Origin of the sequence: Phenylobacterium sp. (assembly GCF_013822795.1) — a bacterium.
Classification (GTDB): domain Bacteria; phylum Pseudomonadota; class Alphaproteobacteria; order Caulobacterales; family Caulobacteraceae; genus Phenylobacterium.
This window is the reverse complement of the sequence record NZ_PNLB01000020.1, coordinates 54,282-102,367: the sequence shown is the minus strand read 5'-3', so window position 1 is coordinate 102,367 and position 48,086 is coordinate 54,282. Positions and strand designations below refer to the sequence as shown.

At 67.7% G+C, this 48,086-nt stretch carries 39 protein-coding genes, 1 tRNA gene and 3 pseudogenes (1 of these 43 only partly in view); 16 read left to right on the top strand and 27 right to left on the bottom strand.

Annotated elements, in window-relative coordinates:
* Nucleotides 1-278: 278 nt before the first annotated feature.
* From ribB to C0481_RS17515, 6 genes are all read right to left on the bottom strand, one after another.
* Complete coding sequence (gene ribB, locus C0481_RS17540) at nucleotides 279-1,406, bottom strand: 3,4-dihydroxy-2-butanone-4-phosphate synthase (protein WP_293406174.1); 1,128 nt, start codon at nucleotides 1,404-1,406, stop codon at nucleotides 279-281.
* Nucleotides 1,403-1,978 carry an NADPH-dependent FMN reductase gene (locus tag C0481_RS17535; protein WP_293406172.1) on the bottom strand — a complete coding sequence of 192 codons (576 nt, stop codon included), beginning with the start codon at nucleotides 1,976-1,978 and terminating at the stop codon, nucleotides 1,403-1,405. The genes ribB and C0481_RS17535 overlap by 4 nt, the downstream gene beginning before the upstream one ends.
* Nucleotides 1,975-3,693 (bottom strand): class I adenylate-forming enzyme family protein, encoded by a 1,719-nt coding sequence (locus C0481_RS17530; protein WP_293406186.1) that lies wholly within the window; start codon nucleotides 3,691-3,693, stop codon nucleotides 1,975-1,977. The genes C0481_RS17535 and C0481_RS17530 overlap by 4 nt, the downstream gene beginning before the upstream one ends.
* A 151-nt stretch (nucleotides 3,694-3,844) precedes the next feature.
* Nucleotides 3,845-5,176: an acyl-CoA dehydrogenase family protein gene (locus tag C0481_RS17525; protein ID WP_293406170.1), complete on the bottom strand. Its 1,332-nt coding sequence runs from the start codon at nucleotides 5,174-5,176 to the stop codon at nucleotides 3,845-3,847.
* Between the two features lie 188 nt (nucleotides 5,177-5,364).
* Nucleotides 5,365-6,912 (bottom strand): MATE family efflux transporter, encoded by a 1,548-nt coding sequence (locus C0481_RS17520; RefSeq protein ID WP_293406168.1) that lies wholly within the window; start codon nucleotides 6,910-6,912, stop codon nucleotides 5,365-5,367.
* A gap of 226 nt (nucleotides 6,913-7,138) precedes the next feature.
* Nucleotides 7,139-8,545 (bottom strand): amino acid permease, encoded by a 1,407-nt coding sequence (locus C0481_RS17515; RefSeq protein ID WP_293406166.1) that lies wholly within the window; start codon nucleotides 8,543-8,545, stop codon nucleotides 7,139-7,141.
* A 169-nt stretch (nucleotides 8,546-8,714) separates the two neighbouring features.
* On the opposite strand from C0481_RS17515, the pseudogene C0481_RS21910 reads away from it, so the two are divergent.
* Nucleotides 8,715-10,459, top strand: a pseudogene (locus tag C0481_RS21910) (DUF885 family protein).
* A 125-nt stretch (nucleotides 10,460-10,584) separates the two neighbouring features.
* Here the strand turns inward: C0481_RS21910 and C0481_RS17500 are convergent.
* Entirely contained in the window at nucleotides 10,585-11,220 is a 636-nt protein-coding gene (locus C0481_RS17500) for a TetR/AcrR family transcriptional regulator (protein ID WP_281372746.1), read from the bottom strand.
* A 153-nt stretch (nucleotides 11,221-11,373) separates the two neighbouring features.
* Here C0481_RS17500 and C0481_RS17495 point away from each other — a divergent pair, with 153 nt between their 5' ends.
* The 4 genes and pseudogenes from C0481_RS17495 (at nucleotide 11,374) to C0481_RS17480 (ending at nucleotide 14,895) form a co-directional block, all read left to right on the top strand.
* A complete protein-coding gene (locus C0481_RS17495; protein ID WP_293406157.1) occupies nucleotides 11,374-12,198 on the top strand; it encodes a UDP-2,3-diacylglucosamine diphosphatase in 825 nt (274 codons plus the stop codon).
* A 55-nt stretch (nucleotides 12,199-12,253) separates the two neighbouring features.
* Nucleotides 12,254-12,445, top strand: a pseudogene (locus C0481_RS21905) (helix-turn-helix domain-containing protein); the annotation flags it as partial.
* Between the two features lie 111 nt (nucleotides 12,446-12,556).
* The gene (locus C0481_RS17485; RefSeq protein WP_293406184.1) at nucleotides 12,557-13,654 is read left to right on the top strand and encodes a glycosyltransferase family 1 protein; all 1,098 of its coding nucleotides are present in this window, start codon (nucleotides 12,557-12,559) and stop codon (nucleotides 13,652-13,654) included.
* 11 nt (nucleotides 13,655-13,665) lie between these two features.
* A complete protein-coding gene (locus C0481_RS17480) occupies nucleotides 13,666-14,895 on the top strand; it encodes an alpha/beta fold hydrolase (protein ID WP_293406155.1) in 1,230 nt (409 codons plus the stop codon).
* Here C0481_RS17480 and arsB read toward each other — a convergent pair.
* From arsB to C0481_RS17465, 3 genes are read right to left on the bottom strand one after another with little or no spacing between them, the layout of a single operon-like run.
* Nucleotides 14,892-15,929 (bottom strand): ACR3 family arsenite efflux transporter, encoded by a 1,038-nt coding sequence (gene arsB / locus C0481_RS17475; protein ID WP_293406153.1) that lies wholly within the window; start codon nucleotides 15,927-15,929, stop codon nucleotides 14,892-14,894. The two genes, C0481_RS17480 and arsB, sit on opposite strands and share 4 nt — an antisense overlap.
* A gap of 1 nt (nucleotide 15,930) precedes the next feature.
* Nucleotides 15,931-16,440 (bottom strand): arsenate reductase ArsC, encoded by a 510-nt coding sequence (locus C0481_RS17470; RefSeq protein ID WP_293406151.1) that lies wholly within the window; start codon nucleotides 16,438-16,440, stop codon nucleotides 15,931-15,933.
* Nucleotides 16,441-16,459: 19 nt separating this feature from the next.
* The gene (locus C0481_RS17465) at nucleotides 16,460-16,798 is read right to left on the bottom strand and encodes a metalloregulator ArsR/SmtB family transcription factor (RefSeq protein WP_293406149.1); all 339 of its coding nucleotides are present in this window, start codon (nucleotides 16,796-16,798) and stop codon (nucleotides 16,460-16,462) included.
* 64 nt (nucleotides 16,799-16,862) lie between these two features.
* Here C0481_RS17465 and arsH point away from each other — a divergent pair, with 64 nt between their 5' ends.
* Entirely contained in the window at nucleotides 16,863-17,579 is a 717-nt protein-coding gene (gene arsH / locus C0481_RS17460) for an arsenical resistance protein ArsH (protein ID WP_293406147.1), read from the top strand.
* Nucleotides 17,580-17,639: 60 nt separating this feature from the next.
* On the opposite strand, the gene C0481_RS17455 is transcribed toward arsH, so the two are convergent.
* From C0481_RS17455 to C0481_RS17430, 6 genes are all read right to left on the bottom strand, one after another.
* Nucleotides 17,640-18,680, bottom strand: a complete 1,041-nt coding sequence (locus tag C0481_RS17455; protein ID WP_293406145.1) for a substrate-binding domain-containing protein — start codon at nucleotides 18,678-18,680, stop codon at nucleotides 17,640-17,642.
* Between the two features lie 28 nt (nucleotides 18,681-18,708).
* Entirely contained in the window at nucleotides 18,709-19,980 is a 1,272-nt protein-coding gene (locus C0481_RS17450) for a porin (RefSeq protein ID WP_293406142.1), read from the bottom strand.
* A 269-nt stretch (nucleotides 19,981-20,249) separates the two neighbouring features.
* Nucleotides 20,250-21,047 carry a phosphonate ABC transporter, permease protein PhnE gene (phnE, locus tag C0481_RS17445; protein ID WP_293406182.1) on the bottom strand — a complete coding sequence of 266 codons (798 nt, stop codon included), beginning with the start codon at nucleotides 21,045-21,047 and terminating at the stop codon, nucleotides 20,250-20,252.
* A gap of 21 nt (nucleotides 21,048-21,068) precedes the next feature.
* On the bottom strand, nucleotides 21,069-22,091 hold the full coding sequence (gene phnD / locus C0481_RS17440) for a phosphate/phosphite/phosphonate ABC transporter substrate-binding protein (RefSeq protein WP_293406140.1): 1,023 nt from the start codon (nucleotides 22,089-22,091) through the stop codon (nucleotides 21,069-21,071).
* Complete coding sequence (gene phnC / locus C0481_RS17435; RefSeq protein ID WP_293406138.1) at nucleotides 22,088-22,882, bottom strand: phosphonate ABC transporter ATP-binding protein; 795 nt, start codon at nucleotides 22,880-22,882, stop codon at nucleotides 22,088-22,090. The genes phnD and phnC overlap by 4 nt, the downstream gene beginning before the upstream one ends.
* 154 nt (nucleotides 22,883-23,036) lie before the next feature.
* A complete protein-coding gene (locus C0481_RS17430; protein ID WP_293406136.1) occupies nucleotides 23,037-23,564 on the bottom strand; it encodes a GNAT family N-acetyltransferase in 528 nt (175 codons plus the stop codon).
* 220 nt (nucleotides 23,565-23,784) lie between these two features.
* Here C0481_RS17430 and C0481_RS17425 point away from each other — a divergent pair, with 220 nt between their 5' ends.
* A complete protein-coding gene (locus tag C0481_RS17425) occupies nucleotides 23,785-25,038 on the top strand; it encodes a type III PLP-dependent enzyme (protein ID WP_293406134.1) in 1,254 nt (417 codons plus the stop codon).
* Between the two features lie 98 nt (nucleotides 25,039-25,136).
* Nucleotides 25,137-26,198, top strand: coding sequence for a deoxyhypusine synthase (locus C0481_RS17420; RefSeq protein ID WP_293406132.1), 1,062 nt, complete (start codon nucleotides 25,137-25,139; stop codon nucleotides 26,196-26,198).
* Between the two features lie 44 nt (nucleotides 26,199-26,242).
* Here the strand turns inward: C0481_RS17420 and C0481_RS17415 are convergent, their stop codons facing one another.
* Complete coding sequence (locus C0481_RS17415) at nucleotides 26,243-27,070, bottom strand: SDR family NAD(P)-dependent oxidoreductase (protein ID WP_293406130.1); 828 nt, start codon at nucleotides 27,068-27,070, stop codon at nucleotides 26,243-26,245.
* 108 nt (nucleotides 27,071-27,178) lie between these two features.
* On the opposite strand from C0481_RS17415, the gene C0481_RS17410 reads away from it, so the two are divergent.
* The gene (locus C0481_RS17410; protein ID WP_293406128.1) at nucleotides 27,179-27,973 is read left to right on the top strand and encodes a phosphatase PAP2 family protein; all 795 of its coding nucleotides are present in this window, start codon (nucleotides 27,179-27,181) and stop codon (nucleotides 27,971-27,973) included.
* Nucleotides 27,974-27,976: 3 nt separating this feature from the next.
* Here the strand turns inward: C0481_RS17410 and C0481_RS17405 are convergent, their stop codons facing one another.
* The 3 genes from C0481_RS17405 to C0481_RS17395 all read right to left on the bottom strand — a co-directional run bounded on the left by C0481_RS17405 (nucleotide 27,977) and on the right by C0481_RS17395 (nucleotide 30,083).
* Nucleotides 27,977-28,435, bottom strand: coding sequence for a hypothetical protein (locus C0481_RS17405; RefSeq protein ID WP_293406126.1), 459 nt, complete (start codon nucleotides 28,433-28,435; stop codon nucleotides 27,977-27,979).
* Nucleotides 28,436-28,512: 77 nt separating this feature from the next.
* Entirely contained in the window at nucleotides 28,513-29,283 is a 771-nt protein-coding gene (locus C0481_RS17400; protein ID WP_293406124.1) for a molybdopterin-dependent oxidoreductase, read from the bottom strand.
* On the bottom strand, nucleotides 29,280-30,083 hold the full coding sequence (locus tag C0481_RS17395; protein ID WP_293406122.1) for a cytochrome b/b6 domain-containing protein: 804 nt from the start codon (nucleotides 30,081-30,083) through the stop codon (nucleotides 29,280-29,282). Before C0481_RS17395 ends, C0481_RS17400 begins: the two co-directional genes overlap by 4 nt.
* A gap of 122 nt (nucleotides 30,084-30,205) precedes the next feature.
* Here C0481_RS17395 and C0481_RS17390 point away from each other — a divergent pair, with 122 nt between their 5' ends.
* Nucleotides 30,206-30,379, top strand: coding sequence for a hypothetical protein (locus tag C0481_RS17390; protein ID WP_293406120.1), 174 nt, complete (start codon nucleotides 30,206-30,208; stop codon nucleotides 30,377-30,379).
* Here the strand turns inward: C0481_RS17390 and C0481_RS17385 are convergent.
* Nucleotides 30,376-30,585, bottom strand: a pseudogene (locus tag C0481_RS17385) (alkylphosphonate utilization protein); the annotation flags it as partial. The gene C0481_RS17390 and the pseudogene C0481_RS17385 sit on opposite strands and share 4 nt — an antisense overlap.
* Nucleotides 30,586-30,804: 219 nt before the next feature.
* Here C0481_RS17385 and C0481_RS17380 point away from each other — a divergent pair.
* Nucleotides 30,805-31,731 carry a thioesterase family protein gene (locus C0481_RS17380; protein ID WP_293406118.1) on the top strand — a complete coding sequence of 309 codons (927 nt, stop codon included), beginning with the start codon at nucleotides 30,805-30,807 and terminating at the stop codon, nucleotides 31,729-31,731.
* A gap of 19 nt (nucleotides 31,732-31,750) precedes the next feature.
* On the opposite strand, the gene C0481_RS17375 is transcribed toward C0481_RS17380, so the two are convergent.
* Complete coding sequence (locus tag C0481_RS17375) at nucleotides 31,751-32,629, bottom strand: alpha/beta hydrolase (protein ID WP_293406116.1); 879 nt, start codon at nucleotides 32,627-32,629, stop codon at nucleotides 31,751-31,753.
* Nucleotides 32,630-32,888: 259 nt separating this feature from the next.
* Between C0481_RS17375 and C0481_RS17370 the strand changes: the two genes are divergently transcribed.
* The 3 genes from C0481_RS17370 (at nucleotide 32,889) to C0481_RS17360 (ending at nucleotide 35,491) form a co-directional block, all read left to right on the top strand.
* Nucleotides 32,889-33,197, top strand: coding sequence for a hypothetical protein (locus C0481_RS17370; protein WP_293406113.1), 309 nt, complete (start codon nucleotides 32,889-32,891; stop codon nucleotides 33,195-33,197).
* An 81-nt stretch (nucleotides 33,198-33,278) separates the two neighbouring features.
* Complete coding sequence (gene mnmD / locus C0481_RS17365; protein WP_293406111.1) at nucleotides 33,279-35,093, top strand: tRNA (5-methylaminomethyl-2-thiouridine)(34)-methyltransferase MnmD; 1,815 nt, start codon at nucleotides 33,279-33,281, stop codon at nucleotides 35,091-35,093.
* Nucleotides 35,094-35,095: 2 nt separating this feature from the next.
* The gene (locus C0481_RS17360) at nucleotides 35,096-35,491 is read left to right on the top strand and encodes a DUF6491 family protein (protein WP_293406109.1); all 396 of its coding nucleotides are present in this window, start codon (nucleotides 35,096-35,098) and stop codon (nucleotides 35,489-35,491) included.
* An 82-nt stretch (nucleotides 35,492-35,573) separates the two neighbouring features.
* Here C0481_RS17360 and C0481_RS17355 read toward each other — a convergent pair whose 3' ends face one another.
* The 3 genes from C0481_RS17355 to C0481_RS17345 all read right to left on the bottom strand — a co-directional run bounded on the left by C0481_RS17355 (nucleotide 35,574) and on the right by C0481_RS17345 (nucleotide 45,790).
* Complete coding sequence (locus C0481_RS17355; RefSeq protein ID WP_293406107.1) at nucleotides 35,574-38,738, bottom strand: TonB-dependent receptor; 3,165 nt, start codon at nucleotides 38,736-38,738, stop codon at nucleotides 35,574-35,576.
* Between the two features lie 461 nt (nucleotides 38,739-39,199).
* A complete protein-coding gene (locus C0481_RS17350) occupies nucleotides 39,200-42,349 on the bottom strand; it encodes a TonB-dependent receptor (RefSeq protein WP_293406105.1) in 3,150 nt (1,049 codons plus the stop codon).
* Between the two features lie 468 nt (nucleotides 42,350-42,817).
* Entirely contained in the window at nucleotides 42,818-45,790 is a 2,973-nt protein-coding gene (locus tag C0481_RS17345; protein ID WP_293406103.1) for a TonB-dependent receptor, read from the bottom strand.
* A 305-nt stretch (nucleotides 45,791-46,095) separates the two neighbouring features.
* On the opposite strand from C0481_RS17345, the gene C0481_RS17340 reads away from it, so the two are divergent.
* Nucleotides 46,096-46,674, top strand: a complete 579-nt coding sequence (locus C0481_RS17340; RefSeq protein ID WP_293406101.1) for an acyloxyacyl hydrolase — start codon at nucleotides 46,096-46,098, stop codon at nucleotides 46,672-46,674.
* Nucleotides 46,675-46,740: 66 nt separating this feature from the next.
* Here C0481_RS17340 and C0481_RS17335 read toward each other — a convergent pair.
* A tRNA-Val gene (locus C0481_RS17335) sits at nucleotides 46,741-46,815 on the bottom strand.
* Between the two features lie 91 nt (nucleotides 46,816-46,906).
* Nucleotides 46,907-47,266: a cell cycle two-component system response regulator CpdR gene (gene cpdR / locus C0481_RS17330; protein WP_056023153.1), complete on the bottom strand. Its 360-nt coding sequence runs from the start codon at nucleotides 47,264-47,266 to the stop codon at nucleotides 46,907-46,909.
* 168 nt (nucleotides 47,267-47,434) lie between these two features.
* Here cpdR and C0481_RS17325 point away from each other — a divergent pair, with 168 nt between their 5' ends.
* On the top strand, nucleotides 47,435-48,086 hold the 5' portion of the coding sequence (locus C0481_RS17325; RefSeq protein WP_293406179.1) for an N-formylglutamate amidohydrolase. It continues 251 nt past the right edge of the window; the window shows 652 of its 903 coding nt (coding positions 1-652); it begins with the start codon at nucleotides 47,435-47,437; the stop codon falls past the right edge of the window.

Genomic DNA, 48,086 nt, shown 5'->3' with positions numbered 1-48,086 from the left:
CCTAGTTCGTCCCGGCGGCGTCCCCGTCCAGGGAGGCGGCTGTCTAGAGGGCCACCCCGTCCTCGTCAACCAGACTTTTCAGTCTTTTTGCGGAAGCTTCGGAAACCCGAAAATTCAGCGCAAAAATCACCGCGGGGGATCCGGATGGTATTCCCCAGAGCGCCGCGGCGATCGATCGAAGGAGCGGAACTTAGTCACGAGCTGCTCACAAGGCAAGCGATTTTCACAACCTGCGGCAAGATTGGTCGCAAACCACGGCCACGCTTGGCCTCAAGCGGCTAGGCCAGCGCCCGCCGGCCGACGATCCGCAGTCCGTAGCCCCCAGATCCCGGCAGCACGGTGGCCGAATTGGACAAGAGCTCCATGTCGCGCACGCCCAGATCCAGCAGAATCTGCGCGCCGACGCCGTAGTCGCGCAGCACGTTGGCGCCGAGATCGGCCCCCGGCTCGGCCCCATAGCGTTCCGACAGCCAGGCCGGGTTCGAGTCGCGGATGAACACGGCCACCCCGGCGCCGTCATAGTCGGCGATCGCCTGGAGGGCTCGCTGGACATAGTCACGACGCGCTTCGTTGTGGCCGAGCATGTCGGCCGCCAGGTCGACGCGGTGCATGCGCACCAGGGTCGGCTTGTCGGCGTCGATCTTGCCCTTGGTCAGGACCACGTGCTCGGTCTTGTCGAGAATATTGCGGTAGATGACCATCCGGAAGCGACCGCCGAAGGCGCTGTCGAACGGCGTCTCCAGCACCCGCTCCACCTGGCGCTCGGTGCGCCGGCGATAGGCGATCAGGTCGGCGATGGTGCCGATCTTCAGCCCGTGCAACTGGGCGAACGAGATCAGGTCGGGCAGGCGGGCCATCGACCCGTCGTCCTTCATGATCTCGCAGATCACGCCCGCCGGATTGAGGCCGGCCATGCGGCTGATGTCGACCGCGGCCTCGGTGTGGCCGGCGCGGACCAGCACGCCGCCGTCCTTGGCCACCAGCGGGAACACATGCCCGGGGGAGACGATGTCGTCCGCCCCCTTGGTCGGATCAACCGCCACGGCGATGGTGTGGGCGCGATCATGCGCCGAGATGCCGGTCGTGACGCCCTCTCGCGCCTCGACTGAGACCGTGAAGGCGGTGCCGTGGCCCGACTGGTTGTCGATGGCCATCGGCGGCAGCCGCAGCGCCCGCGCCCGTTCGGCGCTGATCGACAGGCAGATCAGGCCGCGCGCGTGCTTGGCCATGAAGTTGATCTGGTCGGGCGTGGCGAACTGCGCCGGGATGATGACGTCGCCCTCGTTCTCGCGGTCCTCGGCGTCGACCAGGATGTACGGACGGCCATTGCGGGCGTCCTCGATGATGTCCTCGATGGGCGAGATCGCCGACTCGTGAGGCGCATCGTCTGAGTGGGAGGTGGTCATACTCGGGCTTTCATCTTGGCGAAGTCCAGGACCTGCTCGCCGACCGTGGCCAGCTGCCAGGCGTCCTTCGCCTCGATGCAGCCGCCCTCGGCGTCGAACAGACCCGTCGTGGCGTTCAGGGCCGCGCCGAACGGCGTCGGCCAGCCCCGCAGCGCATGTACGATCGAGCGCAGGGTGGTCAAGGTGGTTCCGGCCGCCTGCCAGCCGTCGGCGGTGATGACGCAGCCCACGGCGCGGTCGGTCAGATAGGGCCGATCATCGCCGCGCAGCATCTCCAGGGTATCGAGCGCGTTCTTGATCACCCCGGAGATCGAGCCGTGATAGCCCGGCGAGGCGACGATCAGTCCGTCGGCCGCGCGCACCGCTTCGGCCAGCTCGACCTGCTCGGGCGTAGCCTCGGCGATCGCCGGATTGTAGATCGGCAGGCGGGCCAGGAACTCACCGCCCAGCAGGCGGGTCTCCCCGCCTCCGGCCTCGACCGCCCGCAAGGCGACGCTCAGCGCCCGCTCGGTGCTCGAACCAATCCGGGTGGTGCCGCCGATGCCGACGATCAGCGGCTTGCGCGAACTCATGAGGTCCCCTCGAACAGCTTCTTCAGTTCGGTCTTCACGATCTTGCCGTTGGCGTTGCGCGGCAGCGTTTCGGGCCAGAAGCGCACCTCCACCGGGACCTTGAAGGCCGCTAGGCGTTCCCGCACGAAAGCGCGCAGCTCGTCTTCGGTCGCGGTTCCGCCGGGCTTGAGATGCACCACCGCGACGGGCTCCTCGCCGAGGGTCTTGTGCGGCCGGCCGACCAGCGCGGCGTCCATCACGTCGGGGTGGTCGTAAAGCACGTTCTCCACCTCCACGCAGTAGATGTTTTCGCCGCCGCGGATCAGCATGTCCTTGGCCCGGTCGATGATGAACAGGAAGCCCTCCTCGTCGATCCGCGCCAGGTCGCCGGTGCGCAGCCAGCCGTCGACGAAGGTCTCGGCCGTGGCCTCGGGCTTGTTCCAGTAGCCCTTCACCACCTGCGGGCCCTTGACCCACAGCTCGCCGACCGCATTGGGGGCCAGCACGGTCACGCCGTCCGCGGGGTCGCGGATCTGCATCTCGCCGACCGGCGCGGCCGGGCCGGCGCTGGCCGGGCGGTTCTCATAGTCCTTGCCCAGGTGCGAGGTGAAGGTCGCCGTAGTCTCGGTCATGCCCCAGCCATTGCCGGGCTGCGAGGCCGGGAACACCTCGACGATCTTGCGCACCAGTTCCGGCGCCGACGGCGCGCCGCCATAGGCCACCGACTGCAGGGACGAGAGGTCGTACTTCTCGCGCGCCGGATGCTCGATCAGCTGCCAGGCGATGGTCGGCACCCCGCCGGTCGAGTTGACCTTCTCGCGCTCGATCAGCGCCATCGCCGGCTCGGTGTCCCAGCGGCGCATCAGCACGATCTTGCCGCCCGCGTTCAGCGCCGGCGACAGGTTCGCCGACAGGCCGGTGGCGTGGAACATCGGCACGACCAGCAGATTGACCCGCTGCGGCAGCTTGTGCGGATCGCTTTCCGGCAGCGGCTGGCCGGCGCGCAGGAAGTTGCGGGTCGCCGAGATGCCGCTGGCCATGATGTTGGCGGTCATGTTGCGGTGGGTGCCCAGCGCGCCCTTCGGTTTGCCGGTCGTTCCCGACGTATAAAGAATGGTGGCGTCGTCCTCCGGCGCCAGCGCCACGTCCGGCAGCGGCCGGTCTGCCAGCTGGCCCCAGTCGTTGACCTGGCCGATGACGTCTTCCAGTCGGCGGACCTTGTCGTCGCTCGGATCCCCGGCCAGGCGTGGCACATAGACCTTCTGCAGATCCGGCAGGTTCGGGAACGAGGCGGTGATGCGCTCGAGCCGTTCGTCGTCGACGATGGCGACCTTGGTTCCGGAATCGGCCAGGCCGTATTCGAGCTCGGGCCCGGTCCACCAGGCGTTCAGCGGGGTGACGATCGCCCCCGCCAGGATCCCGGCCCAGAAGGCCACCGGCCATTCGGGAATGTTGCGCATGATGACGGCGACGCGGTCGCCCTTCTTCACGCCGTCAGCCTGTAGCTGGTGGGCGAGCGTGATGGTCGCGCGGGCGAAACTCTCGAAGGTGGCGCGGTCGTTCTCGTAGACCAGGAACTCCCGGTCCTTGAAGGTGCGGCCGTTGAGAAAGATGTCGCGGAGCGTCGGCGGGGCGTTTTTCCAGGTACGGGTTACGATCCCGCGGATCGGCTTTTCCTCGATCTCGAAGCGCTGGCCGGGGGCGGTGAGCCGGGCGTGGGCCTCGGCGAGCGTCATGACGGGCCAGGCGGGAGCGGCCGGCGGCGCGGAATCGGTCTGAACGTCGGTCACGAAAATCCTCGAAATCGAATAGCTCAAATAGATAGGGCGGCCCCTAATCAGAGGCCGCCCCACACACTAGTCTCATGCTCTTGCGGCGGTACAGCCGTTAGGCGCTCGCTGCGCTCCTGGCCCGCTCGGCCTTATAGGCCTCCTTCAGCTCGGCCAGCTCCTTGGCGTACTTCTCCTCGGCCGCCTCCTTGAGGCGCGGGAGGTGGTAGTTCGGGAACAGGTCGTTGTCGGGCCGATAGTCCTTCAGCACCTGCTTGGCCAAGGTGACCTTGTGGACCTCGGTCGGCCCGTCGGCGATGCCCATGACCAGCGAGCTGGTGACCATGTGCATGAACGGCATCTCGTTGGAGACGCCCAGCGCGCCGTGCAGGTGGGCGGCCTTGGTGGCCACGTCGTTATAGACCTTGGGCATCGCGACCTTGATGGCGGCGATGTCCTTGCGGACCATGTTGTAGTCCTTGTGCTTGTCGATCAGCCAGGCGGTGCGCAGCACCAGCAGGCGGAACTGCTCGACCGCGATCCAGCTGTCGGCGATCTGCTCCTGGACCATCTGCAGGTCAGCCAGCTTGCCGTCACGGGTGGTGCGCGAGACCGCGCGGCGGCACATCAGGTCCAGAGCGTGCTTGCAGGCGCCGACCGTACGCATGGCGTGGTGGACCCGGCCGCCGCCCAGGCGGACCTGGGCGATCACGAAGGCCGCGCCCCGCTCGCCCAGCAGCGCATCGTAGGGCACGCGGACATTGTTGTAGCGGACATAGCCCTCGTTGCCGCCGCCGATCTCACCGCCGCCGCCAACGCCGACATTGCGGATGATCTCAACGCCGGGCGTGTCGGTCGGCACCAGGAAGATCGAGGTCCGGCGATAGGGGTCCTTGGCGTCCGGATCGGTCACCGCGTAGAGCACCAGCACCTTCGAATAGCGGGCGTTGGTGGAGAACCACTTCTCGCCGTTGATCACCCACTCGTCGCCGTCCAGCACCGCGCGGGTCTTGAAGGTCAGCGGGTCGGAGCCGCCGGTCGGCTCGCTCATCGAGAAGGCCGAGCGGATGTCGCCGTTGAGCAGCGGCCAGAGGTACTGCTCCTTCTGCTTGTCGGTGCCGTAGTGGGCGATGATCTCGGCGTTGCCGGTGTCGGGGGCCTGGCAGCCGAAGATGGTCGGGGCCAGGCTGTTGCGGCCGAGCTTCTCGTTCATGAGGCCGAGCTTGAGCTGGCCATAGCCCTGCCCGCCCAGTTCCGGACCGAGGTGACAAGCCCACAGGCCCTGGTCCTTCACCTTCTGCTGCAGCGGCTTGATGAACTTCTCGCGCCCGAGCGAACCGCGGACCGCCAGCCCAAGCTGCGAGAGCGGTTCGACCTCCTCCCGCATGAAGTCCTCGATCCAGTCGAGCTTCTTCTGGAACTCGGGGTCGGTTTCGAAATCCCACGCCATCTGGCGTCTCCCATCTTTGCTTACGAATCGCGATTTTTCAAAAAAGCGGTATGGTATGGCGCGCAGCCACACAAAATTGTTGCGCGCGGACAGCCGGTTAGCCGCCCGCGCTTGTCGACATTATCAAACGCTTGTTTGCGTGACGCAACGTCGCCGATGCGGCTTGGCTGCGTTTTCTAGGCTCGGCCCTATTCGGCCGGCGCCTTTGCCGGAGCTTTGACCATGCCGCCCACGGAGGCGTGACGCGCGGCGCCGTCGAGCACCTCGGTCTCCTCGGCCACTGTGGGCGGGCCCATGCCGGTGTCGGGGGCCGATCCCACGGGAATGCCCTCCATGAGCCGAGCCTTGCGCCAGCCGCCCCAGCGGTAGTAGCCGGCGGCCAGGACCAGCGACATGATCGAACCGAGCGGGAAGCTCCACCACACGGCGTCCTGGCCCAGGGTCGGCTCGAGATAGTGCGCGAACGGGATCCGTACGAACCACATCGCGATCAGCAGCCCCAGCAGCGGCGGCCACACCGCGCCGGTGGCGCGAATGATGCCGTTGAGCACGAAGGCCATGCCGAACGGGATGAAGCCCCATAGCGCGAAGGCGTTGATGTGCATGGCGATCGCCATCGACGGACTGTCGGACGGCAGGAAAGCCATCAGCACATAGGGCTCAACCAGATAGATCAGCGCCACCGGGATCCCGGTCATGAAGGCGGCGATCAGCACGCCTTTGCGCGCCACCTGGCTGACCCGGTCCATCTTGCCGGCGCCGACGTTCTGGGCGGCCATCGACGAGACCGCAGCGCCCAGCGCCATGGCCGGCATCTGGATGTAGGTCCACAGCTGGATCGCCGCGCCATAGCCAGCCGCCGTCGCCGAGCCGTAGGCGTTGACGAAGCGGATCATCATCACCGCCGCCCCGGAGATCACCAGCATCTGCAGGGCCATCGGGAAGCCCTTGACCACCAAGGTCTTGATGATCGCCAGCTCAGGCCGAAACAGCTTCCAGTCGCCGCGCTTGAGGATCAGCACGCTATCGGTGCGGTAGAGGTAGACGATCATCACCGTCAGGGTCAGCGTCTGGCTGATCAGGGTGGCGGTCGCGGACCCGGCGATGCCGAGACGCGGGAACGGCCCGAAGCCGGTGATCAGCATCGGATTGAGGATCACGTCCAACCCGACCGCGGCGACCGAGAACCAGAACGGGGTCTTGGAATCGCCGGCCCCGCGCTGCGCCATCATCACGAACGAGAAGAAGTACATGAACGGCATCGCCGCGAAGATCACCCGCAGGTAGGTGATCGCGTCGCGCGTGGCGTCCGGCGGGGTCTGCATGATCTTCAGGATCGACGGCGTCAGCAGGTAACCGGCCACCCCCACCGTCAGCGACAGCGCCAGGAAGAAGGTCGAGGCCGAGCCCACCACCCGCTTGACGGTGGCCACGTCCTTGGCGCCGACCGACTGCGAGATCAGCAGGTTCGCGGCCATGGTCATGCCGAACACCGCGCCCAGCATCAGGAAGAAGATGTTGTTGGCGTTGACCGTCGCGGTCAGGGCCGCCTCGCCCAGCACGTGGCTGACCCAGATGGCGTTGGCCGAGCCGTTCAGCGACTGCAGGATGTTGGAGCCCAGCACCGGCAGGGCGAACACGATCAAGGTCTTGCCGATCGGGCCGGTAGTCAGGTCCTGCATGCCGCCGGGATGGCCGGCAGGCGCGGACGCGTCCTTCTTAACCGCTGAATTCACTTCGCTCCCCAGGGCGCTGAAGAATATGCGCCGTCCGGCCGCCCGACCTCGCCCATGAAATGAGGGCGCTGATTTGCTTACGCCCCGGGCGGCAGGCGAAGCGACTGTAGGCGCGCGCCTGCGCCGCCTCAAGCATCCGGAGTGAGCTTAGCGGGAAGAAATCCCCAGGTTGCGGCGGACGCGTCAGCCCGGGCGCCGCATGAGCGCCCGGGCCTGCAAAGGCGACCTAAGCGCTCGCCAGCCGGCTCTTGACCCGGCCATAGGCGAGGTAGGCGACAACGCCGACGGCGTTCCAGATCAGGAAGTTGACCAGGGTCGACACCGGCAGGGTGGAGAACAGATAGAGACAGCCGAGCACCGCCGCCGGGCCGACGATCCACCACAGCGGCGTGCGGAACGGCCGCGGCAGGTCCGGCGCACGGCGGCGCATCAGCATCATCGCGATGGCGGTGGCGATGAAGGCCAGCAGGGTGCCGGCATTGGCCAGGGCGGCGATCTCGTCGAGCGGCAGGACGCCGGCGATGCTGGCGGCCACCACGCCGGTCAGAATGATCACCGGCGCCGGCACGCCGCGGGCGCCCACTCTTGAAAGTCCGCGGGGCAGCAGCCCGTCGCGGGCCATGGCGAAGAAGATCCGGCTCTGGCCGAACATGAACACCATGATCACGGTCGGCAGGGCGACGACCGCCGCCCCGGCGACCACGGCGGCGACCTGCGGATGATCCAGACTGCGCAGAATGTAGGCCAGCGGTTCGGGGCTCTTGGAGAACACGTCGAAGGGCGAGGCGCCCAGCGCCGCGGCGGCGACGATCATGTAGATGGCGGTGCAGGCGAACATCGAGCCGATGATCCCGATGGTCAGGTCACGGCCCGGGTTCTTAGTCTCCTCGGCCGCGGTCGAGATCGCATCGAAGCCGTAGAAGGCGAAGAAGATGATGCCGGCCGCCGCCGCCACGCCGCGCTTGACGCCGTCGGCGTCCATGGTCGCGCCATAGCCGAACGGAGCGAAGGGCTCGAAATGCGCGGCGTCGAACGCCGGGATCGTCAGGGCCACGAAGGCGGCAAGGGCGACGATTTTCACGATCACCAGGATGAAGTTGACCGTGGCGCTTTCGCGCGTGCCGACCAGCAGTAGAGCGCTGACCACCAGGGTGATGAAGACGGCCGGCAGATTGATGATCCCGCCCGCATGCGGCCCGGCCAGCAGCGCTTGCGGCACCGACCAGCCCGCCTGCTGCATCAGCCCGCCGGCATAACCCGACCAGCCGACCGCCACCGTCGAGCAGACGACGGTGTATTCGAGGATCAAGCTCCAGCCGACGACCCAGGCGGCCAACTCGCCCATGCCGACATAGGAATAGGTGTAGGCGCTGCCCGCCTGGGGCATCATCGTCGACATTTCGGCGTAGCAGAGCGCCGCGAAAGCGCAGACCCCGCCAGCCAACGCGAAGGATAGAATCACCGCCGGGCCGGCCAGCCCCGCGGCGACGCCGGTCAGGGTGTAGATGCCGGTGCCGATGATCGCACCGACGCCGAGGGCGACCAGATGCGGCCAGCCAAGCGTCGGGATCAGACCATGCCCGTCATGGGCCGCCGGCGGCTCCATCGACTTGCGTCGCGTCACGAAACTCATGGACTTCCCCCGAAGGCTTATTCTTGTCGCACGACCATGACCCGGCGCACGTGAGACTTGAAGTGGGATGATTCTTCGCCGTCCGGCGAGCATTGTTGGCCGAAAATACCTTGGCGATGGATTGCGCAGGCGCCAGCTTTCCTGAACTCGCTGTGAAGGTGGACTGATTATGCGTCTCGTGCCCCTGGCCCTTGTTCTCGCCCTGGGCGCCACGCCCGCGCTCGCCGACGACGCGGCGCTGGACCGGCTGATCGCCGACTACGAGCTCTACAGCCTCTCGCAGAATCCGATCGAGGCCGGCCAGCAGGGCGATCGCGACGCGCTGTCCCGCCTGCCGGACAATTCGCCGGCCGCCGACGCCGCGCGCACCGCCGCTCTCAAGGCCTTCGCCGCGCGGACCGAAGCCATCGCGCCGGGCGAGCTCTCCGACGAGGGGCGCATCAATCGCGAGTTCCTGGGTTGGACGCTTGAGCGCCAGCTGCAGAGCCTGGCCTTCGACGAGGCGCGGATGCCGTTCTCCTCGGACAGCGGCTTCCACTGGACGCTCGGCTATCTCGCCGCCTCTACGCCGATGCGCAGCCCCGCAGACGCCCGCGCCTGGATCGCCCGCCTGGAGGCCGCGCCGACCTACTACGCCACCGAGATCGCCAACGCCCGGCGCGGGGTGAAGTCCGGCTTCACTCAGCCGCGTTCCACGGTCGAACAGGTGCTGGCCCGCGCCCGCGAGCAGGCCGCAGCGCCGGTTGAAAGCGATCCGTTGCTGGCCCCGCTCGAGCGGTTGCCGGCCGAGATCCCCGCCGTCGAACGAGCAGCGCTACGCGATCAGGCCGTCGCCGCCATCCGCGACAAGCTGCGCCCCGCCCAAGCCCAGTTCGTGACTTTTCTCCACACCGAATACCTGCCCAAGGCCCGCAAGAACCTGGCGGCCCGCAGCCTGCCGGACGGCGAGCGCTACTACGCCTGGCTGGTCGCCGACCATACGACCACCGCGCTCAACCCCGACCAGATCCACCAGAACGGCCTCGCCGAGTTGCGCGCATCCGCAGCGAGATGAATGCGGTCATCGCCGAGACCGACTTCAAGGGCGACTTCGCCGCCTTCCAGGCCCACCTGCGCAGCGACCCGCAGTTCTATGTGACCAGCCGCCAAGCGCTGCTGGAGAAGGCGTCGGAAATCGCCAAGCGGATCGACGACCAGTTGCCGGCCTGGTTCGGAACCCTGCCCCGCCTGACCTACGGCGTGCGGCCTGTGCCCGCCGACATCGAGAAGACCTACACCACCGGTCGCTACTTTTCGGGTAATCCCAAGCTGGGGATCGCCGGCGGCTACATGGTCAACACCTATGACCTGCGCCAGCGGCCGCTCTACGAACTGCCGGCGCTGACCCTGCACGAGGCGGTGCCCGGCCATCACCTGCAGATCGCGCTCGGCCAAGAGGCCGAAGGCGTCCCCTACTTCCGCCGCGAGGCGAACGTCACCGCATTCACCGAAGGCTGGGGGCTCTATGCCGAGAAGCTGGGCGGCGAGATGGGCATCTACCGCGACCCGTACGAGCGGTTCGGCCGACTGTCCTACGAGATGTGGCGCGCCTGCCGGCTGGTCGCCGACACCGGCCTGCACTGGAAGGGCTGGAGCCTCGACCAGGCGCGCGAGTGCTTCACGAAGAACTCGGCCCTCTCGCCGCTGAACATCGAGGTCGAGCTGGCCCGCTACGTCTCCTGGCCGGGTCAGGCCCTGGCCTACAAGACCGGCGAAATGAAGATCGTCGCCATCCGCGAAAAGGCCAAGGCGCAGCTGGGCGGGAAGTTCGACATCCGCCGCTTCCACGACGCCATGCTGCTGACCGGCCCCATGCCGCTCGACATGCTGGAGCGGCGCATGGACGGCTGGATCGCGGAGGAGAAGGCGCGCTGACCAATTCCTCCCCCTCTGGGGGAGGTGGATCGATGCGTAGCATCGAGACGGAGGGGGGTCTTCTGACTCAGTCCCCCTCAGTCAGCTGCGCTGACAGCTCCCCCAGAAGGGGAGCAATTGAGATGTTAGTCCGGCCAGAGTTCCTGGACGTCGCCCTTGCGGTTCAACACCCGCACGGCGCGCTTAACCACCATCAGCAGCCGCTCCTTGCGGGCCGGCTCGTCATAGGTCATCGCGCCGCGGGCCATGCCTTCCAGCAGGAAGCGGCCAAGGTCGCGGCTGGTCTGGAAGCGCGGATCGACGCCGGCCTGGGCAAGCGCCAGGAAACGATCGCCGACCTGGTTGCGGTCGAAGGCGCTCTGGGCGTCGGCCAGGCGCACGCGCAGCATCGCATCGGTGCGCGCGGCGGCTTCGAGTTCGGCGAAGGCGATGAACGGGATTTCGTGCAGCAACGCCCAATAGGCGTCGATCGCATGCTCGGCGGCGTCCACGCCCGGCGCCATCGGGCCGGATGCCGCCTGTTCAAATAGCCGGGCCCGTTCCACTTCGATGTAGGCGATGGCGGCCTCGACCAGCTCTTCGCGGCTGGCGAAATGGTAGAGCATCGCGCCACGGGTCAGGTTCGCCGCGTCGGCGATCATGGCGTTGGTGGCCGCGTGATAGCCGGTCTCAGCAAACAGCCTCATGGCCGCGTCGAGGATACGCGCGCGGGTGCGCCGAGACTTCGGCGTCTCCTTCGCAGGATAGGTTCGGGCGTCCATCGGACCTTATTTCGGAAGACCTGGGGAGGGTCGGCCTCGACCAAACCCTTAATTCAAAAGGCGCCGAGACAAAAGGGGCGCGGGCGGTTTCATGAGAATGACATGCAAGCAGCCTAACCGATGAGCAGTTCTGGCCGGCCAAGGGGGCACGGAATGGCAGATCTGGCGATCCGCAACTACCGAGCGGTTTTTATCTCTGACGTTCATCTGGGCACCAAAGGCTGCCAGGCCGAGCTGCTGCTCGACTTCATCCGCCATATCGAGTGCGAGAGCCTCTATCTGGTCGGCGACATCGTCGACGGCTGGAAGCTGCGCTCAGGCTGGCACTGGCCGCAGTCGCACAACGACGTGGTGCAAAAGATCCTGCGCCTGGCCCGCAAGGGCGTGAACGTCATCTATGTGCCGGGCAACCACGACGACCGCGTGCGTGAGTTCGTCGGGGTCCACTTCGGCGGCGTGGTGGTGGTGCGCGACGCGATCCACGAGACCGCCGACGGCAAGCGCTTCCTGGTGCTGCACGGCGACGAGTTCGACGGCGTCGTCCAGCACGCGCGCTGGCTGGCCTTCGTCGGCGACTACGCCTACCGGGCGCTGATCGCCGCCAACACGCTCTTCAACCGCGTCCGCCGACGCATGGGCTTCGGCTACTGGAGCCTCTCGGCCTTCCTGAAGACCAGGGTCAAGAACGCCCTGCAGTTCGTCGAGAACTTCGAGGCCGCGGTCGCCGACGAGGCCCGCCGGCGCGGCGTCGACGGCGTCATCTGTGGACACATTCACAAAGCCGAGATGCGCGACATCGACGGGATCGCCTATATCAACGACGGCGACTGGGTGGAGAGCTGCTCGGCGCTGGTCGAACACCACGACGGCACGCTCGAGATCCTCCACTGGGCCAAGCTTCGCTCGTGGTCGGCCATCGACCGGACCATCCGCCTGGTCGAACCGGTCGAGCCGCTGCCCACTCCGGCGGCGGCCTGAGCCGCGGATCACCCCTGATTGACAGCCCTGCTGATTTGGTGACAGTCCCGCTGTCATGTTGCCGCCGACCCGCTACGCTTCGAGCCTGCGCGACCGCCAGAAACAGGCGACCCGCGACCAGATCATGCACGCCGTGGCGCGCAAGCTGGAATCCGGCCCGCTCGAGGACCTGAGCTTCGCTGACATCGCCGTCGAGGCTGAGGTCGGCGAGCGCACGGTCTATCGCCACTTCCCCACCAAGGAAGCGCTGCTGGGCGCCTTCTGGGCGTGGCTGCAGGCCCAGGCCCTGACGCCGACCCGGCCGGCGACCCGCATCCGCGACGCCATCACCGCCCCCCGCGAGAACGGCCACAAACCCATGCGCATCCTGCTGGTGACCGACGCCTGGGAGCCGCAGGTCAACGGCGTGGTCCGCACCCTGTCGCGCGTGGTCGGCGAACTGAAGGCGCTGGGCCATTCGGTCGAGGTGATCAGCCCCGACCAGTTCAAGACCTTCCCGCTGCCGACCTATCCCGAGATCAAGGTCGCCCTGGCCGCCCATGAACCGGTGCAGGAGCGCTTCAAGGCGTTCGAGCCCGAGGCGATCCACATCGCCACCGAAGGCCCGCTGGGCCTGGCCGCGCGCCGCATCTGCGTGGAATGGAAGCTGCCGTTCACGACCAGCTACCACACCCGCTTCCCGGAATACGTCTCGGCCCGCCTGCCTTTGCCGCTGGCCGCCGGCTACGCCTACATGAAGTGGTTCCACAAGCCGTCCGGCCGGATGATGGTCACCACCCCGACAATGAAGGACGAGCTGGAACGCCACGGCTTCGGCAACATCTCGGTCTGGTCGCGCGGGGTCGACACCGTGATGTTCCACCCCAAGCGCGAGGACGAACCCGACGTCTTCGCCGGTCTGGCCCGGCCGATCTTCCTCTCCGTCGGCCGCGTGGCGGTGGAGAAGAACATCGAGGCCTTCCTCGGCCTCGACCTGCCCGGCACCAAGGTGGTGGTCGGCGACGGCCCGCAGCGCGAAGAGCTGATGGAGCGCTATCCCAACGCGGTGTTCACCGGCGCCAAGTTCGGCGACGAACTGGCCGCGCACTTCTCCTGCGCCGACGTCTTCGTGTTTCCCTCGCTGACCGACACCTTCGGCCTGGTGATCCTCGAGGCCATGGCCGCCGGCATTCCCGTGGCGGCCTATCCGGCTCCCGGTCCGATCGACATCCTTCCGGGATCGGGCGCCGGCGTGCTCGCGCACAGCGCCACCGAAGGCCTGCGCGAGGCCTGCCTGGAGGCCCTCAAGCTCGACCGCAAGACCGTCCGCGCCTTCGCCGAAGGCTTCTCATGGCGCGCCTGCGCCGAGGACTTCGTGAAGAACCTCCAGCCCTATCCCGAGCCGGAGAAGACTCGCTTCTGGCGCAAGCTGCGCCGCCTGGCCCGCGTGCGCCGGCGCCGGCCGGAGGCCGCATAGGGGATCGCCGAATGTCCGTCAGCGTCGAACGCGTCGAATTCCCCGGCCATTCGGGGGCGACGCTCGCCGCCCGCCTGGACCGTCCGAACGGGCCGATCCGCGCCTACGCCCTGTTCGCGCACTGCTTCACCTGCTCCAAGGACCTGCTCGGCGCGCGCCGCATCGCCACCGACCTGACCCGCATCGGCGTGGCGGTGCTGCGTTTCGATTTCACCGGCCTCGGCTCCAGCCAGGGCGAGTTCGCCTCGACCAACTTCACTTCCAATATCGAGGACCTGCGCGCCGCCGCCGACTATCTGCGCCAGCATCACCGCGCCCCCTCGCTGCTGATCGGCCACTCGCTGGGCGGCGCTGCGGCCCTGGCCGTGGCCAAGGACCTTCCCGAGGTGCGCGCGGTCGTCACCATCGCCGCGCCCGCCGATCCCGCCCACGCGCTGAAGAACCTCGGCTCCAGCCTCGAGCAGATCGAGGCCGAGGGCGAGGCGCAGGTCGAACTCGGCGGCCGCCGCTTCACCATCCGCCGCCAGTTCGTCGAGGACGTGCGCCGCCGCAACCTGCGTGACGCGATCTCGGCGATGAAGAAGCCGCTGCTGATCCTGCACTCGCCGATCGACCAGACGGTCGGCATCGAGAACGCCACCCGCATCTTCCTGGCCGCCAAGCACCCCAAGAGCTTCGTCTCGCTGGACAAGGCCGACCACCTGCTCACCGATCCGGACGACGCGGCCTTCGCGGCCCAGGTGATCGGCGGCTGGCTGCCCCGCTATCTGCCGGCCGACCAGCCGCAGGGCGAGGAAGCCATCGAGCACGTCCGGGTCATGGAGACTGGCGACAGCAAGTTCCAGAACACCGTCCAGGCCGGCCGCCATCGCCTGTTCGCCGACGAGCCGCAGAGCGTCGGCGGCGGCGACACCGGACCCTCGCCCTACGATCTCATCTCCGCGGCGCTGGGCGCCTGCACCTCGATGACCCTGCGGCTCTACGCCGACCGCAAGGGCCTCGACCTCGGCCGCATCCAGGTCGACGTCAGCCACGAGAAGATCCACGCCCAGGACGGGGTCGGCGGCGGCGATTCGCCGGTCCGCCCGAAGATCGACTGCTTCACCCGGGTGATCTCGATCGAAAGCGAGCTCGACGACGATCTCGCCGCCAAGCTCGTCGAGATCGCCGACAAGTGCCCGGTCCACCGCACGCTGGAGAACAGCTCGGCCGTACGCACCGAGGTGCGCCGCGCCGGCTAGCCGCGTACCCGCGCGCCGCGCTCGTACCAGCCCTTGCTGGCGTTCACGATCGCCACCACCGACAGCATCACCGGAACCTCGACCAGCACGCCGACCACCGTGGCCAGCGCCGCGCCAGACTTGAATCCGAACAGGCTGATCGCCGCAGCGACCGCCAGCTCGAAGAAGTTGCTCGCCCCGATCAGGGCCGAGGGACCGGCCACGCAATGGGCCTCGCCGCAGACGCGGTTGAGCAGATAGGCCAGGCCCGAATTGAAATAGACCTGGATCAGGATCGGGACCGCCAGCATGGCGATGACGGCCGGTTGGGCGATGATCTGCTCACCCTGAAAGCCGAACAGCAGCACCAACGTCGCCAGCAGCGCCCCGAGCGCGACGGGAGAGAGCCGTGACAACGCCGCGGCGACCAGGGCCTGTCCGCCACGCTTGATGAGCGCCGCGCGCAGGCTCTGCGCCATGACCACCGGCACGACGATGTAGAGCCCGACCGACAGCAGCAGGGTCTCCCAGGGCACGCTGATCGCCGACAATCCCAGCAGCAGCCCGACGATCGGCGCGAAGGCGACGACCATGATGGCGTCGTTCAACGCCACCTGGCTGAGCGTGAAGTTGGGCTCGCCACGGGTCAGGTTGCTCCAGACGAAGACCATCGCCGTGCAGGGAGCCGCCGCCAGGATGATCAGTCCGGCGATGTAGCTGTCGATCTCGCCGGCCGGCAGGTAGGGACGAAACAGCCAGCCGATGAAGACCGCGCCCAGCGCCGCCATCGAAAACGGCTTCACCGCCCAGTTGATGATCAGCGTCACGCCGATGCCGCGCCAATGACGTCCGACGCTGCGCAGGGCGGCGAAGTCGACCTTCATCAGCATCGGAATGATCATCAGCCAGATCAGCCCAGCCAGCGGCAGGTTGACCTGGGCCACCTCGGCCGACCCGATGGCCTGGAATGCGCCGGGGAACAGATGCCCGAGGCCGACGCCGACGATGATGCACAGCGCGACCCAGAGGGTCAGGTAGCGCTCGAAGACCGACATTTCACTCGGCCCGTTCGGGCGCGTCGGCCTGCTCGTGGATCTCGCGCAGGCGGGTCTGCAGCGACATCTGGTCGATGGTCTCGAGCGGCAGGCTGAGAAACAGGCGGATCCGCGTGTCCAACTGCCGCGCCGCCTCGGCGAAGGCGGCGGCGACCTCGGCCTGCGTCCCTTCGGCTGCGGCCGGATCGGGGATGCCCCAATGGGCGGTCATCGGCTGCCCCGGCCAGATCGGGCAGACTTCGCCCGCAGCGTTGTCACAGACGGTGATGATGAAATCGAGCCGCGGCGCCCCGGGCTGAGCGAACTCGTCCCAGGATTTCGAGCGGAAGTCGGAGGCCGCGAAGCCCAGCGCCTCGACCAGCGCCAAGGCGTGAGGGTTGACCTCGCCCTTCGGCATCGAGCCGGCGGAGTAAGCCTGGAAGCGGCCGGCGGCCTCCTTGTTGACCACCGCCTCGGCGATGATCGAGCGCGCCGAGTTGCCGGTGCAGAGAAACAGGATGTTGTAGGTCATGCGGAGACTCCGTTGGGTGTCAGGCGGCGCAGCATCCGCTGGCCACCTTGGCCAGCGGCGCGCAGATCTCGGGCGACCCAGCGCAGCAATCTTCGACCAGGTAGGCGAGCAGCTCGCCCATGGCGTCGTAGTGGGCCCGATAGATGATCGAGCGCCCCTCGCGCTGCGAGGTCACCAACCCCGCCTGCGCCAGGATGCCAAGATTGGTCGACAGCGTGTTCGGCAGCATGTCGAGCCGGCGCGCCAACTCCCCGGCGGCAAGCCCCGCCCCGCCGGCCTGAACCAGCTGTCGGAAGGCGGCGAGACGTCCCTCATGGGCGAGAGCGGCGAGGCTGGCGACGGCGCTTGTCATTTCCATATTTCTAGAATAGTCGAATTATATGACAGACGGAAGACACCTTCCGCATTTCGGGAGCCCCGCCTTGACCGACTTCCCAGCGCTTGAGCCGCAGTTCCTTCGCCAGCCCGACCATGACCAGCTCGAGCCGGTCGCCCGCGCGACGCATCCGCCGCGCATCCTGCTGCTCTACGGCTCGCTGCGCGAACGCTCCTTCAGCCGGCTGCTGACCGAGGAAGCCGCCCGCATCCTGCAGGCGCTGGGCGCCGAGACCCGCACCTTCGACCCGCGCGGCCTGCCGCTGCCGGACGGCGCCGACCCCAGCCACCCCAAGGTCCAGGAACTGCGCGAGCTGTCGCTGTGGTCCGAGGGCCAGGTCTGGTGCAGCCCCGAGCGCCACGGCACGATCACCGGGGTCATGAAGAGCCAGATCGATTGGATCCCGCTTGAGGTCGGCAGCGTCCGCCCAACCCAAGGGCGCACCCTGGCGGTCATGCAGGTCAGCGGCGGCTCGCAGTCGTTCAACGCCGTCAACGCCCTGCGCGTGCTCGGCCGCTGGATGCGGATGATCACCATCCCCAACCAGTCGTCGGTGGCGATGGCCTGGAAGGAATTCGACGAGGCCGGCCGCATGACGCCCTCGTCCTATTACGACCGCGTCGTCGACGTGATGGAGGAGCTGGTGAAGTTCACCCTGCTCACCCGCGACCGCGCCGACTACCTGGTCGACCGTTACAGCGAGCGGAAGGCTGCAGGCCCCGCCGACCCGATGGAAGCGCTGCGCGCCAAGGCAGTCGGCTGAAACGCAGAACGCCGCGGATCTTTCGATCCGCGGCGCTCGCCAGCTCTCCTGGTGCTCGGCTTAGGCGGCCGGGCGCGCCATCGGCGTCAGCTTCTGGGCGACGGCCTTCTGGCCGTCGTGCTGGCCGGCCGGCAGCGAGATCAAGCCGCGGCTCGCCAGGTACCCGCCCTTGCCCGTCGCCGCGTCGGAGACGAACTCGTTCAGGTATTCCTGCAGGCCCTGGGTCACCCCGATGTTGGCCTTCTTCACATAGATGTAGAGCGAGCGGGCCAGCGGGTACGAACCGTCCGCGATCGTCTGAGCGGTCGGCTTCACGCCGTTGACCGAGGCGCCCTTGATCTTGTCCATGTTCTCTTCGAGGTACGACCAGCCGAAGACGCCCAGCGAACCGGGGGTCTTGGTCAGGGTGCCGACGATGGCGTTGTCGTTCTCGCCGGCGTCGACCCAGCCGTCCTTGCGGAGCGGGTCGACCACTTCCTTGAACTTCTTCTCGTTGTTCGAGCGCAGTTCTTCGGCGGTCGGGAACTTGCGGGCCCCGGCCTCGATGGCCAGCTCGACGAAGGCGTCGCGGGTGCCCGAGGTGGGCGGCGGGCCGTAGACGTTGATGCGGTTGCCCGGCAGGCCGGTGCCGATCTCGTCCCAGGTCGCATAGGGGTTCTTCACGAACTTGCCCTGGCGCAGCACGTTGGCGGCCAGACCGAGGTACAGGTGCTCGGTCTTGAAGCTGTAGTCGGCGCCTTCCTTGTCGGTGGCCACGACGATGCCGTCGAAGCCGATCTTGATCTGGACGATGTCCTTCACGCCCTTGGCGGCGCAGGCGTCGAACTCAGACTTCTTCATCGGGCGCGAGGCGTTGGCGATGTCCGGGAAGGCGTCGCCGACGCCGCCGCAGAACAGCTTGATGCCGCCGCCGGTGCCCAGGCTCTCGACCTTGGGGGCCTTCTTGCCGGTCTTCTTGGCGTAGTTCTCGGCCACGCGGGTGGCGAACGGGAACACCGTCGAGGAGCCGGCGGCCCAGACGTAGTCGCGGGCGGCGAAGGCCGGGGCGCCGGCGCCCAGGGTGGTGGCCGCCACGGCGGCGCAAAGCAGAAGCTTCTTCATGACTTAAGTCTCCTTCTGGCGCTGCGACTTAGAAGTCGAGCTGCGCTCGGACCTGGAATTGCTGGACCTCGACGTCGCGGCCGGGGCCGGGATTGTCGATGTCGGCGTTGGTGTAGTTGGCCTGCAAGCGGACATAGGCGGTCGGGTAGTAGTTGGCGCCGAGGGTCACGCCCTTGTACTTGCCGGCGTCCTGCGACAGCGTCCGGCCGGCCGCGGTGGTCGCGGTGTCGTAGGCGTCGGTCAGGTCGGCGTAGTCGTAGCGGGCCAGCAGTTCGACCCCGCCCCAGCCGCCGGCGGTGATCGGGTTGAGGATCTTCGGACGACCGAACTCGCCCTTGGCCGCGTCGTAGGCGCGCTGCTCGCCGGTCGGCCAGAAGCTGACGAAGGCGTAGCCGGTCTGGATGGTCGGATCGCCGCCCGGCTGGACGGTCTTCAGACGGTCGATCTTCATGCTGGCGTACTCGCCCTGCACCGAGAACGGACCGTGCTGATAGGCGCCTTCGAAGGCGATGGTCTGGTCCGTGTCGCCGATGGCGCCGGTCGAGTAGTAGCGAGTGTTGCCGTAGTTGGTGTTGGTGCGGCCGCGATAGACGAAGGCCGCCTCGTCGCCGTGGTTGCGGCTCCGTGCCCACAGGCCCAGGTGGGCCTTGTCGATGTCGTTGTTGATCGGCGCGAAGGTCACGCGGCCGGTCACGCCGACGCGTTCCTTGCTGCCCGGATTGGCGCCGGCGGTGTTGTCGACGTCGGCGCTGTTCAGGCTGTCGCCGGCCAGCTGGCCGGTGACCGTCCAGTTCAGGCCGTTGGCCTTGGCGACGACCGACATCAGGTATGAGTCGGTGGCGATGTCGCCGTACGGACCGCGGTCCATGAAGCTGATGAAGCGGGTCGAGGTCATGTTCTCAAGACCAGCGGCCTTGATGTTGCCGACCATCAGCGAGGTCATGTCGGTCGGCTTGAACTCGATGACGACGTCATCCCAGGCCCAGGCCGCGCCGTTCCACGAACCGCCTTCGACCTTGTAGGCGAAGTAGTTGTTCAGCTTGCCTTCGACGCCGAGGAAGACCTGGCGGCCGCGGGTGTTGCTGGTCTTGTAATCGGCCAGCGCGCCGGCCCGGTCGACGTCCTGATAGACGTAATCCAGCAGCACCCGGCCGCGAACCTTGAATTGGACGTCGTCGTTGGTCCACTGCGGCGCGCCCTTCCAGGCGACGGTGGTGTCTTGAGCCTGGGCGCCGCCGGCGAGGGCCAGCGCCAACACGCCAAACGCCGCCCCGGCGCACAGCGAGGTTTTGATCGTCATTATCAGGATCCTTGTAGAGCTATCCCCGTGAGCCCTTTCAGAGCTTGCGAGGCGGCTTAACGAGGTCCCGTGACGCTTCAGCCAAGCTTCCGCGACAGCTGGTCGTCAGTTTGGTGACGGATTTGCGATGCCCCTTCCTGGGGCGCATTTCGACGCCTCCAAGAGACGTCAATTCCCTTACGCATCAAGGGTTCTGAAAATCATGCCGCGCCCGGCGGCTTCGCGGCGGGGCGCACGATCGGCCCCGCCTGCGACATTCTGGTCACGCTCTAAAGCAGGCGTGCACGGATGGTTTGTGACAGCAGGTCGATCAATGTGACAGCCGCCACGATGACGATCGCGATCGCCGCGACTCGCGAGTACGAGAACGAGTTCAGGCTGTCGAACAGGATCTGGCCGATGCCGCCGGCGCCGATCAGACCCAGCACCGTGGCGGCCCGGCTGTTCGATTCAAACCGGTAGAGCGCATACGAGGTCCACAGCGGCGCGACCTGCGGGATCACCCCCCAGACCACTTCCTGCAGCGGCGCCGCGCCGGTGGCGCGCACGCCCTCGACCGGGCCCTTGTCGATCGACTCGACCGCCTCGGAGAACAGCTTGCCCAGCACCCCGCCGGTGTTAAGCGCCAGGGCCATGACCCCGGCGAACGGGCCCAGGCCCACGGCGACGACGAAAACGGTGCCGATGACTAGGTCCGGCACCGAGCGCAGCACGTCCATCAGCCGGCGAATCGGCAACTGGATGTAGGACGGCGTGACGTTGCGCGCGCCCAACAGGCCGAGCGGCACGGCGATCAGCACGGCGATGGCCGTACCCCACAGCGCGATCTGGATGGTCAGCCACATCTGGCCGACCAGGAACTGCCAATCGCTAAAGTCGGGGTGCAGGAATTCGCGGCCGAACTGCCGCATGTTCTCCGAATTCTCGAACAGCTTCGGCAGCTTGTTCATCTCGGCCGGGCCGAAGCTGATCACCAGCAGCACGATGATCCCGCCCCATAGGCCGAGGTCGAACAGCTGCTGGCCCAGGGGCCGCGACGGCGGCTTCAAGAGGTCGGTGTTGGTCACGCTGGCGGTCACGGAAATGTCCTACTGGGCCGCGACGGGCTGGCCGGTCTTGGCCTCCAGCGCGGCGCGCTCGGCCGCGATGGTGTCCAGCGACTTCTGGGCCTGGGCTTCCTTGACCTTGTCGCCGGTGTTGCGGGCTTCCAGCAGCTGCTCGGTCGCCTCCATCTCACGCACGGGCAGCAGGTGCGAGTTGTCGGCCGGGCGGAAGCCGCCGATCGACAGCGCCGCCAACAGCTTGCGCTGGCGCTCCGCCTCCGGCCCCTCGCCCTGGGCATAGGTCAGGAAGAACTGCCGCAGCTTTTCCTTCACCGCCGGGTCCAGGTCGCTGCGCCAGATGATCGGATCCTCGGGGAGCTTGGGGCTTTCCCAGATCACCCGAACCTGGTCGGCGACCGGCGAGCCGCGCTCGCGTTGCAGGCGCAGGGCGGTGGAGTTGTTGGTCGCCACGTCGAGCACGCCCTTGGCCACCGAGAACAGGTTGGCCTGGTGATTGGCGGCGCGCACCTGCTTGAAGCAGGCTTCCGGGCGAATGCCCTTGGGCGCGAACAGATAGGTCATCGGCGCCAGCGTGCCCGAGGTCGACTTGGCGTCGCCGATGCCGAAGGTCAGGGTCTTGTCGCACTTCAGCACGTCTTCCAGCGTCGTCTTGGACTTGGCCGGCACGATCAGCAGCGACTTGTAGCCGTCCGACCCGCTCGGATCGAAGGTGCGGGCGAAGACCTCGCCGTTGGAGCGGCGCACGGCCTCCAGGCCCGACTGGTTGGAGAACCAGCCCGCATCGGTCTGCTTGAAGCGCAGCGCCTCGATCAGGGCGGTGTAGTTCGACGCGAAGAACGGCTTCACCGGAATGCCGATCGACTTTTCCATGTCGGCCAGGATCGGCTTCCAGAAGGTCTCCATGCTGGTCGAGTTCTCGGTCGCCAGGATCGAGAAGTTGACCACCTTCGGTGGGCCGCCGGCCGGCGTCGTGGTTTCGGACTTGCCGCAGGCCGCAACACTAAGGGCGGCCAGGCTGCTGCCGATGAGCAGGCGACGGTCGATCATTGCGGGGCTCCTTCCCAGAACACGTCCTCGAATTCCGGGCCGTAGATGTCGATGAGCTGTTTGCGTTCCAGGCCCGAGGCCGGACCGTCGTAGACGACTTTGCCCGCCTTGAGCGCGACCACGCGGTCGCAGTAGCGCAGGGCGTAGTCGACCTGGTGCAGGGTGACCACGACCGTCAGGCCGTCCTGCTGGTTCAGGTCGCGCAGGATCTCCATGACCCGCCGCGCCGACACCGGGTCGAGCGAGGCGACCGGCTCGTCGGCCAGGATGATCTTGGCCTTCTGGACCAGCGCACGGGCGATCGCGCCGCGCTGCTGTTGGCCGCCCGACAGGGTGTTGGCGCGCTGGCCGGCGTATTCGGCGACGCCGACGCGGGCCAGGGCCGCCATGGCCGCCTGCTTGGTCTCGGCCGGCCAAAAGCCGAACACGCCGCGCAGGAACGCGATGCGGCCGAGCGAGCCCAGCGCCACGTTCGAGAACAGGGTCAGGCGGCCGACCAGATTGAACTGCTGGAAGATGAAGCCGATGCGGATGCGCGCCTCGCGCACCTTGCCGCTGATCTTGCCATCCGACTGCACGACGCCGCCGAACGCCTCGATGCGGCCGGCGCCGGCGTCGATGGTCTGCAGGCCGCTGATCGAGCGCAGCAGCGTCGACTTGCCCGAGCCCGAAGGCCCGATCAGGGCGATCATCTCGCCTTTGCTGACATTGAGGGACACGGAATCCAGGGCGCGCCGCGAGCCGAAGCTCTTGGTGGCGTTCCGCACGGACAGTACGGCGGCTTCAGACATAGATGGCGAGGCTTCCCCGGATCAGCGCGCGCATAGGTACCGACTGGCTGTGATCGCCGACCCCTGCGACGGCTTCATGACACGAGGCCCCGCTTTCGGTCCAGCACGCGATAGTATCATGCCATGTCACACGCCTTCGACTGCTCGTCGCCGGTCAGTAGTGACCGTCCCCGATCAGTAGCGAAAGCTCATCCCAGACGAAGACGATGTTGTCCGAGCGCCAGAGCGGCCCAGGATCGGTGAAACCGCCGGCCCGGCGGCCGCCCAACCGCTCGTAGAACGCGATCGCCCGCGCATTGCCGACCACCACCGCCAGCGCGCAGCCGCCATAGCCCCAGTCGGCGAGCTGGCCTGCCAGCGCCGACATCAGCCGCCGCCCGATCCCGGCGCCCTGGACCGACGGGTCGACGTGCAGCCAGCGAATCTCGCCGCGGCCGGCGAAGGTCTCCTCGGTGGGCGCGCAGGCCGTCCCAAATCCGACCAGCCGCCCGGCGCGCTCGGCGACCAGGGTCGTGCGTTGTGGGTCGGTCTCGCCGAGGACCTCCTCCCACCGGGCGCGGCGCACCTCCTCGGTCAGCGCCTCCCAGGCGGCCGGAGTCGCGAGGTCGCGATAGGTCGCGCGCCAGACCTCGTCATGCATCCTGGCGATGTGGGCCGCGTCCTCGAAAACCGCTGTACGCAAAGCGATCGCGGCCTCCGTAAAATCCCTTGAAACCATGTTGCGTCCGCCCCATCGCAAGCCCTGGCCGGGCCTGGGTTTGATGACAATTTTTGGGCAGGGACACAAACCCCTTTACATCGGGGGGCATCGCCCCTATTTCGCAGCGCTCCGGCGGACCCGATGTCCTCAAAAAGCGCTGCTAACGCCGGCTGGGTTCAACTGCCAATGGGGGCTACGTGAATTGCGCACGTACCATACGCCCCTGGACCTGGTCCGTGAGCGGCCACCGGAACGCCCTGTCGCCATTGCGCGACCGGACGCGGTGGCGGTAGCGGCGCGCTGGTTCCAGGAAAATTTCAAAGGCGACGTCTTTTACGCGGTGAAGGCCAATCCTTCACCTTGGGTCATCAAGGCCCTCGTTGAAAACGGCGTGACGTCTTTCGATGTGGCTTCGGTCCCCGAGATCGAGCTGGTCGCGCAGCACGCGCCGGGTTCCCGCATGGCCTTCATGCACCCGGTCAAGAGCCGCGCGGCGATTGCGGCCGCCTACTTCGAACATGGCGTGAAGACCTTCTCGCTGGATACGCACGAGGAACTCGAAAAGATCCTCGCCGCGACCCAGGGGGCCAAGGACCTCAACCTGATCGTCCGTCTCGGCGTCTCCGCCGAGGGCGCGGCCTATTCGCTGGCCGGCAAGTTCGGCGTCGACCCGCATCAGGCCCCTGGTCTGCTGCTGGCCGCGCGTCGTGCGACCCAGGACCTGATGGGCGTCTCGTTCCACGTCGGCAGTCAGTGCATGCGTCCGACCGCCTACCAGGCGGCGATGACCCAGGCCTCGCGCGCCCTGGTCCGCGCCGGCGTGTTCGCCGACGTGGTGGACGTGGGCGGCGGCTTCCCGTCGGTCTATCCCGGCATGGTTCCGCCGGATCTGGCCGACTACATGGACTCCATCGACCGCGGCTTCGCCGAGATGATGGTGCACGAGACGACCGAGCTGTGGTGCGAACCCGGCCGGGCGCTGGTCGCCGAGGGCTCGTCGATCCTCACCAAGGTCGAACTCAAGAAGGGCGACGCGCTCTATCTGAACGACGGGTCCTACGGCTCGCTGTTCGACGCCGCGCACACTAAATGGCCCTTTCCGGTCAAGCTGCTCCGCAGCGAGAACGGCGAGGCCAAGGAAGTCCAAGGCGCGCTGAAGCCCTATCGCTTCTGGGGTCCGACCTGCGACTCGCTCGACCACATGCCCGGCCCGTTCTGGCTGCCGGAAGATGTGCGCGAGGGCGATTACATCGAGATCGGCATGCTCGGCGCCTATGGCGTGGCGATGAACACCCGCTTCAACGGTTACGGCGACGCCGAGACCGTCGAGGCCTCCGACGCGCCCATGGCCTCGATGTACGGCCTGGCCCGTCGGTCGATTCCGGTTCCCCGTCAGGAGAACCAGAATGTCGTGAAGCTGTCGCGTGCGCGCGGAAAGAAGCGTCGGCGGAAATAAGCCGGGCGCTGGAAAGTTATAGGCGCGGCCGGTCGCTCCGTCCCGGTCGCGCCTCTTCCATTTTGGACGGGCGCTCAAACCTCAAGGGATCTTGAAGAATGAACGCTGACGTTCAGAAGTCGAACCGCAAGGCCGAGCTGCTGGCCAACACCGTCGAGCACGTGGCGATCGATCAGTACGACGCCCGCCCGATCGTCGACGCCATGCGCAAGATGAGCTTCACCAGCCGCGACACCGCGCGCGCCGCCGACATCTGGTCGATGTCGCTGGAAGACAAAGAGTGCTCGACCTGGCTGACCCTCGCGGGCTCGACCAGCGCTGGCGGCTGCATGCACATCTACCGCGACATGGTGAAGTACGGGATGATCGACACGATCGTCGCCACCGGCGCCTCGATCGTCGACATGGACTTCTTCGAAGCCCTCGGCTTCAAGCACTATCAAGCCCAGTCGGACGTCGACGATCGCGACCTGCGCGACCTCTACATCGACCGCATCTACGACACCTACATCGACGAGGAAGAACTCCAGAACTGCGACGGTACGATCTACGAGATCTGCAATCTGCTGGAGCCGCGCCCCTACTCGTCGCGCGAGTTCATCTGGGAGATGGGCAAGTGGCTGGCCGCCGGCAACGCCAAAAAGCCCGACTCGCTGATCGAGACCGCCTATCGCGAAGGCGTGCCGATCTTCTGCCCGGCCTTCGTCGACTCTTCGGCCGGTTTCGGTCTGGTCAAGCACCAGGTCGAGCGCATGAAGGAAGGCAAGCCCTACCTGACCATCGACGCGGTCGCCGACTTCCGCGAACTGACCGACATCAAGCTGGCGGCCGGCACCACCGGCCTGTTCATGGTCGGCGGCGGCGTGCCGAAGAACTTCGCCCAGGACACCGTGGTCTGCGCCGAGATCCTCGGCCACGAAGCGGCGATGCATAAGTACGCGGTCCAGATCACCGTGGCCGACGTGCGCGACGGCGCCTGCTCGTCCTCGACGCTCAAGGAAGCCTGCTCCTGGGGCAAGGTCGACGTGACCTGGGAACAGATGGTCTTCGCCGAAGCCACCACCGTGGTGCCGCTGATCGCGTCGGACGCCTGGCACCGCGGGTCGTGGAAGACCCGCACCAAGCCGCGCTGGAACAAGCTCTTCGAAAAGAAGGCCTAAGACTCAACAAAACGGCGTCCCTCGGGACGCCGTTTTTCTTTGCCCTATTCGCCGGCCATGAAGCGCTCGAACCGGTCCTTCCAGTCGGGATGCCAGCGCGACAGCGCCGGGCGGTTCTCGACGATGTCGCCGGCGGTCCACAGCACCCGCTTCTCGTCGACCGCCCGCGGCGTCTCGTTGTCCTCGCACCACAGATAGAACTCGCCGCGCGCGATCCCCGCCAGCATCCGCTCGACCACCTGCTCGGAGGTCCAGGCCGAGGGCGGACGTTCGGGGATCCGGCTGGCGACCATGCCGGTATAGGTGAAGCCCGGCACCAGCAGATGGGCGCTGACCTGGCAGCCGGCGGTGTTGCGCAGCGTATGCGCCAGCCCCTCGGTCAGCGCCTTCACCCCAGCCTTGGAGACGTTGTAGGCGGTGTCGCCCGGCGGCATGGTCACCCCCTGCTTGGAGCCGGTGTTGATCACCAGCCCCGGCGCGCCGCTGGCCGCCATCGCCGGTACGAAGGCCTGCACGCCGTGCAGCACCCCCATCAGGTTGACGCCGAGCACCCGCTGCCAGCCGGCCGGGTTGGAGAGGGCGTCGCCGCCGCCGCCGACCCCGGCGTTGTTCATCAGCACGCTGACCGGCCCCTGCCGCTCGGCGACCTCGCGCGCCAGGGCCTCGACGGCGGCCGCGTCGGAGACGTCCAGCGTCACCGCGATGGCCGCCTCGCCCAGTTCAGCCTGCACGGCATCCAGCCGCGCTCCGTCGGCGTCGGCCAGGCAGACGCGCATCCCCGCCCCTGCTAGCCGCCGCGCCGCGGCCGCGCCGATGCCGTTGGCCGCGCCGGTGACGACGGCGACGTTTCCAGGTGCGATAGCGGGATGCATGGCGGTCTCCAGGGCCGAGGGCTTGTCGGCGTCACCTTAGCGGTAAAACTGCCGCTTGAACCGCGCGCGCAGCTCCGCATGATCGGTCCCCAGTTTGGGAGGCATGTCATGAACCGCATAACGATCAGCCTGGCCGCCGTGGCCGCGCTCGCCGCCGTCGGCGGAACCGCGCTCGCCCAGCAACAGGCCAAGCCGGCCCCCAGCGGCTATCTCGGCGAGGCGGCGCCCGACAGTTACAAGATCCTCCCGCCGGCCCCGACGCCGGGCACGATCCGCTACCAGGCCGACCGCTCAGCCTTCCTCGCCACCCGTTCGCTGAAGGACAGCCCGCGCTGGTCGCTGGCGACGGCCGACGCCGACGAAGCCGCCATCGTCAAGGACATGAGCTGCGCCATCGGCATGGAGCTGACCCCGCAGGCCGCGCCCAAGCTGACCAAGGTCCTGATGACCGCCCGCTACGACGTGCGCCGCGCGGTCAACCACCCCAAGGACATCTACAAGCGCCAGCGCCCCTATCTGATCGACGAGGGCGACATCTGCGTGGCCAAGACCGACGGCCTGGCCAAGAGCCCCGACTATCCCTCCGGCCACACCACCTGGGGCTGGACCGTGGGCCTGATCCTGGCCGAGCTGGTCCCCGACCGCTCCACCGAGATCCTCGCCCGCGCCCGCTCGTTCGGCGAGAGCCGGCTGATCTGCGGAGTGCACAACATGAGCGCGGTCGAGGCCGGCCGCACCAACGGCTCGATCGTCGTCGCCGGCCTGCACGGCTCGGCCGCCTTCCGCGCCGACATGGACGCCGCCCGCAAGGAGATCGCCGCCCTGCGCAAGTCGGCCAAGGTCCCCGACGGCGCGGCCTGCGCAGCCGAGGCCGAGCTGATCGGCAAGTCGCCCTACAACTAGGCCCTAGAACGGAAAGCTGGTCGCGACCTGCAGGCCGACCAGCGCCAGCATGGCGGCCAGGCTGACCAGGTGGTCGCGGTAGACGTCCACCGCCAGCTTGGTCTGCACCTCCGGCGTGTCGATCGCCTGGCCCAGCCGCACGGCGTTGCGCCAGGTCCGCCATAGCCCCAGCCCGATAGCGACCGCGGCCAGCGCCAGCGAGGCCGCGCTGACCCAGATCGGCTGCACGCGCTCGAGCATCTGAATGAGGATGCCGGCCAGCGTCAGCGCCAACACCGACGGGTTCAGCCAGTTCATCGGCCAGGCCCCGGTCGTCACCCGCCGGTAGTAGGGCGCGATCGAGGTCAGCACCTCGTCAGGGGCACGGTCGGGGCCGCGGCGCTGGACCTGCACATCGAACGTCAGGTGGATCCACAGCACCGCGGCGAGAAAGCCGGCGCCTGCAGCGATCACGGCGTTCATGGTCATCGTCCTGCTGGCAGGGCCCGCCCCCGCCCGCTCAGTTCGGGATTTTCCGCCGCAGATGTCAATTCCGCGGCTCAGATCCCGGCGTACCACTCGTAGCCGCGATCTTCCCAGAACCCGCCCTTGCCGCCGCCGATCCCGGCCAGATCGGCCACCGCCTCGATCCGCATGACGTACTTGGCGTGCTTGTAGCCGAGCTGGCGCTCGACCCGCAGCCGCAGAGGCGCGCCGTGCTTCACCGCCAGCGGCGCGCCGTTCATGTCGTAGGCCAGGATGCTCTGCGGGTGATAGGCGTCGATCAGGTCGATGCTCTCGTAGTAGCGGCCCAAGGCCGCCGGCGCGTTGGGGTCGAGAGTGTCCGCGCAATGGAAGACGATGTAGCGCGCGCTCTCCTTGAGCCCGGCCCTGTCCAGCAGCGGCCCCAGCCGCGCGCCGCTCCACTGGCCGATCGCCGACCAGCCCTCGACGCAGTCGTGGCGGGTGATCTGGGTGCGGGCCGGCTGGGCGCGCAGTTCGGCCAGGCTCAGCGACAGCGGCCGCTCGACCAGCCCGTCGACGACCAGCTTCCAGTCGGCGAATCCCGCCTCGACCAGGGCCCGGTATTCCGGGTCGCCGGGCGCGGTGGAGCCGTTGGCGCGGAAGTCCGGCGAGATCTCGGCGGGGCTGAACTCCTGGGCCAGCGCCTTGCGGTCGACGACCAGCCGCTGCGCGCGCCGCGTCAGCCCCTCGGCCATGGCCAGCCCCTGCTGCACGACCGGATTCATCGTCAGCTTGTCGCAGCCGGCGAGGAGCGCCCCCATGGCGGCGGCGGCCAGGCCCGACAGCCAGCGGCGGCGGTCGATCATCGCGCGTCCTCCCGGATGGCGAACTTGCCGGTGATCATCGAGCGCAGGCCGTTCACCGGCCCGGACAGCAACACCATCGCCAGGTGGACCACGGCGAACAGCACGATCAGGCTCGCGCTGATGAAGTGCAGCGTGCGCGCCGACTGCCGGCCGCCGAACAGTTCCGGTAGCCACGGAAAGCCGGCGTTCATCCCCGGCGACATCGACAGCCCGGTCAGCACCATCATCGGCAGCAGGACGAAGATGACCGCCAGATAGGCCAGCTTCTGCAGCGCGTTGTAGCGCCGCGCCGCCTCGCCCTTGGCGAACCGCAGCCGCGCGTGGTCGACGATCTCGCGCAGCAGATGACGCGGCGCCAACTGGTCCCGCCCCGGCAGCAGGTCGCGGCGGAAATGGCCGCCGATCAGGCCGGCCCCCAGATAGACCAGCCCGTTCACGACAAAGAGCCAGGCGAACGCGAAGTGCCAGCGGCGGCCGTCGGCCAGGCTGCGATAGCTGGGCAGCGTCGCCCAGGACGGAAAGCCGCGCACCTCGTTCCCCGAGAAGCCCAGCACGCCGGTGGTCTCGAACATCGCCGGGCCGAGCTTGGTGATCCCCACCGCTTCGCCGCCGCGCTCGGCGGCGACCATCGCCACCCACGGCCGCGCGAAGGTCGAGACGTCGCCCCAGTAGAGCGCCGGGTGGGCGTTGAAGATCTGCAGGCCGCTGAGCAGCAGCACCAGCAAGGCGGCGGCGTTGATCCAGTGGGTCAGCCGGGTCGTCAGGCCGTGCCGGCGGACGAACGTACGAGGCGGCGGCATTTCAGCTTCCTCCGGGACCACTCGACTGTGCCATGCAGCGAGTACGGGGGCCACTGCGCGGCGGATGCCCGGAACTTGCGGCCCGACCGACGATTTCTGCATCGAGCCCCTGGAGTATCCCGATGCCCGCCCCCCGTGAGCCGCACCCAGACCAAGCGCCCCCCGAACGCCGTCCTTCCAAGGAGGCCAGCGCCAAGACGCAAGTCCCCGACGAAGGCCGCAGCTTTGACACCGACGCCCCGCCCGGCGGGTACATGGGCTCGGGCGGCGATCCGGCCGAGGGCAAGCACGACTAGACCTTGCGGACGAACTCGGCGCGCAGCACCAGGCCTTTGATGGCCTCGTGCCTGCAATCGATCTCCTGCTCGTCGCCGGTCAGGCGGATCGACTTGATCACCGTGCCGCGTTTCAGGGTCTGGCCCGCGCCCTTGACCTTCAGGTCCTTGACCAGGGTGACGCTGTCGCCGTCCGCCAGCAGATTGCCGACCGAGTCGCGAACCTCGACCTGGCCGGCCGTCTTGGCGTTGGCGGCCGCTTCGGCGGCGCTGACCCATTCGCCCGTGGTCTCGTCAAAAACGAAGTCGTCGCCGCTCATCTGCGCCTCGCAATAGTCTGGAGGCCTCGCCTAGCGCCTCGCGACCGCAAGGGCCAGCCTCCTGGCGCGCGGCGGCCTCTCCCCCTAAGGTTCGCGCCGTTTTTTGAGTGTCGGGGGAGCGTGCAAGTGAACGAGCAAGGCGTCGAGGTCTGGAGCGGCGGCGTCAACACCTGGGAATGCGACGAGATGGGGCACATGAATGTCCGCTTCTGGGTCGCCAAGGCCCAGGAGGGACTGGCCGGTCTCGCCGCGCTCCTCGGCATGCCGCGCGCCTTCGCCCGCGACGGCGAGTCGACGCTGGTGGTCCGCGAGCAGCACATCCGCTTCCTGCGCGAAGCCAAGCCCGGCGTCTCGCTGCACATGACCGGCGGGGTGATCGCGCTAGGCGAATGCGACGCGCGCCTGCTGCTGGTCATCCGCCATATGGACGGCCAGCCGGCCGCGACCTTCCAGCTGGTCGTAGACCATGCCACCACCCGCGACCTGCGGCCATTCCCCTGGCCGCAACGCCTGCGCGAACAGGCCAGCGCCCTCTTCGTCGAGGTCCCCGCCTTCGCCGCGGCGCGCAGCATCGACCTGTCGCCGGTCGTGGCCACCGCCTCGCTGCAGCGCGCCGACAAACTCGGTCTCAAGCGGATCGGCCTGGGCGTGATCGGTCCGGCCGAATGCGACGTGTTCGAGCGCATGCGGCCCGAGATCTTCATCGGCCGGGTGTCGGACGGCGTCGGGCGGCTGTTCGGCGAGCCGCGCCCCGGGCCGGCCGATGGCGACCCCGAGGCGCGGATCGGCGGCGCGGTGCTCGAATACCGCGTGCTGCACCTGGACTGGCCCCAGGCCGGCGATGGGATCGAGCTGCGCTCTGGGTTCGCCGGCTGCGATGCGCGCACGCGGCGGGTCATGCACTGGATGGTCGATCCGCAGAGCGGGCGGCCGTGGGCCAGCGCTGAGGCGGTCGTGGTCTCGTTCGATCTCGACCAGCGCAAGGTCGTCGACATCTCAGAGGAAGCCCAGGCGGCCTTCCGCGCCGCCTCGCCCCCCGGCCTGGCGCTCTAGGATCGCGGATCGGCTGGGGCTATCGGACCGCGGCGCGCAGTTCCGCCTGCACCAGGTCCGGCCGCTCCATCGGCAGGAAGTGGCTGGTTCCGGGGATCGTCTGCACCGCAATCCGGCCAGCGGCGACCAGCGCGTCGAGCTTGGGGTCCTCGCGGCAGGTCGAACCTTCCTCGGCCCGCAGGATGCGGATCGGAACCTTGGCCTGTTCGAAGGCGCCCCAGGTGTCATGGGCGTGCGAGGCGAAGTTCGACGCCTCCCACTCGGGGGCGCACGACAGCTCCACCTGCCCGTCGTCGCGCTCGCGGAAGCCGTCGGCCACGTAGTCGGCCAGCATCTCCCCCTGCCAGGTGCGGAACGCGCCGCGACCGGTGTAGGCCGCGACCACCGCAGCCTTGTCGGGGAACACGGCGCGGCGGCGCAGGGCGCCCTGCACCAGAGGCGAATTGCTCACTTGGGACGGATCCACCGGCCCGGCCGCCGGCATCACCACCGGGTCGAACAGCACCACACGGCGCACGCGTTCGGCCGCCAGCGCCTGGGCCAGCACGCAGGCGGTGCCGCCCATCGAATGTCCGGCCAGCACCACATCGCGCAGATCGAGAGTCGCCAGCAGCGCCAGCAGGTCGTCGCGCAGGCCGTTCCATGAGGTCCGCCCCACGGTCTCGGCCGGCAGGGTCGAGCGCCCGTGACCGCGCTGGTCCACAGCCAGGATCCGCAGCCCCTCGGCCAGGGGCGCGAGAATGGTGCGGTAAGTGCGCGCATTGAAGCCATTCGCGTGGACGAAAACGATATCGACCGGCCGGCCGGAATCGCCGAAATCCAGCGCCGCCATCGACCCGCCGCGATCCTTCAGGTCGATCAACCGCGCCCGCGGCGCCTCCGCCAAAGCCGATTCCATCGCAAAACCCTCCGCCGACCGCCGATCTGGGCCGGTCACATCCTTCGAAACCACATTGACGCGCGGTTCGACAACACCCTCCAAGCCCTTGGTTTTCGGGGGTATGGGGGCAAGGGTTGCAAAAGTGATCACGAGGGCGTGAATTAAAGCCTTGCCCTGAGCGCCAAGCCGGGCATATTCCGAAGCAGCACAGCGATGTTCCCCGTCAGGGGCGCCTCGTTGGGCGCCTTCTAACCTCCGTTTCCAGGGGACCCAGGACATGACCACCGAAATCCTTCGCAAGCTGCTCGTCGCCGGCGCCGCCGTCGCCGCTCTGTCCGTCGCCGCTTGCGGCAAGCCGGCCGAAAAGGCCGCTGACGCTGCCGAAGCCACCGCCGAAACCGCGACCGACGCCGCCGCCACCGCGACCGACGCCGCCGCGACCGCCGCTGACGCCGCTGCCGACGCCACGAAGGCCGCTGGCGACGCGACCGCCGCTGCCGCCGCCGCTCCGGTTGACGCCGCTGCCGCCGCTGCTGCTCCGGCCGCTCCGGCTGCCGACGCCGCTGCCGCTCCGGCCGCGAAGTAAGTCTTACGAACGCATCAGCGTTCTTAAGCGAAGGGCCGCCCTCCAGGGCGGCCCTTTTCGTTTGCGCGTTATAACGGCGCGATGACCGACGAATCCCCCCTCGCCTGGACCGACGACGGCCAACCGCGTTCGCGCCTGTACGGCGACGTCTACTTCTCCGCCGAGGACGGCCTGGCCGAAACCCGCGCGGTGTTCCTCCAGGGTTGCGGCCTGCCGGAGGCCTGGGCCGGACGCAGCCGCTTCACGGTCGGCGAGTTGGGCTTCGGCACCGGCCTCAACATCCTGGCCCTGCTCGATCTTTGGCGGACCGGCGCCCCGCCAGGCGGCCACCTGCACGTCTTCAGCGTCGAAGCCCATCCGATCACCGCCGACGAGGCCGCCCGCGCGCTGTCGCGTTGGCCCGAGCTGGCCGACCTGGCGGCGCTGCTGGTCGCCCGCTGGCCCGGCCGCGCCCGCGGCTTCCATCGCATCGAGCTGCCCGAGGTCTGCGCGACCATCGACCTGGCGGTGATGGACGTCGAAGCCGCGCTCAGCGAGTGGTCCGGCCAGGCCGACGCCTGGTTCCTCGACGGCTTCTCCCCGGCGCTGAACCCGGCCATGTGGCGCGAGGAGATCCTTGCCCTGGTCGCCGCCCGCTCGGCGCCCGGCGCCCGCGCCGCCACCTTCACCGTGGCAGGGGCCGTCCGCCGCGGGCTGGCCGCGGCCGGCTTCGAGGTCGACAAGCGCCCAGGCTTCGGCCGCAAGCGCGAACGGCTGGAAGCCCGCCTGCCCGGCGCCCCCGAGCCGCGGGCGCTTCCGCGCGTGGCCATCATCGGCGCTGGGATCGCCGGGGCCAGCGCCGCCCGCGCCCTGCGCGCCCTGGGCTGCGATCCGATGGTGTTCGACGCCAAGGGCGCCGGAGCTGGCGCGTCGGGCAACCCCGCCGCCCTGGTGACGCCCCGGCTCGACGCCGGTCTTGGCCCGCTGGCCCGATTGTTTGCCCAGGCCTTCGCCCGCGCCACCCGGCTCTACGAGCCCCTGCCCGGCGCCGTCGTCGCCCGCAGCGTGCTGCAGATCGCCGGCGGCGACCGCGACGTCGAACGCTTCGGCAAGATCGCCGCGTCGGACATTTTCGAGCCGGACGCCCTGGTCCCCCTGGACACGGCCGAAGCTACCGTCCGCCTGGGCGAGCCTTCACCCGCCCCTGCCCTCGACCTCGCCGCCGCCCTGGTGGTGGAGCCAGCCGGCATCCTCGATGCGTGGAACGGGCAGGTTCTCCGCGCCGAGGTCGCTCAAGTCGTCCCCGGCCCCGCGGGCGTCGCCCTGCTCGATTCCGCCGGCGGCACGATTGTGGAAGCCGACGCGGTAATCCTGACGATAGGGCCCGCCATCGGCGCGTTGCTGAACGGTCTGCCGATAGCCCCGGTCCGCGGTCAGGCGAGCTGGACCGATGCGGTCACGCCGCCTCAGGCCGCGGCCTGGGGCGGCTACGCGGTCCCCACCCGCAGCGGCCTGCTGTTCGGCGCCACCCACGACCGCGGCGTGACCGAGACTGACGTTCGCGACGACGATCACGGCCGTAACCTCGCCGCCCTGGCCGCCGCCCTGCCTCGGCTCGCCGCGTCTGTGGATCCAGCCGGCCTGCAAGGCCGCGCCTCGGTGCGGGCCACCACGCCCGATCACTTGCCGTTGGCTGGTCCCGCGCCAGGCCAGGAGGGCGTCTACGTCCTCGGCGGCCTGGGGTCGCGCGGCTTCTGCCTCGCTCCGCTTCTGGCCGAGCATGTCGCCGCCCAGGCGCTCGGCGCGCCCTCGCCCCTGCCAGCGCCGCTGGCCGAGCTGGTCGCGCCCGACCGATTCCACAGGCGCGCCGCACGCAAAGGTCGTAGCCTCGCTTCCGAAATCGTCAAAGGAGCATGACCATGATCAAGGTCTTCGTCGGCGCCGCGGGCGCGTTCGCCCTGGCCGCCTGCAGCACTCCGCCCGTCTCGGACGCCGCTGTCGCCGCCGCCAGTCCGGCCCGCAACTGCTTCTGGGCCAACAGCGCCAACGGCTTCAACGCGGTCGACGAAACCACCGTCTATGTCAGGGCCGGCGTGCGCGACGTCTACCGGCTCGACCTGTTCGCCCGCTGCCCTGACATCGACTGGAACCACGCGATCGGCCTGGTCTCGCGGGGCGGCAATTCAATCTGCTCAGGCTTCGACGCGACGGTCATCACCAAGGGACCGTTCGGGCCGCAGCGCTGCGAGGTGCGCACGGTCACCAAGCTGACCCCGGAAGAGGCCGCGGCCCTGCCGTCGAAGTCCAAGCCCTGAAACGAAAAAGCGGGCGCCGCCTTCGAGGGGGCGACGCCCGCAGTACGGCCCTACGCGTCGCCGCGTACGCCGGAGGCTCGGATCAGAAGCGCTTCTTCAGCGCCACCGCGTAGACGCGGCCCAGCGGGTTCCCGCTGCCCGGGTCGTAGTTGTACTGGGTGCCGATCGCGAACGGCGGCTCTTCGTCGAAGATGTTCTGAACCGTCAGGGTCGCGGTGGTGTCCCACGGCAGTTCGGCCCGATAGGTCAGGTCGTGCTGCCAGTACTCGTCGATCTTGATCGACTGGTGCAGGGCCGCGGCCAGGGCGATCGAGTTGGTCTCGACCTGGGTGGTCGAGGACACGTGGCGGATCTGCCAGCGGAGGTTATGCATGCCGCTGGCCCAGTTCACGAAGGCGTTCGCCCGCAGCCTGTTGTAGCCGGTGAATAGCGAGGCGCGGTAGGTGCCGGCCCGCTTCTGCACGCCCGCCGCGTTCGAGGGGAAGCCCTCGATGTCGTAGGGCTCTTCATCGAACTTGATCAGGTAGGTGCCGTCGAACCCGGCGCTGAGGGCGCCGTTGAACAGCTCCCCGACGTCGAGGTTGGCCTGGAAGTCGACGCCCGACGTCTTCACGCCGCCGCCGTTGATGTACTGGGTGCGGTACGAGAGGATGTTGGCCCGACCGCAGTTGCCGCCGGTGAAGGTGAACCGTGCCTGGACGGCGGCGTAGGCCGCGTTGCCGCAGTTGCCGGTCGCCGAGCCGCCCGGGAACATCACGTTCAGCAGGTCGGCGGTGGCTTCCGAGGTGAGCGGATCCTCGAAGTCGAAGTCCCAGTAGTCGATGGTCGCGCGGAAGTTCGAGAACTCGACCACGCCGCCGATGTTGTAGGTGAAGGCGGTTTCCGGTTCGAGGTCCGGGTTGCCGTAGAGGTCGTTGGCCCGGTAGGTGCCGTTCGCGTTGGTCAGGTTACGCGCGAAGTTGGTGGTGGTCAGGGTCGCCGCCGGCGCGCGGTAGGTGGTGCCCACCGAACCGCGGAGCGCCAGCCAATCCAGCGCCTGCCAGCGGACCGAGGCCTTCGGGTTGAAGGTGTCGCCCTGGCTCTCGTAGGTCTCGTAGCGCCCGGCCAGCGTCAGCTCGAGGCCATCGGCGATCGGGATCAGGGTCTCGGCGAACACCGAGCTGATCTTCCGGTTCACATCGTAAGGCCGCAGGTTGGCGTTGAACAGGAACGGACCGTTCGCCGTGGTCGGGCAGAACGGCGAGCCGTCGCCGTAGGGCGGGCTATCCACGCAAGGCGTGGCGTTGGCGTCGTAGTAGACGTCCGGGTCCTGGATCGTGCGGTCGTAGCGGTACTGCGCGCCGGCCGCCCAGGCGATGTTGCCGCCGCCGACGTCCCAGGGCAGTTCGCCGTTGAAGACCACGTCGGCCACGAACAGCTCCGACGAGATCTCGTTGCGCTGCTTTTCGTCCATCCACTGCACGACGGCGCTGCGGTTGGCCGCCGCGTCGTTGAAGCCCGGAATGGTGCTGTTGGCCACGTAGAACGGGTTGGCGCCGACCTGCGCCAGGCTCTGGTCGAAGGCGTTGGTGAACGGGTTGAAGAAGAAGCAGCCGAGCGCAGCGTTGCCGGCGTTGGTGGTGAAGTTGTTGGTCTCCGCGGCCGTACACTGGTCGGCGTTGCCGTCGCGGCTGCCGAAGCCGCGCAGGGCCATCTGCAGCCGGTTAACCGACAGGTCCTCGAGGTTGTAGTTGTAGTCCTGCTTCTGCCAGGTCAGGGCGACGTCGAAGCCGATGTCGTTGAAGATCTTGCCCTTGAAGCCCCCCGCCACCCGGGCCGTATCCACCTTGTAGGAATAGTGAGCGTGCCGGTCGTCGGTATACGGGTTGCCGCCGAAGCCGATCGGGCGCCAGACGCTCTGGCTGGTCGCCACGCCGTTGGCCAGGGCGCTGGCCACGCCCGCCCGCGCCAGGGCTAGGCCCGCCGCGCAACTGGCGGCGTCGACGCCGTAGGGAAGCACCGTGCCCGTGCAGTTGGCCGCGTTGATCTGCGAGACCAGGGCCAGCAGGCCGGGGTTGGTGTTGGGGATGTAGAAGTTCGACTGCTCGCCGGTGCCGGTCGCCGGGATCGGCGAGACGCCGCCGCCGGCCGAACCGCCGGAAGCCAGGATCGGCGCCGGGAACTGGTTCGGCCCGGTCACCGCCCAGCTTTGCAGCGGGGTCTCGTGCATGGCGTACAGCACCTCGATGTTGGCGCTGAGGGTGTCGGTGATGTCGAAGTTGAACTTGCCGTAGGCCTGGTAGTGGTGCTCGTCCTCCACCAGGTTGTCGAAGGTCGTGTACTGGAAGTTACAGACCCCGCTGTTGGGGACGACCGTGCGGGTCCCGATCAGGGTGGTGAGGCTGTAGGGGGCGCCGCCGTTGGCCGCGCAGCCGATGTCGGGCAGCACGCCGTTGAAGCTGGCCGCGGTGAAGCCGGTGTTCGGCGAACCGGTCGGCGTGGTGGTCGCATAGGTGTAGCCGCCGGGGTTGCCGGTCGCGGCCCAGCCGCCGAGCGGGTTTTCCAGGAAGCCGTCGACGCCGGTGCGGATTGCCCAGTCGCGCTCGAAGATCGGCATCTCGGACCGCGCGCGATAGCCCAGGGTGATCAGGGCGTCGGCGTTGTCCCACTTCTTGCCCCAGGCGAGCGAGGCCTCGTAGTCGCCGTCGGAGCCTTCGATCATCTGGTACTGGCCGGTCACTTCGAAGCCGTCCAGGTCGGTGCGGGTGATGAAGTTGACCACGCCGCCAATGGCGTCAGAGCCGTAGGTCGCGGCCGCGCCGTCCTTCAGCACCTCGACCCGGCCGATCGCGGCCGTGGGCAGCAGGTTGATGTCCACCGCGTTCAAGCCCTGCGGCGAGACAGGGACGCGACGGCCATTGAACAGCACCAGGGTGCGGCTGCCGGTGACCGCCGAGTTCAGGCTGCGCAGGTTGACCGTCGCTGCGCCCGACCCGGAGCCGAAGCGGTTGTTCTCCCCGATCACCGCCCCCGACGACGGGATGGTCTTGATGAACTGGACCATGGTGGGCGAACCGCGGGCCTCAAGCTCCTTGGAGCCGATGACGTCGACCGGCAGGGCGGCGTCCTCGGGCGTACCGGCGATGAACGAACCGGTGACCACCACCTCCTCGACGGTCGAGGCCTGGGCATAGGCTGAACTGTTGGCTGAAATTGCCAGGACGACGGCCAATAGCGAGCCGCCGCAGAAATAACTGCTCTTCAACATTGGTTTCCTTCCCCCTCGAGAGCCGCCCCCATCTGGTGCGGGGGCTTTTGACTCATGAGCAGAAAGATCTTCGAACGGCCCCGCTGGGAGCGCCACTATTTTTCAAGATCGCAACATACTGTTGTCTTGAACCAGTGAGCGCACGGCTCGCGGTAGTGATCAGCGTTCATAAACCGCTGATATAGCTTACATTTGCCAAGCCGAAGAACGCCGATCCCTTAAATTTCAAAGGTTTCACTACATTTCAGGCGTAACGGTTCGATCCGCGTCAGGGGCGATGCCGACCCGTCCGCGCCCCGGCCGCGCAACTGACGTCACGGCAAGTTGAGACGTAACTGTTGCACGAAATCCCCGTTTCGCCGCCCGTCCGGGAGGGCTTACGGCCACGCGTACCCTACACAAGACAAAACGCCGCCCCCTCTCGGGGACGGCGTCTGCCTACGCATACCTGGAACTGAAGCTTAGAAGCGCTTCTTCACGGCCACCGCGAACACGCGGCCCAGCGGGTTGGCGCTGGAGGGGTCGTAGTTGTACTGGGTGCCGATCGCGAACGGCGGCTCTTCGTCGAAGATGTTCTGCACGGTCGCGGTCAGCGTGGTGTCCCACGGCAGTTCGGCCCGATAGGTCAGGTCGTGCTGCCAGTATTCCGGGATCTTGGTCGTCGTCTTGGTGGCGAGCGCCAGGCCGATCGAGTTCGACTCCGTCTGGTTGACCGAGCTGATGAAGCGGGTCTGCCAACGCAGGTTGTGGATGCCGCTCGCCCAGTTGACGTAGGCGTTTGCCCGGATCCGGTTGTAGCCGGTGAAGATCGACGCGCGGTAGGTGCCCGCCCGCTCTTGGGTGCCGCGGGCCGGAGCCGGGACGCCTTCGATCAGGTAGGGATCCTCGTCGTACTGGATCAGGTAGGTGCCGTCGAAGCCGGTGGTCAGCTGGCCGTCGAACAGGTCGCCGACGTCGAGGCTGGCCTGGAAGTCGACGCCCGTGGTCTTCACCTTGCCGCCGTTGATGTACTTGGTGCGGTAGGACTGGACGTTGGCGCGGCCGCAGCCCAGGTCGGTGAAGGTGAAGCGCGAGCGCAGCGCCACATAGGCCGGATCGGTGCTGGTGCAGACGTTCGCGCCCGTGGACGGGAACGCGGCGGCCAGCATGTCGGTGGCGCTTTCGAGGATCAGCTGGTCTTCGAAGTCGAAGCTCCAGTAGTCGACCGTAGCGCGGAACGCCCCGATCTTGGCCATCGCGCCGACGCTGTAGGTGAACGCGGTTTCCGGATCCAGGTCGGGGTTGCCGTACTGGTCGTTGGCGCGCCAGGTGCCGTTGGCGTTGGTCAGACCGCGGGTGAAGTTCGTGGTCGTGATGATCGCCGACGGGGCTCGGTAGGTGGTGCCGACCGACCCGCGCAGGGCCAGCCAGTCCATGGCCTGCCAGCGCAGCGAAGCCTTCGGATTGAAGGTCTCGCCCTGGCCGGCATAGTACTCGTAGCGGGCCGCCAGGGTCAGCTCGAGGTCGTCGGTGATGGGCAGCAGGGTTTCGGCGAAGACCGAGCTGATCTCACGCGAAACGTCGTACTGCGCCAGGTTGGCGTTGAACAGGTACGGCCCGGTGGGCACCAGGCAGTAGGGCTGGCCGTCGCCGAACGGCACGGAGTCGACGCACGGGGTGGCGTTGACGTCGTGCAGGATTTCCGGGTTCTGACGATACTGGTCGTAGCGGTACTGGGCGCCGGCGGCCCACTTCACCTGACCGCCGCTCAGCTCCCAGGGAAGGTCGCCGTTCAGGATCAGGTCGGCGACGAACAGCCGGGTCGACATCTTGTTGACCAGACGCTCGTCCATCCAGTCGACGACCTCGTTGCGAGCGGCGACGGCTTCATTGAAGCCCGGGATGGCGCTGGAGCCGATGTAGAACGGGTTGGCCGGGACGTCAGACAGGCTCTGCTCGAAGCCGTTCGAGAACGGGTTGAAGTAGTAGCAGCCCATCGCCGCGTTGCCGGCGTTCTGCGTCCAGTTGGCGGTTTCGGCCGCGGTGCACTGATCTGCAGCGCCGGCCCGGCTGGCGAAGCCGCGCAGGCCCTGCTGCAGGCGGTTGACCGAGAGGTCTTCCTGCACGCGGGTGTAGTCCTGCTGCTGGTAGGTCAGCGCGCCGTCCCAGTTGATGCCGAACGGGAGCTCGCCCTTGAAGCCGCCCGACACCCGGAAGGTGTCGACCTTGTAGGAATAGTGGGCGTGCTTGTCTTCGGTGTACGGGTTGCCGCCGAAGCCGATCGGACGCCACGAGGTCTGGCTGGCCGCGACTCCGTTGGTCGCCGCCGTCGCCACCGCCGCGCGCGCCGCGTTCAGCGCCGTCTGGCAGCTGGCCGCGTCGATGCCGTAGGGCAGGACCGTGCCGGCGCAGTTGGCGCCGTTGACCTGGCTGATCAGCGCCGCCAGGCCCGGGTTGCTGGCCGGGATATAGAAGCGGCCCTGGTCGGACGGGGCCAGCGCCGGGATCGGCGAGGTGCCGCCCGCGCTCAGCGGGGTCGGGAACTGGTTCGGCCCGGTGACGGCCCAGCTTTGGTTGGGCGTGTCGTGCATGGCGTAGAGCACTTCGATGTTGGCCGACAGGGTGTCGGTGATGTCGAAGTTGAACTTGCCGTAGGCTTGGAAGTGCTCTTCTTCCTCAACGAGGTTGTCGAACACCGTGTACTGGAACTGGCAGGAGTTGGCGTCGGGGTTGAGCTGACGCAGGCCGATCACGGCCGAGATGTTGTAGGGCGCGCCGCCATTGGCCGCGCAGCCGATGTCCGGCAGGCCGGCGCCGAGCGTGGCCGAGGTGAAGCCGGTGTTCGGGCTGCCCGCGAACGACGAGATGACATTGTATTGGCCGGGGTTGCCGGTGCTGGCCCAGCCGCCCAGCGGGTTCTGCAGGAACCCATCGACGCCGGTGCGCAGGGCCCACTCACGTTCGGAGATCGGCAGCTCGGAGCGATGGCGATAGCCGATGGTGACCAGAGCGTCGGCGTTGTCCCACTTCTTGCCCCAGGCCAGGTTGGCTTCGTAGTCGCCGTCCGAGCCGTCGATGAATTGGTATTGGCCGCTGAATTCGAACCCGTCGAGGTCGGTGCGGGTGATGAAGTTGACGACGCCGCCGATGGCGTCCGAGCCGTAGGTCGCGGCCGCGCCGTCCTTCAGCACTTCCACCCGGCCGATCGCGGCCGTCGGCAGCAGGTTCACGTCGACCGAGTTGAGGCTCTGCGGCGAGACCGGCACGCGCCGGCCGTTGAACAGCACCAGGGTCCGCGAGCCGGTGCTGGGCGAGTTCAGGTTGCGCAGGTTGACGGTCGCAGCGCCCGAGCCCGAGCCGAATCGGTTGTTTTCGCCGATCACCGCGCCCGACGACGGGATGGTCTTGATCAGCTGGACCATGGTCGGCGAACCGCGGGCCTCAAGCTCCTTGGAGCCGATGACATCCACCGGCAATGCGGCGTCTTCAGGCGTACCGGCGATGAATGAGCCGGTGACGATCACCTCCTCTACCGTGGCGCCGCCGTCCTGGGCTGCGGCCGTTCCCGACACGCCAAACGCCAGGGCGACGGCCAAAAGCGACCCGCCGCAGAAATATCTGCTCTTCAACATAAGTGTTTCCTTTCCCCCTCGAACGCGCGCGGCGATTGAAATGCCGCGTTTGTCTATGTTCGAGTATGGCGATCATCGACGTAGACGAGCCGAGACGCCAGAGCGTTGTTGCACTCATTTCAAACTTGAAACGCACACCAATTCAGCGCACATTTTTGACATACCCGAGAGTTTTGGAGTTAAACCGCATACCGCTTTGAGTAAATTTTGATCACTCAAGAATAATACTTACTAAGCCATTGGTTTCACGCATTTTCCGGAATTTTAGACCCATCCAAACGGCGCCCGGATCAAACCGGTGCTTCGAATAACTCGCTGCGCGGTGGAATCCGGGACGGCCGCCGCCCTCTGGTAGGTGTGGCGCCGGCGCCGCGGCCATAGAAAAAGGCGCCGCAGGGGAAGCCCGCGGCGCCTTCAAGACAAAATTGGAGTCGGCTGCGAGGCGCGCCTCGCAGCCGTCCGGAGACGTTAGAACTTCTTCTTCACGGCCAGCTTGTAGGTGCGGCCCAGCGCGTTGCCGGTGAACGGATCGTAGTTCAGATCCAGGCGGGCGAACGACGGCTCGACATCGAAGAGGTTGTCGATCGAGACGTTGACCGTCACGTCCCACGGCAGGAAGACGCGGTAGTCGAGTTCGTGCACCCAGCTCTCGTCGATCTTGGCCCCGTTCGGCTGGATCGCCCCGTTGACCGGGTTCGGCGCGAAGATCGAAGCCCGCTGGTCGACGTAGGAGTCGATGTAGTTGATCGTCCAGCGCAGGTTGTGCGGCCCATGGCTGTACTCGGCGTAGGCCGAGCCCTTGAGCTGCGGCAGCGACGTCGCGGTCAGCTGGTAGTTGAGGTAGCCGACAGCGTCGAACGCCTTCTCGACCGTCACGTCGCCGATCTTGAACGGATCGACCTTGTACTCGAGCGTGTAGGTGACCGAGCCGCCGACCCGCAGGTCGCCGCCCCAGACGTCGCCGGCGTCATAGTCGGCCAGCACGTCGATGCCGGAGGTCTTCACGCCCGGGCCGTTGGTCCAGTTGGTCCGCACCCGCGAGATCGTCGCGATGTTGCAGGCGCCCTGGAACACGAAGCGGGCCTGCAGGTCCGCAAAAGCCGCCTGGCCACAGTTGGTCGAGGCGCCGTTCGGGAACATCGTGTTGACCATCGAAGCCGAAGGTTCGGCGACGATCGGGTTCTCGAAGTCGAAGTTCCAGTAGTCGATGCTGCCCTTGAAGTTGCCGACGTTGAGGATCGCGCCGACGCTGTAGGTGGTGGCCTTTTCCGGCTCCAGGTCCGGGTTGCCGAAGATGTCGATGGCGCGGAAGGCGCCGCCGATGAACGACAGGGCGGTGACGCTCGACGTGGTCAGCTGCGTCAGCGGCGGGCCGCGGAAGGTCGTGCCGGCCGAGGCGCGGAACGCCAGGGCGTCGGTGGCCTGCCAGCGGATCGCGACCTTCGGGTTCAGGGTCGAACCGGTGTCGCCGCCGTAGTCCTCGTAGCGGGCCGCCAGCTGGATCTGCAGGTCGTCGGTGACCGGCAGCGCCATTTCGGCGAACAGGGCGTAGACGTCGCCCTCGAGGTCGGCTTCCTCGCCCGTGCCCAGGAACATCAGCGGGCCGTTGCGCACCGAGCAGGACGTCGAGCCGTTGAACGGCGTGTCGATGCAGGGGTTGGCGTCGATGTTGCTGAGGTCGTTGTAGGACGAGGAGAAGAAGCTGCGGCGGAACTGAGCCCCCGCCGCCCAGCCGACCGCGCCGCCGCCCAGCTCCCAGCCCAACTCGCCGTTGAACACCGCGTCGGCGACGAACAGCTTCGAGGTCTGCTTGGTCGAGACCTCCTGGAAGAACCAGCGCACCAGCTCAGGATTGTTGGCGAGCGAAGCGTTGAAGTTGGGGTTGGTCTGGCCCGTGATCGTGTTGTTGGCGATCGCGTTGGAGAACGGGTTGAAATAGTAGCAGCCGAGCGCGGTGTTGCCGGCGTTGGTGGTGAAGTTGTTGGTCTCGGCCGCCGTACAGCCGCCGGCCGTGCCGTTGTTCAGCGAGCCGTAGCCGCGCAGGGCCAGCTGGAAGCGCGACACCACCGTGTCGTAGCCGGTCCGCACGCCGGTTTCCTGGCCGTAGGTCAAGGCGAAGTCATAGCCGACCGCGTCGTTGAACTGACCCTTGATGCCGCCGCTGACACGGAAGGCGTCATAGTGGCGGCGGCCTTCGGAAGGTCCGTAGTCGAAGGCCGGGTTGCCGCCGAACGACAGCGGCCGGTAGCGCACGCCCGGGATGTGGACGCCGGTCGCAAAGGCCGGGATCTGCGTCGGGTTGGCGTTGCGATAGGCGATGAAGCCTGGGTTGCTCGCCGGGACGAAGTAGCCCGCCAGCACCGAGGCCGGCAGCTGGCCGACAGTCGGGTTGGTGGCGGCCGTCGAGGTTTGCAGCGCCAGATACGACGGCGAGGTTTTCCACTCCGGCACGTCGGTCTCAGAGTAGAAGGCCTCGATGTGCAGCTGGGCGTTTTCGCCCAGATCGGCGTTGGCTTCCCCATAGAGCTGGAAGCGATCTTCTTTCTCGACGAGGTTGTCGTAGGGAATGAAGTTGAAGAAGCAGGCCGGCAGCGCGCCGCCCTGGACCACGCCGCCCAGCGAGGCGCAGCCGTTGTCGAGCGCGAAGCCCGCCGCCGGCGTGAAGGCCCCGCTCGGCAAATTGGTCACCGGCAGGAACGGGGCGACGGCGTTGCCCGCCGACCAGCCGCCTTCCGGGTTGTTGAAATAGGACTGGCTGGCCCAATCGCGTTCGGTGGTCGGCAGCTCCGAACGGTGCTGGTAGCCGGCGCTCAGCAGGACGTTGCCGTTCTCCCAGGCGTGGCCGAAGATAATGCTGCCGTCGTAGTCGCCGTCCGAGCCGTCGATGTAGCGATAGCTGCCGTTCAGCTCGAGCCCGCTGAAGTCCTTGCGGGTGATGAAGTTGACGACGCCGGCGATGGCGTCCGAGCCGTAGGTCGCGGCCGCGCCGTCCTTCAGCACTTCGATACGGCCGACCGCGGCCGACGGGATGATGTTGGTGTCGACGATCCCGGCCCCGGCCTGGCCGAAGGGGTTCGACGCCATGCGGTGGCCGTTGATCAGCACCAGGGTGCGCTGGGCCCCAAGGCCGCGCAGGTTGACCGAGCCGGAGCCTTCCGAGCCCTGGGCCCGGGGATCGAACTGGTTGGTGTCGCCCAGCACCCCGCTGGAGACCGGCAGCGCCTTCAGAAGTTCGACCGTGGTGGGCGAGCCTTGCTTGGCCAGGTCGTCGGCGCCGATAACGTCCACGGGCAGAGCCGCGTCCTCGGGCGTGCCCCGAATGAAGGACCCGGTGACCACCACTTCCTCGACAGTGCTGGCCTGTTGGGCAAAGGCCTGGCCGCCGAGGGCCAGAGCGACGGCCATGACGGAGCCGCCGCAGAGATACCTGCTCTTCGACATAATTTTCCTCCCCCTCGACGGACGCCGTTTTCGATCTGACGCGATGGTCGCCCGTGGGTAAGGAGGATCAAACGCGCGTTCGCGGCCGCCACGCTAGGTGAATTTTGCAGGCTCGAAATAATGCATTCGAACTGCGTTCAAATCGCAACACCGTTATTCGACAAGGATTTTTGACGCCCGAGATCAAAACTGGACCGCTCGCCTCGGTCTGACGTCGCGTCCTCTTGGCCTCGGCACGCGCCCGGAGTGCGGCCTCAGGGTTTTGCCCCATAGGCGCAACCTCGCGGCGCCGCTTAACTGGACAGATGACGTGGGCGGCTTTCTCGCATCGAGTACGGCTAGCGGCGGCGGCGCTGGCCACAGCGCTGGCCTCAAGCGGCTACGCACAGGCCCAGGAGTTGCGGGTCGGCGCCGGGTATTCACCCCATGGCCCCGAAGAAGGCGCCTCGGTGATCGTCGAGTACCTCTTCCCGCCGGCCCCGGCCCTGAAGGTGATCGGAACGCCAAGGCCGTTCCTCAGCACCCAGCTCAGCCTCGGCGACTACACCAACTACGTCCAAGGCGGACTGATCTGGCGCTTCGAACGCCAGCGGACCTATCTGGACCTGGGCGCCGGCGTGGCCGTGCACGACGGCTCGCTCTATCTGCCGCGCCCGCAGGTGGGCGTGCCGGACGAGGAGAACCAACGACGCCGGGCCGTGCGCGACGAGTACATCGAGTTCGACAAGCGTTGGGTGTTCCACGCCACCTTCGCGGTGGGCTACCGGCTCAACGAGCGCTGGGCCGTCGAGTTCGAGGGCCAGCACTGGAGCAACGGCCAGTTCGGCAGCGACACCCACGACGGGGCCGACAGCCTGGGCCTGCGGGCGGCCTACAGCTTCTGACCGCGGACAGCCGCGCACACGCAGACGCTAGGCTGCGGCGACGTGAAACCAGCTTGTGAAAAGGGATGGTGGACGTGACAGGGATTGAACCTGTGACCCCCTCGATGTCAACGAGGTGCTCTCCCGCTGAGCTACACGTCCGAACCAGTCGGCTCCCTTTCGGGAACGGGAGGCGGCGGTATAGCGGCGAGGACCGGCTTGCGCAAGCACCCTCAGCCGCATTTTCACAGCCTTATGCGGCGGCCATCATCCGCTCGACCTCGGAGACGATCTCACGCAGGTGAATGGGCTTGGACAGCACCTTGGCGCCGGGGGGCGCGCTCTCGCCGGCGGCCAGGGCCACGGCGGCGAATCCGGTGATGAACATGATGCGCAGGCCCGGGTGCCGGGCGGCGGCCAGACGCGCCACCTCGATCCCATCCATGCCCGGCATGACGATGTCGGTGAGCAGCAGGTCCCAGTCCTGGTCGAGCACCGCGGCGGCTTCCTCGCCGTCGGCGCAGGAGGTCACCTCATAGCCAGCCCGCTCCAGAGCGCGGGACAGGAAGCCGCGCAGCGAGTCGTCGTCTTCGGCGAGGAGAATTCGGGGCATGGGTAGCTCGCAGGTGCATAGTCGTAAGGCTCCACGTTAGCCGCACAGACGTAAATCGCCGATGAACCGCGACGCAGACGCCCCTGAATGACTCAGGGCGACCCGCCTCGTGCTCCTGGCGGCGCGATGTGTTTGACCCACGCGAAGACGCACCGTCATATGGCGGCGATGAACGCCTGGGAGCCCCTCGCCGCCGATCGTCCCGCGCCGGCGCCATCGCCCTTCGAGGTACGGCGCGCAGCGTCTGACGGCGGCCCTGCGCCGACCCCCTTGGTGTTCGCCTCCCCCCACTCCGGACGGCTCTATCCCGACGACATGATGGCCGCCGCCGCGCTCGACGCGCTGGCCATCCGCCGCTCGGAGGACGCCTTCGTCGACGAGTTGATCGGCTCGGGCCCGGCCCAGGGGGCGGCGCTGATCTGCGCCAACCTGGCCCGCGCGTACATCGACGTGAACCGCGAGGCGTTCGAGCTCGACCAGGCGATGTTCGCCGACGAACTGCCCGACTTCGCCCGCGCCCGCACCGCCCGCGTCGCCGCGGGCCTGGGCGCGATCGCCCGGGTGGTCTCCGAAGGCCAGGAGATCTATGCCCGCAAGCTGACCTTCGCCGAGGCCCGACGGCGTATCGAGGGGGTGCACGCGCCCTATCACGCTGCGCTCGCGCGGCTGCTGGGCGAGGCGCATGCCGCCCATGGCTACGCGATCCTGATCGACTGGCATTCGATGCCGGCGGCGGCCGCCAAGGCCGGCGGCCGCGACGGTCCCTGCGACATGGTGCTGGGCGACCGCTTCGGAGCGTCCTGTTCCAGCCTGGTGACCC

Excerpts from the sequence above, each read along its gene's own strand:
- mnmD (WP_293406111.1), top strand. The coding sequence starts at position 33,279 with ATGACCGACGAATCCCCCCTCGCCTGGACCGACGACGGCCAACCGCGT.
- C0481_RS17395 (WP_293406122.1), bottom strand. The coding sequence starts at position 30,083 with ATGCCGCCGCCTCGTACGTTCGTCCGCCGGCACGGCCTGACGACCCGG.
- C0481_RS17500 (WP_281372746.1), bottom strand. The coding sequence starts at position 11,220 with ATGGACGCCCGAACCTATCCTGCGAAGGAGACGCCGAAGTCTCGGCGC.
- C0481_RS17485 (WP_293406184.1), top strand. The coding sequence starts at position 12,557 with ATGCGCATCCTGCTGGTGACCGACGCCTGGGAGCCGCAGGTCAACGGC.
- C0481_RS17450 (WP_293406142.1), bottom strand. The coding sequence starts at position 19,980 with ATGACGATCAAAACCTCGCTGTGCGCCGGGGCGGCGTTTGGCGTGTTG.
- C0481_RS17410 (WP_293406128.1), top strand. The coding sequence starts at position 27,179 with ATGAACCGCATAACGATCAGCCTGGCCGCCGTGGCCGCGCTCGCCGCC.
- C0481_RS17515 (WP_293406166.1), bottom strand. The coding sequence starts at position 8,545 with ATGAGTTTCGTGACGCGACGCAAGTCGATGGAGCCGCCGGCGGCCCAT.
- C0481_RS17375 (WP_293406116.1), bottom strand. The coding sequence starts at position 32,629 with ATGGAATCGGCTTTGGCGGAGGCGCCGCGGGCGCGGTTGATCGACCTG.
- cpdR (WP_056023153.1), bottom strand. The coding sequence starts at position 47,266 with ATGCCCCGAATTCTCCTCGCCGAAGACGACGACTCGCTGCGCGGCTTC.
- phnC (WP_293406138.1), bottom strand. The coding sequence starts at position 22,882 with ATGTCTGAAGCCGCCGTACTGTCCGTGCGGAACGCCACCAAGAGCTTC.
- C0481_RS17530 (WP_293406186.1), bottom strand. The coding sequence starts at position 3,693 with ATGACGCTCGCCGAGGCCCACGCCCGGCTCACCGCCCCCGGCCAGCGC.
- phnD (WP_293406140.1), bottom strand. The coding sequence starts at position 22,091 with ATGATCGACCGTCGCCTGCTCATCGGCAGCAGCCTGGCCGCCCTTAGT.
- C0481_RS17420 (WP_293406132.1), top strand. The coding sequence starts at position 25,137 with ATGAACGCTGACGTTCAGAAGTCGAACCGCAAGGCCGAGCTGCTGGCC.
- ribB (WP_293406174.1), bottom strand. The coding sequence starts at position 1,406 with ATGACCACCTCCCACTCAGACGATGCGCCTCACGAGTCGGCGATCTCG.
- C0481_RS17405 (WP_293406126.1), bottom strand. The coding sequence starts at position 28,435 with ATGAACGCCGTGATCGCTGCAGGCGCCGGCTTTCTCGCCGCGGTGCTG.
- C0481_RS17360 (WP_293406109.1), top strand. The coding sequence starts at position 35,096 with ATGATCAAGGTCTTCGTCGGCGCCGCGGGCGCGTTCGCCCTGGCCGCC.
- arsB (WP_293406153.1), bottom strand. The coding sequence starts at position 15,929 with ATGTCGGTCTTCGAGCGCTACCTGACCCTCTGGGTCGCGCTGTGCATC.
- C0481_RS17350 (WP_293406105.1), bottom strand. The coding sequence starts at position 42,349 with ATGTTGAAGAGCAGATATTTCTGCGGCGGGTCGCTTTTGGCCGTCGCC.
- C0481_RS17390 (WP_293406120.1), top strand. The coding sequence starts at position 30,206 with ATGCCCGCCCCCCGTGAGCCGCACCCAGACCAAGCGCCCCCCGAACGC.
- C0481_RS17525 (WP_293406170.1), bottom strand. The coding sequence starts at position 5,176 with ATGGCGTGGGATTTCGAAACCGACCCCGAGTTCCAGAAGAAGCTCGAC.
- C0481_RS17355 (WP_293406107.1), bottom strand. The coding sequence starts at position 38,738 with ATGTTGAAGAGCAGTTATTTCTGCGGCGGCTCGCTATTGGCCGTCGTC.
- C0481_RS17465 (WP_293406149.1), bottom strand. The coding sequence starts at position 16,798 with ATGGAAATGACAAGCGCCGTCGCCAGCCTCGCCGCTCTCGCCCATGAG.
- C0481_RS17470 (WP_293406151.1), bottom strand. The coding sequence starts at position 16,440 with ATGACCTACAACATCCTGTTTCTCTGCACCGGCAACTCGGCGCGCTCG.
- C0481_RS17370 (WP_293406113.1), top strand. The coding sequence starts at position 32,889 with ATGACCACCGAAATCCTTCGCAAGCTGCTCGTCGCCGGCGCCGCCGTC.
- C0481_RS17495 (WP_293406157.1), top strand. The coding sequence starts at position 11,374 with ATGGCAGATCTGGCGATCCGCAACTACCGAGCGGTTTTTATCTCTGAC.
- C0481_RS17340 (WP_293406101.1), top strand. The coding sequence starts at position 46,096 with ATGACGTGGGCGGCTTTCTCGCATCGAGTACGGCTAGCGGCGGCGGCG.
- C0481_RS17400 (WP_293406124.1), bottom strand. The coding sequence starts at position 29,283 with ATGATCGACCGCCGCCGCTGGCTGTCGGGCCTGGCCGCCGCCGCCATG.
- C0481_RS17480 (WP_293406155.1), top strand. The coding sequence starts at position 13,666 with ATGTCCGTCAGCGTCGAACGCGTCGAATTCCCCGGCCATTCGGGGGCG.
- C0481_RS17345 (WP_293406103.1), bottom strand. The coding sequence starts at position 45,790 with ATGTCGAAGAGCAGGTATCTCTGCGGCGGCTCCGTCATGGCCGTCGCT.
- C0481_RS17535 (WP_293406172.1), bottom strand. The coding sequence starts at position 1,978 with ATGAGTTCGCGCAAGCCGCTGATCGTCGGCATCGGCGGCACCACCCGG.
- C0481_RS17455 (WP_293406145.1), bottom strand. The coding sequence starts at position 18,680 with ATGAAGAAGCTTCTGCTTTGCGCCGCCGTGGCGGCCACCACCCTGGGC.
- C0481_RS17415 (WP_293406130.1), bottom strand. The coding sequence starts at position 27,070 with ATGCATCCCGCTATCGCACCTGGAAACGTCGCCGTCGTCACCGGCGCG.